The 54934-nt window shown below is 62.2% G+C and carries 55 protein-coding genes and 2 tRNA genes (1 of these 57 only partly in view); 36 read left to right on the top strand and 21 right to left on the bottom strand.

The window, feature by feature from the left end; genetic code table 11:
- Positions 1 to 9: 9 nt before the first annotated feature.
- From ACI2KG_RS07275 to ACI2KG_RS07260, 4 genes are all read right to left on the bottom strand, one after another.
- Complete coding sequence (locus tag ACI2KG_RS07275) at positions 10 to 270, bottom strand: DUF2164 domain-containing protein (RefSeq protein WP_201202159.1); 261 nt, start codon at positions 268 to 270, stop codon at positions 10 to 12.
- Positions 271 to 909, bottom strand: a complete 639-nt coding sequence (gene hisH, locus ACI2KG_RS07270) for an imidazole glycerol phosphate synthase subunit HisH (RefSeq protein WP_404661388.1) — start codon at positions 907 to 909, stop codon at positions 271 to 273.
- On the bottom strand, positions 910 to 1503 hold the full coding sequence (gene hisB, locus ACI2KG_RS07265) for an imidazoleglycerol-phosphate dehydratase HisB (RefSeq protein WP_009682881.1): 594 nt from the start codon (positions 1501 to 1503) through the stop codon (positions 910 to 912).
- 303 nt (positions 1504 to 1806) lie between these two features.
- On the bottom strand, positions 1807 to 3468 hold the full coding sequence (locus ACI2KG_RS07260) for an OFA family MFS transporter (protein ID WP_400616814.1): 1662 nt from the start codon (positions 3466 to 3468) through the stop codon (positions 1807 to 1809).
- Positions 3469 to 3855: 387 nt separating this feature from the next.
- On the opposite strand from ACI2KG_RS07260, the gene ACI2KG_RS07255 reads away from it, so the two are divergent.
- From ACI2KG_RS07255 to ACI2KG_RS07240, 4 genes are all read left to right on the top strand, one after another.
- Positions 3856 to 6102, top strand: coding sequence for an AsmA family protein (locus ACI2KG_RS07255; protein WP_404661387.1), 2247 nt, complete (start codon positions 3856 to 3858; stop codon positions 6100 to 6102).
- A complete protein-coding gene (gene mutY, locus ACI2KG_RS07250) occupies positions 6099 to 7166 on the top strand; it encodes an A/G-specific adenine glycosylase (RefSeq protein ID WP_404661386.1) in 1068 nt (355 codons plus the stop codon). Before ACI2KG_RS07255 ends, mutY begins: the two co-directional genes overlap by 4 nt.
- Complete coding sequence (locus tag ACI2KG_RS07245) at positions 7163 to 7435, top strand: oxidative damage protection protein (protein WP_201202165.1); 273 nt, start codon at positions 7163 to 7165, stop codon at positions 7433 to 7435. The genes mutY and ACI2KG_RS07245 overlap by 4 nt, the downstream gene beginning before the upstream one ends.
- Before the next feature lie 90 nt (positions 7436 to 7525).
- Positions 7526 to 7601: transfer RNA gene (locus tag ACI2KG_RS07240), tRNA-Phe, on the top strand.
- Positions 7602 to 7738: 137 nt separating this feature from the next.
- Here ACI2KG_RS07240 and ACI2KG_RS07235 read toward each other — a convergent pair.
- Together ACI2KG_RS07235 and ACI2KG_RS07230 are read right to left on the bottom strand one after the other, a co-directional pair.
- Positions 7739 to 8041, bottom strand: a complete 303-nt coding sequence (locus ACI2KG_RS07235; protein WP_404661385.1) for an addiction module antidote protein — start codon at positions 8039 to 8041, stop codon at positions 7739 to 7741.
- Positions 8042 to 8050: 9 nt separating this feature from the next.
- A complete protein-coding gene (locus tag ACI2KG_RS07230; protein ID WP_201202169.1) occupies positions 8051 to 8341 on the bottom strand; it encodes a type II toxin-antitoxin system RelE/ParE family toxin in 291 nt (96 codons plus the stop codon).
- Positions 8342 to 8492: 151 nt separating this feature from the next.
- Here ACI2KG_RS07230 and ppk2 point away from each other — a divergent pair, with 151 nt between their 5' ends.
- Positions 8493 to 9473 (top strand): polyphosphate kinase 2, encoded by a 981-nt coding sequence (ppk2, locus tag ACI2KG_RS07225; protein ID WP_404661384.1) that lies wholly within the window; start codon positions 8493 to 8495, stop codon positions 9471 to 9473.
- A gap of 201 nt (positions 9474 to 9674) precedes the next feature.
- Positions 9675 to 10121 carry a hypothetical protein gene (locus ACI2KG_RS07220; RefSeq protein WP_400616795.1) on the top strand — a complete coding sequence of 149 codons (447 nt, stop codon included), beginning with the start codon at positions 9675 to 9677 and terminating at the stop codon, positions 10119 to 10121.
- 120 nt (positions 10122 to 10241) lie between these two features.
- Here the strand turns inward: ACI2KG_RS07220 and gabP are convergent, their stop codons facing one another.
- Complete coding sequence (gabP, locus tag ACI2KG_RS07215; protein WP_404661383.1) at positions 10242 to 11627, bottom strand: GABA permease; 1386 nt, start codon at positions 11625 to 11627, stop codon at positions 10242 to 10244.
- Positions 11628 to 12268: 641 nt separating this feature from the next.
- Between gabP and ACI2KG_RS07210 the strand changes: the two genes are divergently transcribed.
- The 5 genes from ACI2KG_RS07210 (at position 12269) to ACI2KG_RS07190 (ending at position 16563) form a co-directional block, all read left to right on the top strand.
- Positions 12269 to 13042 carry an ABC transporter ATP-binding protein gene (locus ACI2KG_RS07210; RefSeq protein ID WP_400616789.1) on the top strand — a complete coding sequence of 258 codons (774 nt, stop codon included), beginning with the start codon at positions 12269 to 12271 and terminating at the stop codon, positions 13040 to 13042.
- An 11-nt stretch (positions 13043 to 13053) separates the two neighbouring features.
- The gene (locus tag ACI2KG_RS07205) at positions 13054 to 13806 is read left to right on the top strand and encodes an ABC transporter substrate-binding protein (protein ID WP_404661382.1); all 753 of its coding nucleotides are present in this window, start codon (positions 13054 to 13056) and stop codon (positions 13804 to 13806) included.
- Between the two features lie 55 nt (positions 13807 to 13861).
- Positions 13862 to 14554 (top strand): ABC transporter permease, encoded by a 693-nt coding sequence (locus ACI2KG_RS07200; protein WP_201203345.1) that lies wholly within the window; start codon positions 13862 to 13864, stop codon positions 14552 to 14554.
- The gene (locus ACI2KG_RS07195) at positions 14554 to 15243 is read left to right on the top strand and encodes an ABC transporter permease (RefSeq protein WP_404661381.1); all 690 of its coding nucleotides are present in this window, start codon (positions 14554 to 14556) and stop codon (positions 15241 to 15243) included. The genes ACI2KG_RS07200 and ACI2KG_RS07195 overlap by 1 nt, the downstream gene beginning before the upstream one ends.
- Positions 15244 to 15357: 114 nt before the next feature.
- Positions 15358 to 16563 (top strand): methyltransferase, encoded by a 1206-nt coding sequence (locus ACI2KG_RS07190; RefSeq protein ID WP_404661380.1) that lies wholly within the window; start codon positions 15358 to 15360, stop codon positions 16561 to 16563.
- 367 nt (positions 16564 to 16930) lie between these two features.
- On the opposite strand, the gene ACI2KG_RS07185 is transcribed toward ACI2KG_RS07190, so the two are convergent.
- Entirely contained in the window at positions 16931 to 17206 is a 276-nt protein-coding gene (locus ACI2KG_RS07185) for a DUF3077 domain-containing protein (RefSeq protein WP_404661379.1), read from the bottom strand.
- A 555-nt stretch (positions 17207 to 17761) separates the two neighbouring features.
- On the opposite strand from ACI2KG_RS07185, the gene ACI2KG_RS07180 reads away from it, so the two are divergent.
- The 5 genes from ACI2KG_RS07180 to ACI2KG_RS07160 all read left to right on the top strand — a co-directional run bounded on the left by ACI2KG_RS07180 (position 17762) and on the right by ACI2KG_RS07160 (position 19285).
- Complete coding sequence (locus ACI2KG_RS07180) at positions 17762 to 18010, top strand: hypothetical protein (RefSeq protein ID WP_404661378.1); 249 nt, start codon at positions 17762 to 17764, stop codon at positions 18008 to 18010.
- 98 nt (positions 18011 to 18108) lie between these two features.
- A tRNA-Thr gene (locus ACI2KG_RS07175) sits at positions 18109 to 18184 on the top strand.
- 188 nt (positions 18185 to 18372) lie between these two features.
- Entirely contained in the window at positions 18373 to 18594 is a 222-nt protein-coding gene (locus ACI2KG_RS07170) for a DUF3079 domain-containing protein (protein WP_404661377.1), read from the top strand.
- Between the two features lie 84 nt (positions 18595 to 18678).
- Entirely contained in the window at positions 18679 to 18927 is a 249-nt protein-coding gene (locus ACI2KG_RS07165; RefSeq protein ID WP_404661376.1) for a type II toxin-antitoxin system Phd/YefM family antitoxin, read from the top strand.
- Positions 18928 to 18937: 10 nt separating this feature from the next.
- Positions 18938 to 19285: a type II toxin-antitoxin system RelE/ParE family toxin gene (locus ACI2KG_RS07160; RefSeq protein WP_404661375.1), complete on the top strand. Its 348-nt coding sequence runs from the start codon at positions 18938 to 18940 to the stop codon at positions 19283 to 19285.
- A gap of 174 nt (positions 19286 to 19459) precedes the next feature.
- Here ACI2KG_RS07160 and ACI2KG_RS07155 read toward each other — a convergent pair whose 3' ends face one another.
- On the bottom strand, positions 19460 to 21757 hold the full coding sequence (locus tag ACI2KG_RS07155) for a TonB-dependent siderophore receptor (RefSeq protein ID WP_404661373.1): 2298 nt from the start codon (positions 21755 to 21757) through the stop codon (positions 19460 to 19462).
- 140 nt (positions 21758 to 21897) lie between these two features.
- Between ACI2KG_RS07155 and ACI2KG_RS07150 the strand changes: the two genes are divergently transcribed.
- From ACI2KG_RS07150 to ACI2KG_RS07140, 3 genes are all read left to right on the top strand, one after another.
- Positions 21898 to 22620, top strand: coding sequence for a response regulator (locus ACI2KG_RS07150; protein ID WP_404661372.1), 723 nt, complete (start codon positions 21898 to 21900; stop codon positions 22618 to 22620).
- A 1-nt stretch (position 22621) separates the two neighbouring features.
- On the top strand, positions 22622 to 23989 hold the full coding sequence (locus tag ACI2KG_RS07145; RefSeq protein ID WP_404661403.1) for an ATP-binding protein: 1368 nt from the start codon (positions 22622 to 22624) through the stop codon (positions 23987 to 23989).
- 272 nt (positions 23990 to 24261) lie between these two features.
- Complete coding sequence (locus ACI2KG_RS07140) at positions 24262 to 25926, top strand: FMN-binding glutamate synthase family protein (protein ID WP_404661371.1); 1665 nt, start codon at positions 24262 to 24264, stop codon at positions 25924 to 25926.
- Positions 25927 to 26055: 129 nt separating this feature from the next.
- Here ACI2KG_RS07140 and ACI2KG_RS07135 read toward each other — a convergent pair whose 3' ends face one another.
- Complete coding sequence (locus tag ACI2KG_RS07135) at positions 26056 to 27375, bottom strand: OprD family porin (protein WP_404661370.1); 1320 nt, start codon at positions 27373 to 27375, stop codon at positions 26056 to 26058.
- A 472-nt stretch (positions 27376 to 27847) separates the two neighbouring features.
- On the opposite strand from ACI2KG_RS07135, the gene ACI2KG_RS07130 reads away from it, so the two are divergent.
- On the top strand, positions 27848 to 29926 hold the full coding sequence (locus ACI2KG_RS07130) for a TonB-dependent receptor (RefSeq protein ID WP_404661369.1): 2079 nt from the start codon (positions 27848 to 27850) through the stop codon (positions 29924 to 29926).
- Positions 29927 to 30054: 128 nt separating this feature from the next.
- On the opposite strand, the gene ACI2KG_RS07125 is transcribed toward ACI2KG_RS07130, so the two are convergent.
- The gene (locus ACI2KG_RS07125) at positions 30055 to 30252 is read right to left on the bottom strand and encodes a hypothetical protein (RefSeq protein WP_400616760.1); all 198 of its coding nucleotides are present in this window, start codon (positions 30250 to 30252) and stop codon (positions 30055 to 30057) included.
- Between the two features lie 184 nt (positions 30253 to 30436).
- Positions 30437 to 31543: an agmatine deiminase gene (gene aguA / locus ACI2KG_RS07120; RefSeq protein ID WP_404661368.1), complete on the bottom strand. Its 1107-nt coding sequence runs from the start codon at positions 31541 to 31543 to the stop codon at positions 30437 to 30439.
- Between the two features lie 302 nt (positions 31544 to 31845).
- On the opposite strand from aguA, the gene rfbB reads away from it, so the two are divergent.
- Genes rfbB through ACI2KG_RS07085 form a run of 7 tightly spaced genes read left to right on the top strand, consistent with a single transcriptional unit; the run spans position 31846 to position 38910 of the window.
- Positions 31846 to 32928 (top strand): dTDP-glucose 4,6-dehydratase, encoded by a 1083-nt coding sequence (gene rfbB / locus ACI2KG_RS07115; RefSeq protein WP_404661367.1) that lies wholly within the window; start codon positions 31846 to 31848, stop codon positions 32926 to 32928.
- Positions 32925 to 33800, top strand: a complete 876-nt coding sequence (rfbA, locus tag ACI2KG_RS07110) for a glucose-1-phosphate thymidylyltransferase RfbA (protein WP_404661366.1) — start codon at positions 32925 to 32927, stop codon at positions 33798 to 33800. The genes rfbB and rfbA overlap by 4 nt, the downstream gene beginning before the upstream one ends.
- Positions 33797 to 34342 carry a dTDP-4-dehydrorhamnose 3,5-epimerase gene (gene rfbC, locus ACI2KG_RS07105; RefSeq protein WP_404661365.1) on the top strand — a complete coding sequence of 182 codons (546 nt, stop codon included), beginning with the start codon at positions 33797 to 33799 and terminating at the stop codon, positions 34340 to 34342. Before rfbA ends, rfbC begins: the two co-directional genes overlap by 4 nt.
- A complete protein-coding gene (gene rfbD, locus ACI2KG_RS07100) occupies positions 34339 to 35199 on the top strand; it encodes a dTDP-4-dehydrorhamnose reductase (protein ID WP_404661364.1) in 861 nt (286 codons plus the stop codon). The genes rfbC and rfbD overlap by 4 nt, the downstream gene beginning before the upstream one ends.
- 38 nt (positions 35200 to 35237) lie before the next feature.
- On the top strand, positions 35238 to 37052 hold the full coding sequence (locus ACI2KG_RS07095; protein ID WP_404661363.1) for an ATP-binding protein: 1815 nt from the start codon (positions 35238 to 35240) through the stop codon (positions 37050 to 37052).
- Entirely contained in the window at positions 37049 to 38455 is a 1407-nt protein-coding gene (locus ACI2KG_RS07090) for a sigma-54-dependent transcriptional regulator (RefSeq protein ID WP_404661362.1), read from the top strand. Before ACI2KG_RS07095 ends, ACI2KG_RS07090 begins: the two co-directional genes overlap by 4 nt.
- Positions 38455 to 38910, top strand: a complete 456-nt coding sequence (locus ACI2KG_RS07085) for a YiiD C-terminal domain-containing protein (protein WP_404661361.1) — start codon at positions 38455 to 38457, stop codon at positions 38908 to 38910. The genes ACI2KG_RS07090 and ACI2KG_RS07085 overlap by 1 nt, the downstream gene beginning before the upstream one ends.
- 156 nt (positions 38911 to 39066) lie before the next feature.
- Here the strand turns inward: ACI2KG_RS07085 and cysQ are convergent, their stop codons facing one another.
- Complete coding sequence (cysQ, locus tag ACI2KG_RS07080; protein ID WP_404661360.1) at positions 39067 to 39885, bottom strand: 3'(2'),5'-bisphosphate nucleotidase CysQ; 819 nt, start codon at positions 39883 to 39885, stop codon at positions 39067 to 39069.
- Complete coding sequence (gene nudE, locus ACI2KG_RS07075) at positions 39882 to 40448, bottom strand: ADP compounds hydrolase NudE (protein WP_400616730.1); 567 nt, start codon at positions 40446 to 40448, stop codon at positions 39882 to 39884. Before nudE ends, cysQ begins: the two co-directional genes overlap by 4 nt.
- Before the next feature lie 64 nt (positions 40449 to 40512).
- On the opposite strand from nudE, the gene yrfG reads away from it, so the two are divergent.
- Positions 40513 to 41175, top strand: coding sequence for a GMP/IMP nucleotidase (gene yrfG / locus ACI2KG_RS07070; protein WP_404661359.1), 663 nt, complete (start codon positions 40513 to 40515; stop codon positions 41173 to 41175).
- 112 nt (positions 41176 to 41287) lie between these two features.
- Here the strand turns inward: yrfG and lysM are convergent, their stop codons facing one another.
- A complete protein-coding gene (gene lysM, locus ACI2KG_RS07065) occupies positions 41288 to 41728 on the bottom strand; it encodes a peptidoglycan-binding protein LysM (RefSeq protein ID WP_404661358.1) in 441 nt (146 codons plus the stop codon).
- A gap of 181 nt (positions 41729 to 41909) precedes the next feature.
- On the opposite strand from lysM, the gene fdhD reads away from it, so the two are divergent.
- The 3 genes from fdhD to ACI2KG_RS07050 all read left to right on the top strand — a co-directional run bounded on the left by fdhD (position 41910) and on the right by ACI2KG_RS07050 (position 45888).
- Positions 41910 to 42740, top strand: coding sequence for a formate dehydrogenase accessory sulfurtransferase FdhD (fdhD, locus tag ACI2KG_RS07060; protein ID WP_404661357.1), 831 nt, complete (start codon positions 41910 to 41912; stop codon positions 42738 to 42740).
- Positions 42741 to 42745: 5 nt separating this feature from the next.
- Positions 42746 to 45091, top strand: coding sequence for an FdhF/YdeP family oxidoreductase (locus ACI2KG_RS07055; protein ID WP_404661356.1), 2346 nt, complete (start codon positions 42746 to 42748; stop codon positions 45089 to 45091).
- Between the two features lie 314 nt (positions 45092 to 45405).
- A complete protein-coding gene (locus tag ACI2KG_RS07050) occupies positions 45406 to 45888 on the top strand; it encodes a glycine zipper domain-containing protein (protein WP_400616715.1) in 483 nt (160 codons plus the stop codon).
- A 55-nt stretch (positions 45889 to 45943) separates the two neighbouring features.
- Here ACI2KG_RS07050 and ACI2KG_RS07045 read toward each other — a convergent pair whose 3' ends face one another.
- A complete protein-coding gene (locus ACI2KG_RS07045; protein WP_404661355.1) occupies positions 45944 to 46384 on the bottom strand; it encodes an acyl-CoA thioesterase in 441 nt (146 codons plus the stop codon).
- Between the two features lie 125 nt (positions 46385 to 46509).
- Between ACI2KG_RS07045 and ACI2KG_RS07040 the strand changes: the two genes are divergently transcribed.
- Positions 46510 to 46953, top strand: coding sequence for a hypothetical protein (locus ACI2KG_RS07040; protein ID WP_404661354.1), 444 nt, complete (start codon positions 46510 to 46512; stop codon positions 46951 to 46953).
- A complete protein-coding gene (locus ACI2KG_RS07035; protein ID WP_404661353.1) occupies positions 46953 to 47225 on the top strand; it encodes a type II toxin-antitoxin system RelE/ParE family toxin in 273 nt (90 codons plus the stop codon). The genes ACI2KG_RS07040 and ACI2KG_RS07035 overlap by 1 nt, the downstream gene beginning before the upstream one ends.
- Before the next feature lie 57 nt (positions 47226 to 47282).
- Here ACI2KG_RS07035 and ACI2KG_RS07030 read toward each other — a convergent pair whose 3' ends face one another.
- Positions 47283 to 48824, bottom strand: a complete 1542-nt coding sequence (locus ACI2KG_RS07030) for a phosphoenolpyruvate carboxykinase (RefSeq protein ID WP_400616706.1) — start codon at positions 48822 to 48824, stop codon at positions 47283 to 47285.
- Positions 48825 to 49003: 179 nt separating this feature from the next.
- Positions 49004 to 49903: an Hsp33 family molecular chaperone HslO gene (hslO, locus tag ACI2KG_RS07025; RefSeq protein WP_404661352.1), complete on the bottom strand. Its 900-nt coding sequence runs from the start codon at positions 49901 to 49903 to the stop codon at positions 49004 to 49006.
- 118 nt (positions 49904 to 50021) lie between these two features.
- Between hslO and ACI2KG_RS07020 the strand changes: the two genes are divergently transcribed.
- Entirely contained in the window at positions 50022 to 50816 is a 795-nt protein-coding gene (locus tag ACI2KG_RS07020) for a phosphatase PAP2 family protein (RefSeq protein ID WP_404661351.1), read from the top strand.
- 285 nt (positions 50817 to 51101) lie between these two features.
- Here ACI2KG_RS07020 and ACI2KG_RS07015 read toward each other — a convergent pair whose 3' ends face one another.
- The gene (locus ACI2KG_RS07015; protein ID WP_054913217.1) at positions 51102 to 51503 is read right to left on the bottom strand and encodes an RNA-binding S4 domain-containing protein; all 402 of its coding nucleotides are present in this window, start codon (positions 51501 to 51503) and stop codon (positions 51102 to 51104) included.
- Positions 51504 to 51612: 109 nt separating this feature from the next.
- Here ACI2KG_RS07015 and ACI2KG_RS07010 point away from each other — a divergent pair, with 109 nt between their 5' ends.
- Complete coding sequence (locus ACI2KG_RS07010; protein WP_400616697.1) at positions 51613 to 52095, top strand: ATP-dependent zinc protease; 483 nt, start codon at positions 51613 to 51615, stop codon at positions 52093 to 52095.
- Positions 52092 to 52997: a 30S ribosomal protein S6--L-glutamate ligase gene (gene rimK / locus ACI2KG_RS07005; RefSeq protein WP_012316721.1), complete on the top strand. Its 906-nt coding sequence runs from the start codon at positions 52092 to 52094 to the stop codon at positions 52995 to 52997. Before ACI2KG_RS07010 ends, rimK begins: the two co-directional genes overlap by 4 nt.
- Positions 52998 to 53112: 115 nt before the next feature.
- Here the strand turns inward: rimK and ACI2KG_RS07000 are convergent, their stop codons facing one another.
- Both ACI2KG_RS07000 and ompR read right to left on the bottom strand, forming a co-directional pair.
- Positions 53113 to 54426, bottom strand: a complete 1314-nt coding sequence (locus ACI2KG_RS07000; RefSeq protein WP_404661350.1) for an ATP-binding protein — start codon at positions 54424 to 54426, stop codon at positions 53113 to 53115.
- A gap of 13 nt (positions 54427 to 54439) precedes the next feature.
- On the bottom strand, positions 54440 to 54934 hold the 3' portion of the coding sequence (gene ompR / locus ACI2KG_RS06995) for a two-component system response regulator OmpR (RefSeq protein WP_404661349.1). It continues 246 nt past the right edge of the window; 495 of the gene's 741 nt are visible here — the last part of the coding sequence; the start codon falls outside the window, past its right edge; its stop codon occupies positions 54440 to 54442.

Genomic DNA, 54934 nt, shown 5'->3' with positions numbered 1-54934 from the left:
CTTGGGGTTTCAGGGCTTCTCGAGCGCCCACAGATCGCTTTCGATGCTCTCGAACCGCTCCTTGAGGTGCAGCTGAACATCGGCAATCGCCCTGTTGTAGTAAAGGGGTGCAATTTCTTTGCTGAACAGCTCAAGGACCTCGGCCACCTCGAACGACCCCAGCTCCAGCTCGAAACGGTCTTCGAGAAAGCGCTTGAGCGTGTGCAACGCGTCACGCTCCTGTTCGGGGGCCAGGGTAAGGACCGGGGCCTTGGTCTTTGACTTGCTCATTTACCAGCGCCCGTCCCAGGCGACGAAGTTCTGCAGCAGCTGCAGGCCATGGGTATGGCTCTTCTCCGGGTGGAACTGCACGGCAAAGCGCGAGCCATCGGCCAGCGCCGCGGCGAAATCGACGCCGTAGTGGCCGCGGCCGACCACCTGGCCCGGCTTGCCGGCATTGATGTAGTAGCTGTGCACGAAGTAGAAGCGTGCGCGGTCAGGGATGTCGTGCCACAGTGGGTGGTCGATAGCCTGGCTGACTTCGTTCCAGCCCATGTGCGGCACCTTCAGGTGCTCGCCGCCTTCTTGCAGGTCTTTGCCGAAGAAGCGCACTTGGCCGGGGAACAGGCCGATGCAGTCGACGCCGGTGTTTTCCTCGCTGTGCTCCAGCAGCGCCTGCATACCTACGCAGATACCGAGGAACGGGCGGTCCTGGCTGACTTCACGCACCAGGCTGTCGAAGCCCAGGCGGCGGATTTCAGCCATGCAGTCACGAATCGCGCCTACGCCCGGGAACACCACGCGGTCAGCTTCGCGAATGACCGCGGCATCGCTGGAGACCAGCACTTTACCGGCACCTACGTGCTCAAGCGCCTTGGCCACCGAGTGCAGGTTGCCCATGCCATAGTCGATTACGGCTACCGTCTGCATTTACAGGCACCCTTTGGTGGACGGCATCTGGCCGGCCATGCGCTCGTCGAGGGTGACAGCCATGCGCAGCGCGCGGCCGAAAGCCTTGAACACGGTTTCGATCTGGTGGTGGGTGTTGTGGCCACGCAGGTTGTCGATGTGCAGGGTCACCAGGGCGTGGTTGACGAAGCCCTGGAAGAACTCCTGGAACAGGTCGACATCGAAGCCGCCGACGCTGGCACGGGTGTACGGCACATGCATCTGCAGGCCCGGGCGGCCGGAGAAGTCGATGACCACGCGCGACAGCGCTTCGTCCAACGGCACATAGGCGTGGCCGTAGCGGAAGATGCCTTTCTTGTCACCGATGGCCTGGGCGAATGCCATGCCCAAGGTAATGCCGACGTCTTCGACGGTATGGTGATCGTCGATATGCGTATCACCCTTGCACTCGATATCAAGATCGATCAGCCCATGGCGGGCGATCTGGTCCAGCATGTGTTCAAGAAAAGGCACACCGATATCGAATCGGGCCTTGCCACTGCCATCGAGGTTGATCGAGCACTTGACCTGGGTTTCCAGGGTATTGCGCTCGACGGAAGCCTTACGTTCGACCATCACCAGCTCCGCAAAATCATTGGGCGAAAAGGGCTCCATTATAGGCCCAGAACGCGCCAGCTTGAAACGCGGATGACATATGGCAAAGCGAGGAATTACGGGGGCTGGATGCTGCTACAAGTCTATACAACTGCGTAATGGCGGCTCTTTGTAGGAGCGGCCTTGCGTCGCGAAGGGCTGCGCAGCAGCCCCAGGGTCCATACGTACACGCTGAACCCCTGGGGGCTGCTGCGCAGCCCATCGCGACACAAGGCCGCTCCTACAAATGATCGCGTGAACGCTAGGGCCTGGCTGTATCACGCATCAATGGAACAGCACCGCCGTCTTCTGCAGGGTAATCCACACCCCCCAGGCCAACGGCACAACCACCACCGCCCAGGCCAGCAGCACCAGCGGCAGGCTGCCTGGCGCCGCTTTCCACTCCAGCGAGCGCGCTCCATCGGCACCCTTGTCATGGCTCAAAGCCCGCTCAGCCGCCAGCTCGGCATCGCTCATGAAGTGTTTATCGGCAACCGGCCGCACCAGCATGTTGCAGATAAAGCCCAGCACCAGCAGCCCGGCGAGGATGTACAAGGTCATGTCGTATGCCGCCGCACGCTCCACGCCCGCCGCCAGTTGAGACTCTCGCAGGTAGGTGATCAGCACCGGCCCCAATACCCCCGCCGCCGCCCAGGCAGTCAGCAAGCGACCATGAATGGCACCGACCATCTGCGTGCCGAACAGGTCGGCCAGGTACGCCGGCACCGTGGCAAAGCCACCACCATACATCGACAGAATGATGCAGAACGCCGCCACGAACAGCGCCACGTTGCCCAGGTGGCCCATGTTCGGCACCAGGCTGTACAAGCCCACGCCCAGGGCGAAGAAGGCGAAATAGGTGTTTTTGCGGCCGATATAGTCGGAGAACGACGCCCAGAAGAACCGCCCGCCAATGTTGAACAGGCTCAGCAGGCCAGTGAAACCGGCGGCGATCGCGGCAATCTGCGCCAGCTGGGCAGTGTTCAGTTGGCTGAAGGTCAGTTCGTTACCCAGCAGCTTGCCGGCGAACACTTCCTGCAGCAGCGGCGAGGCCATGCCGAGAATGCCGATACCGGCCGACACGTTCAGGCACAGCACCAGCCAGATCAGCGCGAACTGTGGGGTTTTCCAGGCCACGCTGACGTGCACGTGGCGGTCGGTAACCATGGTGTTGCCGGCTTTCTTCAGCGGGGCGGTCCAGCCTTCAGGCTTCCAGCCGGTCGGCGGCACGCGATAGGCCAGGGCGCCAGCGGTCATGAACACGAAGTAGATCGCCGCCATGGCGACGAAGCTCTGCCATACACCCACTTCGTGCTCGTTGCCGAAATGCCCCATCAGCGCGGTGGCCAGCGGTGCGCCAACCATGGCCCCGCCGCCGAAACCCATGATTGCCATGCCGGTGGCCATGCCGCGCTTGTCCGGGAACCACTTGATCAGGGTCGACACAGGCGAGATATAGCCCAGGCCCAGGCCGATACCGCCGATGACCCCGGAACCCAGCCACATCAGCCACAGCTGGTGGGTTTTAACGCCAATGGCCGAAATCAGCATGCCGCCACACCAGCACAGTGCCGAGACCAGGCCGGCCTTGCGCGGCCCGGCGTGTTCCAGCCAGCCGCCCAACACGGCCGCCGAGCAACCGAGGAAGACGAAGAACAAGGTGTAGATCCAGCTCAGCATCGAGATCGGCCAGTCGCACTCGGCGCTGAACATGCGAGCCATGAAGCCCATGTCCGCAGCGCAAGCGACGGGGGCGGTAATACCGAGGGCTTGCGACAAAGGCAGCCAGAACACCGAGAAGCCATAGGCCATGCCGATGCACAGGTGAATGGCCAGGGCCGCTGGCGGGACCAGCCAGCGGTTAAAGCCCGGGCGGGCGATGATGCGCTCCTTCGACAGGAAGCCTGGCGCACTGGCCAAGGTACCCGTCGCGACGGTACTGCTCATGGGTTTGATCCTTTCTTATAGGGTGAGGGCAGGCAAAGCGGCGCAAGGGTAGCAGCATCAAGTGACATGAAAGCAATCTGATATCGTTCATTTTTGCTCGGCTGAAACGGTCATGTGGCCTGTACCGGCCTTATCGCCGGCAAGCCAGCTCCCACAGGTCCTCCTCAGACCTTGAAAAAAGCGGGACCTATGTGGGAGCTGGCTTGCCGGCGATAGGGCCAGTACAGGCAAAACATTCGGAACAAGCAAAACCATGGCTGTCGAAAGCCGTACCATCTGCTGCAAGCATAGGAAATGTCCTGCTTCTCTTGTCGAATACGCAGGGACTTACACGGCGGCGCTATACTCAGCCGCTTGAATTTCAAATCGGACTACAAGGACTCGCCCATGAAAGCGTTCGGCAAAATCCTGGGACTGGGGCTTCTCGGGTTGCTGCTGATCATCGTGGCGCTGGGCTTCGCCCTGACCCACCTCTTCGATCCCAACGACTACAAAGACGAGATTCGCCAGCTGGCACGCGACAAGGCGCACGTCGAACTGACCCTCAACGGTGACATTGGCTGGAGCCTGTTCCCGTGGCTGGGCCTGGAGCTGCACGAAGCCAGCATCGCCACCCTGGCCAAACCCAAAGAGCCGTTCGCTGACCTGCAGATGCTGGGCCTGTCGGTACGGGTACTGCCATTGCTGCGCCGCGAAGTGCAGATGAGCGATGTGCGCGTCGAAGGCCTGAACCTGACCCTGGTGCGCGACGAACAGGGCCATGGCAACTGGGAAGACATCGGCAAGCCACTGCCCGCGGAAAACGGCGCAGCCACCGACGCACCGGCCCAGGCGCCTGCCGAGCAGAAGCCAGCGACTGCCGATGGCAACGACCGTGCCGTCAAGCTGGACATCGACAGCCTGACCGTGAACAACGCCCGGGTGCAGTACACCGATGCCAAGACCGGCCAGAGCTACAGCGCCGAAAGCATCCAGCTGAGCACCGGGCCAGTCCATGAAGGCGCGAACATCCCGCTCAAGGCCAGTGCTTTCATCAGTGCCAGCCAGCCAAACATCAAGGCCCGCACCGAGCTGGCCGGCGAACTGCGCTTCGACCGCAAGCTCAAGCGCTACAACTTCGAAGACATGCGCCTGTCGGGCGAAACCTCGGGTGAGCCTACCGGCGGCAAGACCGTCACCTTCGCCGCCCAGGGCCAGTTGCTGGTCGACCTGGCCGCCAATGTTGCCTCGTGGAGCGGTCTGAAAGTCTCGGTCAACCAGCTGCGCGCGCTCGGTGAACTGAACCTGCGTGACCTGGACAAGGCACCGCAGTTGAGCGGCGGCCTGTCCATCGCCCAGTTCAACCTGCGCACCTTCCTCGACAGCATCGGCCACCCGCTGCCGGCCACCAACGACCCAGCGGCCTTTGCCAAGCTGGAGCTGGTTACCCGCCTGCAGGGCACACCAAGCAGCCTGTCCCTGGAAGACCTGGCCGTGAAGCTGGACGACAGCACCTTCAGTGGCCGCGTGGCCGTCGAAGATTTCGCCAAGCAGGCCCTGCGCCTGCAGCTTAAAGGCGACACCTTCGACGCCGACCGCTACCTGCCGGCCAAGAGCGAACAAGCCAAGGGCGCCACCGCTGCGCGCCAGGCCGAGGTCAAGCAACAGGAAGCCAGCGCGGTGGCCGGTGCTGGCAGCTCACCGCTGCCTAATGCCCCGACCCAGGTGGCCTGGAGCGACGACAAGCTGCTGCCGGTCGACCGCCTGCGCGCCCTCGACCTGCAGGCCGAACTGGCCTTCGGCTCGCTGACCCTCGATAAACTGCCCATCGTCGATGCCCAGCTCAAAGCCATCAGCCAAGGCGGCCTGTTGACCCTGCAGACCCTGCGCGGCGGGCTGTACAACGGCACCTTCGAAGCCAAGGGCACGGTCGATGTGCGCCCTGCCGTGCCGCAACTGGGGGTGAATACCAACATCCAGCGGGTGCCGGTTGAGCACTTCATCAAGACCGAAGACAAGGACCAGGCGCCACCGGTCAAAGGCCTGCTGACCCTGACCAGTGATCTGACCGCCACCGGCAACAGCCAGAAGGCACTGGTCGACACGCTCAACGGCAGTGCAAACTTCACCATCAACGATGGTGTGCTGGTCAATGCCAACCTGGAACAACAACTGTGCCAGGCCATCGCCACGCTCAATCGCAAGACCCTGAGCGGCGAACCACGTGGCAAGGACACCCCCTTCCAGGAACTGCGCGGCAGCCTGGTGGTGCGCAATGGTGTTGCCAGCAACCCGGACCTCAAGGCACGCATCCCGGGCCTGACCGTCAACGGCCATGGCGACCTTGACCTGCGCGTGCTGGGTATGGACTACAACGTGGGCGTGATCGTCGAGGGCGACCAGCGTGCCATGCCGGACCCGGCCTGCCAGGTCAACGAACGCTATGTGGGCGTTGAAGTGCCGCTGCGCTGCCGCGGCCCGCTGGAACTTGGCGCCAAGGCCTGCCGCCTGGACCAGAATGGCTTGGGCAAGGTGGCGGCCAAACTGGCCGGCAACCGCCTGAAAGACAAGATCGACGAAAAGCTCGATGAAAAACTCGGAGACAAAGTGAGCCCGGAATTGAAAGACGCGCTCAAGGGGCTGTTCAAGCGATGAGCCCCGAGCAGTTCTCCAGCGCTGTGCTGGATTGGTATGACGAACACGGCCGGCACGACCTGCCCTGGCAACAAGGCATCACCCCCTACCGGGTGTGGGTGTCGGAAATCATGTTGCAGCAGACCCAGGTCAGCACCGTGCTGAATTACTTCGACCGCTTCATGCAGGCCCTGCCAACCGTGCAGGCCCTGGCCGAAGCGCCGGAGGACGAAGTGCTGCACCTGTGGACGGGCCTTGGCTACTACACCCGCGCGCGCAACCTGCAAAAGGCCGCAAAGATCGTTGTCGAGCAACATGGCGGCGCGTTCCCGCGCAGTGTCGAGCAGCTCACCGAGCTGCCTGGCATCGGCCGCTCCACGGCCGGCGCCATCGCCAGCATCAGCATGGGCATTCGCGCGCCGATCCTCGACGGTAACGTCAAGCGTGTGCTGGCCCGCTACACTGCCCAAGGCGGCTACCCCGGCGAGCCCAAGGTGGCCAACCAGCTGTGGGCCACAGCCGAGCGCTTTACCCCACTTCAACGTGCCAACCACTACACCCAGGCGATGATGGACATGGGCGCCACGCTGTGCACGCGCAGCAAGCCCAGTTGCCTGATCTGCCCGCTGCAGCGTGGCTGCGAAGCACACCTGCACGGCGAAGAAACCCGCTACCCCGAGCCAAAACCACGCAAGGCGCTGCCACAACGGCGCACGCTGATGCCGCTACTGGCCAACCACGAAGGCGCCATCCTGCTTTACCGACGCCCTTCCAGCGGCCTGTGGGGTGGTTTGTGGAGCCTGCCGGAACTGGACGACATCGCCCAGCTCGACGACCTGGCCTACCAGCACGGCCTGCGCCTGGCTGGCAGCCGCGCCATGGACGGCCTGACCCATACCTTCAGCCACTTCCAGCTGGCGATCGAGCCCTGGCTGGTGCGCGTCGATGCGCTGGGCGAGCACGTGGCCGAGGCCGATTGGCTCTGGTATAACCTCGCCACCCCGCCGCGCCTGGGCCTTGCCGCCCCGGTGAAAAAGCTGCTTAAACGCGCGGCTGACGAACTGATTGCAGGAGAAGCCCGATGACCCGTACCGTGATGTGCCGCAAGTACAAAGAAGAACTGCCAGGCCTGGAACGCCCGCCCTACCCAGGCGCCAAGGGCCAGGACATCTTCGACCACATCTCGGAGAAAGCCTGGGAAGACTGGAAAAAACACCAGACCATGCTGATCAACGAAAAGCGCCTGAACATGATGAACGGCGAGGACCGCAAGTTCCTGCAGGGCGAGATGGACAAGTTTTTTGCTGGCGAGGAATACGCCCAGGCGGAAGGCTACGTTCCACCCGCAGAATGACCCCACGAATCGTAAGCGACGGAATTAATTTAAAATTTTTTCAAAAAGTCGTTGACGGGCCGTCAGAAAATCTATTTAATTCACCTCGTCGCCCAGATAGCTCAGTCGGTAGAGCAGAGGATTGAAAATCCTCGTGTCGGCGGTTCGACTCCGTCTCTGGGCACCACCTTCAAGCTTCTGGTGGTTGCAAAGTTACCCGAAGCGACAACAAGAAACCCGCCTAGTGCGGGTTTTTTGTTGTCTGTAATTTTTGCTCAAGGTTTGGCAGCCAAGCAATTTTGCTGCCCAACCCAATAGCAGCCCTTATCCCACAGTGCGCGGCAGCACCTCGGCATGCAGCCTCACCCCAAGCGCCGCCATAACTTTCATAATGGTCGCCAGGCTCGGGTTACCTTCAGCAGACAGCGCCTTGTACAAGCCTTCCCGTGTAAGCCCGGTATCGCGTGCCAATTGAGCCATGCCACGGGCACGAGCGATATCGCCCAAAGCAGCTGCGAGCAACGTTGGGTCGTTTTCTTCCAGACAGGCTTCAAGATACAAAGCCATGTCCTCTTCCGTCTTCAAATGGTCTACAGCGTCCCATTTGGTCAGTTTGATATTTGCCACGAAGGCCTCCTAGAGGTCGCGAGCCAGCTTGAGAGCGGATTTGATATCCCTGGCCTGGCTAGCTTTATCGCCACCCGCCAGGAGGATGATCACTTCATAACCTCGCTGAACGAAGTACACCCGATAGCCCGGACCATAGTCGATCCGCAACTCGGACACCCCTTCAGCAACCGGCTTACAGTCCCCCATCACCCCAAGCTCAACTCGACGCAACCGGACGTTGATGCGGGCTTTCGCCCGCGAATCCCGCAAAGCAGCGAACCACCTTCGATAGGTTTCGGTTTGAATTAAAGTATGCATGGGAAAAATGTAAACCCCAGTTCACACTACAGCCAATTTGTAGCTGTTTCAAACTGTTTATGGGTACGCAGTTGACCAGCATCAAATGGCCAGCACTCACCAGATCTTAAGGTGGTGGATGGATATCCAAATCGACTTAACAAGGCCCGCCATGAGCGAAGAATCCCCCCTCCTGCTCCCCGCCCCAAGCGAACCCGCTATCACCCCCGCCCGCACGCGCCGCCCACGCCAGCGCAAGCCGGAGCCGACGATCACCAGCATCAGCCAGCAGCCTGCTGCACTGGAAGTGGCCACCGCCCCCAGGGGCAGCAACGAAGACAGCGCAAGGGCGCGACTGCCGGCCAGCTACCCGTACCGCACCCGCTTGCGCCGCCAGGAATACGAGAAGGCCAAGCATGAACTGCAGATCGAGTTGTTGAAGGTGCAAAGCTGGGTGAAGGAAACCGGCCAGCGCGTCGTGGTCCTGTTCGAAGGGCGCGATGCTGCAGGCAAAGGCGGCACCATCAAACGCTTCATGGAGCACCTCAACCCACGCGGTGCGCGCATCGTTGCACTGGAGAAACCTTCCGAGCAGGAACAGGGCCAGTGGTATTTCCAGCGCTACATCCAGCACCTGCCCACAGCGGGGGAAATGGTCTTCTTCGACCGTTCCTGGTACAACCGCGCCGGGGTCGAGAAGGTGATGGATTTCTGCACACCGCTGCAGTACCTGGAGTTCATGCGCCAGGCGCCGGACCTTGAGCGCATGCTGTGCAACAGCGGCATTCTGCTGTTCAAGTACTGGTTCTCGGTGAACCGCGAAGAGCAGCTGCGCCGCTTCATCTCGCGCCGCGACGACCCGCTCAAGCACTGGAAACTGTCGCCCATCGACATCAAGTCGCTGGGCAAGTGGGACGACTACACCCGCGCCAAGGAAGCGATGTTCTTCCATACCGACACCGCCGATGCGCCGTGGACGGTGATCAAGTCCGATGACAAGAAGCGTGCGCGGATCAACTGCATCCGGCATTTTTTGCATCAGCTGGATTACCCGGGCAAGGACCACAGCGTAGCGCATGCGCCGGATGCGCTGCTGGTCGGGCGAGCATCGCGGGAGTTCGAGGAGGATGAGCCGGTAGGCTTAGCCAGTTAGATTGCCGGGGCTGCTTTGCAGCCCATCGCAGGCAAGCCAGCTCCCACAGGTACAGCGCAATCCTCTGGGTCGGCACGCCCCCTGTGGGAGCTGGCTTGCCTGCGATGGGCCGCAGAGCGGCCCCCTTTGCGCGACACTTGGGTTTTCTGGGCAACTGCGTTTCAATACGCGCACTTTTCAAGCACACCCCAGGATTCCCCCATGGCCACCTCTACCAAGCAACAGAAACGCGCCAAACGCGCCGCCACCAAGGCCAAGCAGAACCGCATGGTACGCAGCGGCCAGGCAGTCAAGGCCAGTGCCGGTGACAGCGCCAGTGTCGAGCAGGTGTACAACAAGGCCATGGAGTCGGGCAGCTACGACGCGATGTTCAACAAGATGAAGGAAGCCCAGGAAAGCGGTGGCCTGGTGCCAATGATCTCGGTATTCCTGGTCGACCCGCTGCTGGCCCTGGTGCTCAAGGGGCACAAGGAAGAACACGCCACCGACTACATCGTGCTGGTGTTCAATGCCTACCGTAAGTGGCTGGATGGCGCGGACGAAGAGGCGACCATGGCCTGGCTGGAGAGCGATGAGTTCCAGGCAGCCTACGTGGCGGCTTCGGAGGCGGTGGCTAAGCAGCAGCAACAGCAGAAGCAGTTTGGCTAATAGGGCCAAGTAACCTGTTCTGGCCTATTCGCGGGTGAACCCGCGAAAGGGCCAGCACAGGCAACAAAAAAGGCCGCGCCCCTTCTCAGGACGCGGCCTTTTCATTACAGCCAGCGCGGATCAGTTATCCAGTGCCACCCGCCCGGCAGCTTCACGCTTGCGATGCACCAGCAACCCAGCCGCCACCACGCCAATGCTCAGCAGTGCCGTCGCGATGATCTCGGCACGGTGGTCCTCACGCAGCGCCATCACCACCAAAATGGCAACGATGAAGGCAATGGTCGCCCAGGTCAGGCCCGGGAACAGCCACATCTTGAAGGTGATCTTCTCGCCACGGGCTTCACGCTGGGCACGCATGCGCAGCTGCGAAATGGCAATCACCAGATACACCAGCAGGGCAATGGCGCCAGAGCTGGCCAGCAGGAATTCGAACACCTGCGCCGGGGCCACGAAGTTGGCGAATACACACAGGAACGCCGCGGCAGTGGACAACAGTACCGCCACATACGGGGTCGCCGCCTTGGTGGTGCGCTGGGCAATGGCCGGCGCGTCGCCACGCTTGCTCAGCGAGAACAGCATGCGCGAAGAGGTGTACAGCGCCGAGTTCAGGCAGCTGGTCACGGCGATCAGCACGACAATGTCGACGATCAGCTTGGCATTCGGCACGCCGATGCGGCTAAGCACAGTCTGGTAGGAGCCGGTTTCAGCCAGCGCCGGGTCGTTCCATGGCACCAGGGCCACGACCAGGAAGATCGATACCAGGTAGAACAGGCAGATACGCCAGATCACCGAGTTGGTGGCACGGCTGATCTGCTTGCCCGGGTCCTTGGACTCGGCGGCGGCGATGGTGACAATTTCAGTACCCATGAACGAGAACATGGTGGTCAACATGGCCGCCAGCACTGCACCCAGGCCATTAGGCATGAAGCCCTGGGTATCGAACAGGTGGCTGGCACCGCTTACCTGGCTGCTCGGTACAAAGCCGAACATGGCCGCGCAACCCACGGCGATGAAGCCGATGATCGCCAGCACCTTGAGCAAGGCAAACCAGAACTCGAACTCACCGTAGTTCTTCACGCTGCACAGGTTGGTCAGGGTCAGCGCCAGGGTAATGATGAGGGAGAAGGCCCACAGGTCAACCGCAGGGAACCAGGCATGCAGGATGGCCGCAGCCGCGTTGGCCTCCAGCGGAATCACCAGCACCCAGAACCACCAGTACAGCCAGCCAATGGTGAAACCGGCCCAGCGCCCGATGGCGCGGTCGGCATACGTAGAGAAAGAACCGGTGTCCGGCGAAGCGACCGCCATTTCACCCAGCATGCGCATTACCAGCACGACCAGCGTACCGGCAGCGGCGTAAGCCAGCAGCACGGCCGGGCCGGCCGCTGCGATGGCGTGGCCGGAGCCTACGAACAGGCCGGCACCGATAACGCCAGCGATGGACAGCATGGTCACATGCCGTTGCTTGAGCCCCTGAGCGAGGTCATTGGAATTGTTACCGCTCATTGAAACTACCTTTGTAAGGAGTGGACCACGCCGACTGCGGGAACAAAGCGCGCCAGGGGTTGGACCAGGCGTCGCTGCAATCGGCGGTTTCCTACTGGCAATTAGCGCGCCATGTGCTGAATGCATTCGTCAGAAAATTCTGCGGACCTTTTAGCATGCGGCTTGGAGGGCTTTCGGCCAAGCGCTGACCGAAAGGCCGCCAAAACATCGGATTACTGAAATACTCACTTACAAACGCACCAAAGGTGCTCCCCGGTAACACCCGTGCACCAACGCAATGCAGAAAAGTGCAACCTCGAGGTGCAACCCAAGAATCCATGAAGGTCTTTGCGGGTGAACCCGCTCCCACAGTTGGCGGCTGGCTTTGAGGTCAGGTTTAGGTCGCGAATGGTCTAAAACCGCTTCCCTGAGCCGGCCAAAGCTGGCACCATCGCGCCTTTTTTCATCAAGGCTCTGGTGCTGGGCGAGACCTTCGCGGACATCCGCGCGACGTTACGCTGTAGCGATGCGACAAACTGCCCCACCAGCGCACAGAGTCCCCGGCGACCCTGTTGGCCGTCATAATGCCGCTATGCTAGCTTGGCGCACGCCAGGAAGGCCGCCAACAGCTGGGAACGCACCCGAACACATGAGGACCGCACATGGCTCAGGCCACGCCCGCGCTGGAAATCCGCAATCTGCACAAACGCTACGGCGAGCAGGAAATTCTCAAGGGTATTTCGCTGACCGCTCGCGACGGTGACGTGATCTCCATCCTGGGGTCGTCCGGCTCCGGCAAGTCCACCCTGCTGCGCTGCATCAACCTGCTCGAGAACCCGCACCAGGGCGAAATCCTGGTGGCCGGCGAAGCCCTCAAGCTCAAGGCCGCCAAAAACGGCGACCTGATCGCCGCCGACAACCGCCAGATCAATCGCCTGCGCAGCGAAATCGGCTTTGTCTTCCAGAACTTCAACCTGTGGCCACACATGTCGATCCTCGACAACATCATCGAGGCGCCACGCCGCGTGCTCGGTCAAAGCAAGGCCGAGGCCATCGAAGCTGCCGAAGCGCTGCTGAACAAGGTCGGCATCTACGACAAGCGCCACAGCTACCCCGCCCAGCTTTCCGGTGGCCAGCAACAGCGCGCCGCCATTGCCCGTACCCTGGCCATGAAACCCAAGGTGATCCTGTTCGACGAGCCGACTTCGGCACTCGACCCGGAAATGGTCCAGGAAGTGCTTAACGTTATCCGCGCACTGGCCGACGAAGGCCGTACCATGCTGCTGGTAACGCACGAGATGAACTTTGCCCGCCATGTGTCCAGCGAAGTGGTCTTCCTGCACCAGGGCCTGGTCGAAGAGCAGGGATCGCCGCAACAGGTCTTTGAAAGCCCGACCTCGGCGCGTTGCAAGCAATTCATGTCCAGCCACCGCTAACGGAGCAATACATGCACACTTACAAGAAGTTCCTCCTGGCAGCTGCTGCCACGCTGGTAATGTCGGCAAACGCCATGGCCGCAGAAAAACTGCGCATGGGCATCGAAGCCGCCTACCCACCGTTCAACAACAAGGATGCCAGCGGTAACGTGGTTGGTTTCGACAAAGACATCGGCGACGCCCTGTGCGCCAAGATGAAAGTCGAGTGCTCGGTCGTCACCTCCGACTGGGACGGCATCATCCCGGCCCTGAACGCCAAGAAGTTCGACTTCCTGGTGTCGTCGCTGTCCATTACCGACGAGCGCAAACAGGCGGTCGACTTCACCGAACCGTACTACTCGAACAAGCTGCAGTTCATTGCACCGAAGAACGTCGACTTCAAGACCGATAAGGCCTCGCTGAAAGGCAAGGTTATTGGCACCCAGCGCGCCACCCTGGCCGGCACCTACCTTGAAGACAACTTCCCGGGCGTCGACGTCAAGCTGTACGACACCCAGGAAAACGCCTACCTCGACCTGGTCTCCGGCCGCATCGACGGCATCCTGGCCGACAAGTACGTGCAGTACGAGTGGCTGAAGAGCAAAGACGGCTCGAACTTCGAGTTCAAGGGCGAGCCGGTGCTGGACAGCGACAAGATCGGCATCGCCGTGCGCAAGGGTGACACCAAGCTGCGCGACGACCTGAACAAAGCCCTGGCAGAAATCAAGGCCGACGGTACGTACAAGAAGATCAACGACAAGTACTTCCCGTTCAGCATCGAATGATCCGCCCTGACCTGCGCGCCCCTGCGGCGCGCAAGTCCCTAGAATGACCTGCCCAATGAATATCGACCTGCACGGATTCGGTCCGGCCATGATGGCCGGCACCCTGATGACCGTAAAACTGGCGCTTTGCGCCTTGCTGCTGGGCCTGGTTTTGGGCCTGCTTGGCGCCTTGGCCAAGACCTCCCCGATCAAGCCGCTGCAATGGCTTGGCGGCTTCTACTCGACCCTGGTTCGCGGCGTGCCCGAACTGCTGTGGGTTCTGCTTATCTATTTCGGCACCGTCGGGCTGATGAACAGCCTGGGCGAAGCCCTGAACATGCCGGGCCTGGAACTCAGCGCCTTTGCCGCAGGCGTAATCGCCCTGGGCCTGTGCTTTGGCGCCTACGCCACCGAAGTGTTCCGGGGTGCCATTCTGGCGATCCCCAAGGGCCACCGTGAGGCCGGCCTGGCGCTGGGCCTGTCCAAGGGCCGTATCCTGTCACGGATCATCCTGCCGCAAATGTGGCGCATCGCCCTGCCCGGCCTTGGCAACCTGTTCATGATCCTGATGAAGGACACCGCGCTGGTGTCGGTGATCGGCCTGGAAGAAATCATGCGTCACTCGCAAATCGGCGTGACCGTGACCAAAGAGCCGTTCACCTTCTACATGGTTGCGGCTTGCATCTACCTGAGCCTGACCGTTATCGCCATGACCGGCATGCACTTCATGGAAAAACGCGCCGCTCGCGGCTTTGCGAGGGCCGAATAATGAATTGGGAAGTCATCTTAAAATGGCTGCCACGCTTGGCCGAGGGCGCGGTGCTGACCCTGGAGCTGGTGGCCATTGCCGTGGTTGCCGGGTTGATCCTGGCCATCCCGCTGGGTATCGCCCGCTCCTCGCGCCACTGGTACGTGCGCGCAGTGCCGTTCAGCTACATCTTCTTCTTCCGTGGCACGCCGCTGCTGGTGCAGCTGTTCCTGGTCTACTACGGCCTGGCGCAATTCGATGCGGTGCGCGCCAGCGCGCTGTGGCCGTACCTGCGCGATCCGTTCTGGTGCACGGTGCTGACCATGACCCTGCACACCGCCGCGTACATCGCCGAGATCCTGCGTGGTGCGCTGCAGTCCATTCCCAAGGGTGAGATTGAAGCCGCACGGGCGCTGGGCATGTCGCGCGGCAAGGCGCTGTTCTACATCATGCTGCCACGCGCTGCGCGCATCGGCCTGCCAGCGTACAGCAACGAAGTGATCCTGATGCTCAAGGCCAGCGCCCTGGCCAGTACCGTAACCCTGCTGGAACTGACCGGCATGGCCCGTACCATCATTGCCCGCACCTACCTGCCGGTGGAAATCTTCTTCGCTGCCGGGGTGTTCTACCTGGTGATCTCGTTCCTGCTGGTGCAAGGCTTCAAGCTGCTGGAGCGCTGGTTGCGCGTGGATGCCTGCCAAGGGCGCTGACATCTCCTAGCCTTCTTCGCGGGTAAACCCGCTCCTACAACAGGCCGATGCAGAACCGTTGTAGGAGCGGGTTCACCCGCGAAGAGGCCCTAAAACCCACCACACATCTCCCCCATGTCCAGCCACCTCCACAGCCACCACCTAACCCCCCGCTTCCAGGCCCTCGACGAGTTCCTGATCGAGCACCAAAAGCTGTGGAAACCGCGCCCCTTCACCACCCTGCAGCTACCCTGGGAAACCACCCACCCCGAGCTAGCCGCCCACCTGCGCCACTGCTCCCTGGCAGACGCCGAAGCCGACAACACAGCCGCCCCCTTGCCCGCCCCGTTCCCACAACTGGCCCAGCAAGCCCAACAGCTATCCGCCCTCGGCAACCTCCCGGCAACCGACCTGCCGCCCGCTGCCCACCGCCTTGACGTCGCCGTCCCCGGCCGCAAATGGCAACAGATCGAAGCCTTCGCCAGCCACCTGGCCTTCCACGACAAGCCCCGCCACTGGCTGGACTGGTGCTCCGGCAAAGGCCACCTCGGCCGCCGCCTGCTGCAACCCGGCCAACAGCTGACCTGCCTGGAATACGACGCCGAACTGGTCAACGCCGGCCAGGCCCTGAGCGCCCACCACCACCTGCCAGCGCAGCACGTACATCAGGATGTGATGGCCAGCGACAGCGCCCGTCACCTGGACGGCGAAAAGAGCGTGGTCGCCCTGCATGCCTGTGGCGACCTGCATGTGCGCCTGATGCAACTGGCCAGCCAGCAAGGTTGCCGACAACTGGCCGTGGCGCCCTGCTGCTACAACCGCATCGCGGCACAGCACTACCAGCCGTTATCCACAGCAGCGCAGGCATCGGGCCTTCAACTGTCACTGGACGACCTTGGCCTGCCCCTGAGCGAAACCGTCACCGCCGGCGCCCGCGTGCGGCGCCAGCGCGACACCTCGATGGCCCGCCGCCTGGGCTTTGACCTGCTACAACGCCAGCAGCGCCAGACTGACGAATACCTGCCGACCCCGTCGCTGCCGGTGGCCTGGCTGGAGAAGCCTTTCGAGCAATACTGCCGCGACCTGGCTGAACTGAAACAACTGCCACTGAGCGGTAATCAGGACTGGGCAGCACTGGAAGCTGCCGGTTGGCAACGCCTGGCCGAGGTACGCAATCTGGAGCGCGTGCGCAACCTGTTCCGTCGGCCACTGGAGCTATGGCTGGTACTCGATCGCGCCCTGTTCCTCGAAGAACAAGGCTACGACGTTCAGCTGGGGTTGTTTTGCGACTATCCACTGACCCCGCGCAACTTGTTGATCCTTGCTGAACGCGACCGTTAGCCGCAGCACAACCTGTGGATAACTCTGTGAACAAGCTTGTGATTACCTGTTGGTGCCAAGCGCTATTTCAAACGCCTGGCTTATTCCTGCTCGTGGGTCAAGCCCAGTAAAAACAGGCGTTTGCGCAAAGACCAGCGGCGTAGCGATCCGGCATGCCTTTCGCGCAAGACGTCAATGCTACTTGTGCATAAACATTTATTGTGGTGGGCGCAGGAGGCCCTTTCACGATCATTGTAGGAGCGGCCTTGCGTCGCGAAAGGGCTGCAAAGCAGCCCCGGCAATCTCTGCCAAAACGCCAAAACCAGGGGCCGCTGCGCGCCCCATCGCGACACAAGGTTGCTCCCACAGTGGAGGACCGCGTCAGTGCCTAATGCGCCTTGTTCTTGGCAATCTCGATATCGTTCATCAGCGCCTTGGCCATGTCACACAGGTAATCAGCCGCGCCGAGGAATTTATGGTCATCTTCCATATCCCCCTCGCGCACCAGGTGCTTGATGTAGCCCATCAGGATCGACACATGCTCATAGGCAGCATCGACTGGCACGCCGGGTTCTACGCGCAAGAGATTGAGGGATGGGTTGCCGGCGGGGAGGAAGGTTTCCACGCCTGCGGTGGTGATGGGTTCGGGAATATCTTTTTTCATGGCAAAACCTTATTCAGAGAATGGGGCTGCCAGAAATCTTTCTCACGGATTTAGGGTGGCAGCCGTACGCAGGGTGAGAAACCGAGTGAACAAGGAAGCCCGGCCAGGCCGAAGCCTGCCCACGTACGACCACCATTGAGTGGTAGCGCTTATTCAAAGAGGGGTTCTCACACCCGGTCGCCAGAGCGACCCGAAAACGGTATCCGCGAGCCACTTCCCCGACAACAGCGATACTTCGGCGGCGCGCGTAGGATACTTCCGAAGCGTCCAAGCCCTAAAGCTTTCAGACCCCAGGTTCAGAATCTTCGTACGGCTGCTGGCCCCTTCGCGGGTAAACCCGCTCGCACAGCTCCCACACAAATTTCAGATCCTGTAGAGGCCCATGTAGGAGCGGGTTCACCCGCGAAGAGGCCCGACCAGCCAACACAAGGCTAATCCCCGCCCCCCACAACGGTGTATCATCCAACTCCCAAATCATTAAAAAGCGAGTCGCGCGCTGCCTACCAGCCCTGCGACCGTCTGGCGTTGCGCCAGATTCGACACTGGACCCACACCGTGACCCAAGCCAAGCCCCTCGCCCTGCTGACTCTCGCCCTGGCCCTGACCGCCTGCGCCGGCGGCACCTCGCCCCACCCCAACAGCAACCTCGGCTGGAACCACCCCGGCATGCAGCTGGGCGGCGACAACGGCCTGCCCCTGCGCACCGAAACCCCGTGCCGCAAGCGCGGCTGCGACAACGACAAGCTGTTTTTCAACCCAGGCAAAAGCGAGCCAAACGTCAACACCCTCCACCGCGGCTGGTAAGAAAATTCTTCTTTTGGGCCGGTGACTTAGCTCTTTTGCGAACATTCGCAACGAAGTGGTTTACAGGCGCCAAACGATCGCTATAATGACGCCCCATTGCCGGTATAGCTCAGATGGTAGAGCAACTGACTTGTAATCAGTAGGTCCCGGGTTCGATTCCTGGTGCCGGCACCATACGCAGTACTCAAAAGGCTCACCGAAAGGTGGGCCTTTTTTGTTTCCGGTGTCCGTCTCGACCGCCGCCTGACTTCACCTTCACTGCCATAGCGTTCGCCCAATCGCTGCTCAACTTGATTCCGATCAAGTCTGATGCAGGCTTGAGGCATAGCCTGACTCCAGACAACCCTTGAGGGCAGGACACCATGGCCAAGAAATTCCCCACCAACCCCGGCCACCCCGAGCGCATCTGCTGGGGATGCGACCTCTACTGCCCTGCCAAGGCGCTGACCTGTGGCAATGGCGCAGACCGGACCATGCACCCGGTGGAGTTGTTTGGGGAGGATTGGGACAGCTTCGAGGGCCGGCTGGAGAAGCCGATTGCTGCCGACAAATCGCTGAAGCCTGACGACGGCGTAAATGGATGAACCCATTCCCGTCACAAGACAAACGGTCTTTTTATGGACCATATTCAGTCTAAACTAGTTACCACTGAACATGGAGCCAGCCCAATGCGAGTAGAAACGATCAGTTATTTGAAGCGCCATGCTGCGGACCTGGACCTGGAAGAACCCATGGTCGTTACGCAGAACGGCGTGCCCGCCTATGTGGTCGAGTCCTACGCAGATCGTCAACAGCGGGATGAGGCAATTGCCCTGGTAAAGCTGCTTGCCATCGGATCTCGTGAATATGTACAGGGCAAGCACAGCTCGGCAGAAGACCTCAAGACACGTCTGCTGAAGAAATTCTCCGAGGAGTAATGGCTAGCGCATGAATAAACCAGCCATTCGCTTTACCCATTCCGCCTCGCAGAGCATCGAAGACCACGTTCATCACCTGGCCGTCTATCACGGCACGCAAGCAGCCCTGCAGAAAATCACCGCTCTGGTCGACGCGATAGAGAGCCGACTGGCAGCTGCACCGGTTGGTTACCCGGTCAGTCCTCAAGCGAGCGGACTGGGCGTCATGCAATATCGTGAGCTCAATGTCGATGGGTATCGGGTGTTCTACGAAGTGATCGAAACCGACAATGCCATCGTCGTGGAGCTGGTGCTTAGACAAAAGCAGAGTGTCGAGCAAGCGTTGATTCGGTACTGCCTGATCTATCCATTGCTTTGATGGAAAAGGGGCCGCTTTGCGGCCCCAGGGTTTCAGCACAAAAGCACAAATTGGCGGAACTTTGCGCGGCCCCTTATAGGAGCGGCTTTAGCCGCGAACACCGGCAAAGCCGGTACCATTCACCGCATCGCCTGCTTCGCGGGTAAACCCGCTCCTACACTTGGCAGTGTCAGGTCAAAACGCGGTGCTCACCGTCAACGACAGGTTACGCGGATCGCCGTAGATGCCACCGGCATAGAACCCGTACTGGGTGTAGTAGTGCTTGTCGAACAGGTTGTTGGCGTTAAGGGTGACGCTGACGTCATCGGTTACCTGGTACTTGGCCATGGCATTCCAGATGGCATAACCGGACCAGTTCACATCAGTGGCACCGTTGCTCACGCCGTTGGTGGGCTGGCCTGCCGGGCTGGAAATCGCGCGAATGTTGCTTTGCGCCGTCACGCCGGCACCTACGGTCAGGCGGTCGAGCGGGCCGCTCAGGCGGTAGGTGGTCGAGGCCTTGAACAGGTGCGACGGGTCGCTGCGGCCGTCGCTGTCGATGCGGCGGAAGTGCAGGTAGGTGTAGCCGGCGTATACGTTCCAGTTAGGGGTCAAGGCGCCGGCGACTTCCAGGTCGATACCGTCGGTTTCCACGCCCGAGCCGGCCTTGTAGGCGCTGGCACCGGTCGGCGTGGTCAGGTCGCCATCGAGCACGGCCTTGTTTTCCTGCTTGGTGCGGAAGTACGCCGCTGAGGCGTTCAGGCGGCCGTCGAACCACTCGCCCTTGACCCCGGTCTCGTAACTTTGCCCACGAATCGGCTCTACCTTGCTGCCGCTCACGGTTTCCGACGTTTGCGGGGTGAAGATATCGGTGTAGCTGGCGTACAGCGAGTAGTTGTCGTTGAGGTCGTACACCGCACCCAGGTACGGGGTGACAATGCCGTTCTCTTCCTGGCTGCTGCGCTCACCGGCCACGCTGCGGGTAACCGACGAATAGTGGCTGGTGCGCACGCCGACAATCACCGATAACGGGTCGGTAATGCTCAGGCGGGTGGCGGCATACATGCCCTGCAGGCGGGTGGTGGTCTTGCTGTGCAGGCCGGTACGCGAGGCGATGATGTCGTAGTCGTCATCCACGCCATTGTGCCAGTTACTGACCGGGAAGCCGTTGTTGGCGCGGAACTGGCAGCCCAGTGCGGGCGCGCTGGCCATGCCATCGCCAACCATGGTGCAGGTGTATTGCGGCGACCAGCCCACGGTGCGGCTGTCGTTGTAGCCGACCATCGCCTGGTGGGTGCGGCCGAACAGCTGGAATGGGCCGGACAGGTCGATTTGTGCCGACTGCTGGGTGGTGTCGCTGGAGCTGTGCAGGCCGTTCAGCACCGCGCCGCTGCCGTCCTGGTCCCAATAGCCGCCATAGGTACCGCGCCCTGCCGAGTTGACCTTGGCCAGGCCACGGTGGTTGAGGGCTTCGGTGGTGGCCTGGGACGCTTTCAGGTCCAGCGTCCAGTCGTTGTCGAAGCGGTGCTCCAGCGAGCCGAAGGCGGTACGGGTGGTGTACTCACCGAAGCTCCAGCTGGGCACCACGTTGGTGCTGCGTGGCAGGTCGGTCTTGCTGCCGTCGCGGTACCACAGCGGGATATTCGCACCCCAGCCGCCACCGACCACCTTGTTGTATTCGTACTGGTAGCCGGCACCGAGTGTGGTGGCGTCGTCCAGGTCGAACTGGAAATTGGCCAGCGCTGCGCGGGAACGCTCGGACTGGTTGTCGCGGAATGAGTTGGCGTCCTGCTGGGTCATCACGAAGCGCGAGCGCAGGCGGCCATCTTCGGACAGCGGCAAGTTCAGGTCAGCGCCCAGGCGGCGCTTGTCCCAACTGCCGTAGGTGGCATAGGCGCTGCCGCCGAAAGTTTTGGTCGGTGCCTTGCGGATCAGGTTGACGGTGGCCGAGGGGTCGCCGGTGCCGCCCAGCAGGCCGTTGGCACCGCGCACGATGTCGATGCGCTCGTACAGGTCCATGTTCAGCGCGTTGCCGCTGCCGCTGAAGTCGGAACCGCCCTGGGTCTGCAGGCCATCGACCTTCCAGTTGCTGATCGAGTAGCCACGGGCACGGTAGTCGGTACGCCCGCCCACCTCGGACTTGTTGGCGGTAACACCCGGCGTGGTTTCCAGCGCCTGCTCGATGGTGTGGATGCCGCGGTCTTCCATCTGTTGGCGGGTGATGGTGGTGACCGACTGCGGCGTCTGCCGGGGGGTCAGGTTCAGGCCGGTGGAACTGCGGGTGCTTTCGACTGTGTAGCCGATCTGGCCGGTATCGTCAGCAGACGGCAAGGCGCTGTCTTCGATCTGCGTGGCATCCAGCTCCAGCGGCTTGCTGTCTGCCGCCATGGCACCGCCGCTGATGGCGACCGCAACGCAGAAGGCGAGTGGCTTGAGGCGGCTACCGCCTCGGGTGACAAAGGTGGACGTGTTCGAGTTACTGGTGAAGTTCATTTGGGAAGGCTTCGTATTTGCAGTTGATTTTTTGTTAGGATTCTAGGGATCGGCCCTCCCCGCTCCAGACCCCACATGTACGGGGATGTAATTGAACGTAATGAGCGCCACCGGCCCTCACCCGACAGGTGTTTTTCCGCATGAGCACGACCCTGCTGGTCGTCGACGATGACGACGAGATCCGCGAACTTCTTTGTGATTACCTTGCAGACGCTGGCTACAACGTGCTTGCCGCTGCCGACGGGGAGCAGATGCGTGAGCAGCTGGCCCGGCACAAGGTGGAGCTGGTGGTGCTCGACCTGATGCTGCCTGGCGAGGACGGCCTGAGCCTGTGTCGCCAGTTGCAGGCCACCCCCGGGCTGGCGGTGATCATGTTGTCGGCCAAGGGCAGCACGCTGGACCGCATCATCGGCCTGGAAGTGGGTGCCGACGACTACTTGGCCAAGCCCTTCGAGCCACGCGAGCTAATTGCCCGGATCAAGGCCGTGCTGCGCCGCCCGCAGCGCCTGAATACCCCCACCGAAGAACCCGTGGCGGTCGATGCGCAGCTGTTCGCAGGCTTTCGCCTGGAACATATCAAGCGCCTGCTCACCCGCCCCGATGGCCAGACCCTGACCCTGCCGCGCTCCGATTACCGGGTACTGCGCGAACTGCTGGAAGCCAACAACCGCGTGGTCTCCCGCGACCAGCTGACGCGCAGTGCGTTCGGCCGCGACCACCTGCCCGATGACCGCTCGGTGGACATGTGCGTCAGCCGCCTGCGCCAACACCTGCGCCGCGCACCCGCAGGCGCCGCGCAAATCCTCACCATCCGCAACGAGGGCTACCTGCTGACTATCGACCACCACGAGGCCGATGCCTGAGATGCGATGGCTTCGCCGGCTGTGGCCGCGCACCTTGTTTGGCCAGTTGCTGCTGATCATGGTCAGCGGCACGCTGGTGATCCAGTTGATGTCGAGCAGCATCTGGTTCGATGTGCGCTTTGCCCAGGTGCTCGAAGCCCCGGTGCGGCTGATCGCTGCGCGCAGTGCACCGCTGATTGCCCAGGCCGACTGCCACGCCGGGACGCTGCAGGTGCCAGCCCACTATCAACTGCGCTGCGCCGAAAGCCTGCCCACGTCGCAGCACGACGAGCGTCGTGGTCGCAGGCGCGTTGAATTGCTGTTGCAGCAGGCCCTCAAGTACGAGCTGGGGCATGCCCAGGAGGTGCGCCTGATAAAGGTGCAACTGACCGACGAACTGGGCCAGCCGATTGTCTGGCGTAGCCTGTTCGGCCTGCGCACGGCGCAGGCTCATATTCAGTTCGCGGTGCCGATGGCCGATGACCACTGGCTGACCATCGATGGCCAGGAGCTGCAAGGCTGGAGCGGTGAGTCGGCCTGGGTACTGATCAGTGATTACCTGTTGCGGGTGTATGCCCTGCGGATTGTCGCGGTATTGCTGGTGTGCCTGATTGCCGTACGCCTGTGCCTGCGCCCGTTGCGGCGCCTGGCCGATGCGGCACGTGGCCTGGGCGGCAACCTTGAGCAGCCGCCGCTGGCGCTGGATGGCCCGGAGGAAGTACGCCAGGCGGCCCAGGCCTTCAACGCCATGCAGCAGCGGCTGATTGCCATGGTCAACGACAAGGCCTATTTCCTCGCCGCCGTGTCCCACGACCTGCGCACCCCGCTCACCCGCATGCGCCTGCGCCTGGAGCGCCTGCCCGACGACGAGCACCGCCAGCGCCTGCGGCAGAACATCACGCAGATGGACGACATGATCGGCCAGGTGCTCGATTACCTGCGCGCAGGTGAGCAGCAAAATTTGCAGCAGGTAGACCTGGACCGGCTGGTGGCACGCCAGTGCGCGGACTTGGCCACCGCCGAAGAGCCATTACCGCTGCACGGCCAGGCGGGCAGCTTGCGGGTCGATGCGTTGCTGTTGCAGCGCTGCCTGCAGAACTTGCTGGTCAATGCATTGCGCTATGCCAGGGATGTTTCGGTCACACTAGAGCGGGCCACCACGGGGGTGTTCATCCATATCGATGACCGCGGGCCGGGGATTGCACCCGGTTTGCTGGCGACCATTACCGACCCCTTCGTGCGTGGTGAAGGGTCGCGCAACCAGGCGTCCGGGGGGTATGGGCTGGGGTTAAGCATTGTCCAGCGGATTGCTACCAGCCATGGCGGTGAGCTGATGCTGACGAACCGCGAGGGCGGGGGGTTGCGGGTTAGCGTATTGCTACCCCGCTAAGCCTTTGCGCGGCCCCCTGTAGGAGCGGCCTTGTGTCGCGATGGGCTGCGCAGCAGCCCCCGGATTTCAGCGTCACAGCGAAGATTGCTGGGGCTGGCTGCGCAGCCCATCGCGACACAAGGCCGCTCCTACAGGCGACCGCGCGCGGGCTTCAAGGCATTGTGAAGGCTTGGAAATAGATATTCACGTAACAGTCTTTTACCGATTACCCAGGTTTTCCCCTCCCCGCCTTTGCCTATCCTATGCCCGGTCATCCTGCCTGCGATGGACCCATGAAACACTCTCTACCCAGCCGCTATGCCTGCCTCGTTACCTGCCTCGTATTCACCTTCGCCAGCCTGCCGCTGCTGCCTCAGCATGCCTGGTTGTGGCCGCTGACGCTGATCACTGCATTGCTCAGCCTGGTTGGCCTCAATGACCTGCGCCAAAGCCACCATGCCGTACGGCGCAACTATCCGATCCTGGGCAACATCCGCTACCTGATCGAAACCATCCGCCCGGAAATCCGTCAATACCTGATCGAAGGCGACGACGACAAGCTGCCGTTCTCTCGCTCGCAACGCTCGCTGGTCTACGCCCGCGCCAAGAACGAAAGCGCCGAGAAAGCCTTCGGCACGCTCAACGACGCCTACAAGCCCGGCTTCGAGTTCATCAGCCATTCCATGCTGCCGGTGGCCACGCCAGACCCTGCCTCGTTCCGTATCGCCATTGGCGGGCCGCAATGCCGCCTGCCCTACTCGGCCTCGATCTTCAACATCTCAGCCATGAGTTTCGGCGCCCTCAGCGCCAACGCCATCGCCGCCCTCAACCGCGGCGCCCGCATGGGCCGCTTTGCCCATGACACCGGTGAAGGCAGCATCAGCCCTTACCACCGTGAACACGGCGGCGACCTGATCTGGGAAATCGGCAGTGGCTACTTCGGCTGCCGTACCGAGGACGGCCGCTTCGACCCGCAGCGCTTTGCCGAACAGGCGCGCTCGCCGCAGGTGAGGATCATCGAGATCAAGCTCAGCCAGGGTGCCAAGCCGGGCCACGGCGGCATCCTGCCGGGGCATAAGGTCAGCCCCGAAATCGCCCAGACCCGTGGCGTGCGCGTGGCTGAGGACTGCATCTCGCCGGCGGCGCACAGTGCCTTCCGCACACCAGTCGAATTGCTACAGTTCGTTGCCAGTCTGCGCGAGCTGTCGGGCGGCAAGCCGGTGGGCTTCAAGTTCTGCCTGGGCCACCCGTGGGAGTTCATGGGCATAGCCAAGGCCATGCTGGCCACCGGCATCACCCCGGACTTCATCGTGGTCGACGGCAAGGAAGGCGGTACCGGCGCAGCGCCCCGCGAGTTCAGCGACAACATGGGCGTACCGATGCGCGAAGGCCTGATGTTCGTCCACAACACCCTGGTCGGCCTGAACCTGCGCTCGAGTATCCGCATTGGCGCGGCGGGCAAGATTGTCAGCGCCTTCGACATTGCCAGCGTGCTGGCCATCGGCGCGGACTGGGTCAACTCGGCGCGCGGCTTCATGTTCGCCATTGGCTGCATTCAGTCGCAGAGCTGCCACACCAACAAGTGCCCGACCGGCGTGGCCACGCAAGATCCATTGCGCCAGCGGGCGCTGGTGGTGCCGGACAAGGCTGAACGGGTTGCCAGCTTCCATCGCAATACGTTGCACGCGTTGGCCGAAATGCTGGCCGCTGCAGGCCTGGAGCACCCGTCCGAGCTCAAGCCCAAGCACCTGGCACGGCGTATCAGCCCCAGCGAGATCGGCTTGTTTTCGGACTTGCACACGTTCCTCAAGCCGGGTGAATTGCTCAGTGGCTCGATTGAAAGCGAGTTTTATGCGCGGATGTGGCGGATGGCGCGTAGTGACAGCTTTGCGCCGGAGACAGGCAAGGGAGAGGTGAAGGTTGCAGAGGTGCGGCGTAGGGCAGTGGAACCGGCGTAAAGGCAAGGGCCGCGTTGCGGCCCATTCGCGGGGCAAGCCCGCTCCCACAGAGTGGAATGCAATCCCTTGTAGGAGCGGCCTTGCGTCGCGATGGGCTGCAAAGCAGCCCCCTAGGCCATCAGATCAGAATCAGAAGATGCTGATCGGGTACTCGACGAATACGCGGACTTCGTTGCCGTCGTCGTTGTAACCGTTCTGCTGCACGGCGTTGTTGGTACGCACGAACGAGCTACGCAGCTTGATCGACAGGTCCTTGGCCGGGCCGTCCTGCACCACGTAACGCACCTGGTTGAAGATCTCGCGCTCTTTACCTTCGCCGAAGCCCTGCGGGTTGGCATTGTTGCGGGTGTTGATGTTGTCACCCACCACGTAGGCCAGCTTGTAGGTCAGGCCAGGGATGCCGTAGGCACCGAAGTCCAGGCCGTAGCCCAGCTGCCAGGAGCGCTCGTCTTCGGCGTTGAAGTCGGACCAGTACGAGTTGGCCAGGTAGATGGTCGAACCACCGTCACCCACGCCACCCTGGTTCTGGTACCAGCCGTAGTTGTAGCCGGTGCTGCCAGTGCTGCGCTGGTGGGCGAGGGTGAACGAGTGCGGACCGTACGCGTAGGTGGCCGCCAGGCTCCAGATGGTGTTGGAGTCGCCGTTCAGGCCTGCAGCCTTGACGTACTTGTTGTTGATGTCCGACTTGTAGCCGTTGAAATCCAGGGTCAGGGACTGGTCGCTGGCAATCGGGAAGACGTAGTTCAAGCCCAGGTAGTGCTTGCGCATCACGTCTTCGTTGTCTGCGGTGTACAACGAACCGGTGAAGTTGTCGGTGAACTTGTAGCTACCGCCGAGCACGTTGATCGACTTCAGGCCACCACCGTCACGGCGCTCGGCGCTCTTGCGCGCTTCCTGGGTGAAGCGGCCGGCGTTCAGTTCCAGGCCCTGGATCTCTTTCGAGGTGATCAGGGTACCGGTGAAGCTTTCTGGCAGCAGACGCGCGTCATCGTACTGCAGCACTGGCAGTGCCGGCATCTGGTCACCGTACTTGAGCACGGTGTTGGAGATGCGGAACTTCACAGCGGCGCCGCCACGGGCCAGGTTATGCGGCGAGCTGGCGTTTCCGTCGGCATTGGTGGTTTCGTGCGGCTTGAAGAAGTCGACACCTGCGCCACCGTTGTGGCCCTTGCCGCCATCAAGGCGCAGGGCGTACAGGCCGAATGCGTCGACACCGACGCCGACGGTGCCTTGGGTGAAGCCAGAGGAGAAGTTGCCGATGACAGCCTGGCCCCATTCGATCTGGTCGTCGGTGCCGTGCTTCTTGTCACGGTTGATGTAGGCGTTGCGCAGAAGGACGTTGGCGTGGCTGTCCTCGATGAAGCCCTTGCTTTCGGCCTGGTCATTGGCCTGTGCCTGGGTCGCGGCGATCATCGCCAGGGCGACCAGGCTGATCCTGGTTTTCAACATGTTGTTTTCCTTATTTCTTAATCAAAAACGCTCTGCAATATGACGCCAGGAACCAACGCCCCTTCGTAGGTTCGACGCTATGCGGATCCAGACTTGAAGGCCTGCCGGTAACTGCACGGCGGCCTCTGGCAACAGCATGGCCAAAGGTATTGGCCAGCAGGCGTTGGCCGAATCCTAGCCGTGTGCGATTACAAATGTCAAAAACTCGTGAAATGCAGGTTGATATAACCAAAATAACCGGCGTATCTGGTGCATTTCCATGTAGCTTTGCGCTATCAGCGGGCAATTTATCTTGTGTAGGAAATAGCCTTTTGATCGAACGGACAATTTTCCTGTGCGCACCCGTCTGCGCCGGCGGCCGTTACAAAGGGATACATATGTAAAGACAACCCTTTACAAATAGCCAAGCCAGAGCAAATAGCAAGCATTACCATTCGCACCTCTTTTCTATCTTCCCGGTCCGGATGTTTCCATGCTTGTGCCCTGCCGCCTTTCACCCCTGACGCTTGGCCTGTCGCTGCTGTTCAGCGCCACCCTGGCCAGTGCCGCCACCACCACCTTGCCTGAGTTATCGGTAACCGCCGACAGCGAGCGCGAAAAGGACAACCCGCAGGTCAAGGAAGTGAGCACAGCCACCCGCACCTCGACGCCTTTGCGGTATGTACCCCAGGCCATCGACACGGTGAAGACTGTCAATGTGCTGGACTACGGCAGCAACACCCTGAGCAAGGCGCTGGAGGGCATTCCCAACGTCAGCAGCGGCGCCGATACCCGCTTCGACAGCGTGCGCATTCGCGGCTTCGAGGCCAGCAACGACTTCTACCTGGACGGCATTCGCGACGACAGCCAGTACATCCGTGACCTGCACAACATCGAGCGGGTCGAGGTGCTGAAGGGCCCGGCTGCGGTGCTGTATGGCCGCGGCAGCCAGGGCGGTCTCGTCAACCGGGTCAGCAAGGCACCAGAGCATGGCCGCCGCTCGAGCATCGAGGCACAGGCCGGCAGCGAAGACCTGCGCAGCCTGTATGCCGACCTCAGCGCCGACCCTAGCGACACGGTCAGCCTGCGCCTGAACATGGGCAACCAGGACAACAACAGCTTCCGCGACGGCATCGACGGCAGCCGCCAGTTGTTCGCCCCATCGGTCAGTTGGCAGATCAACCCCGACCTGAACTGGCTGGTGCAATACGAATACAGCCGCTACAACCGCACCCCGGACCGCGGCATCCCCGGGGTCAACGGCCGCCCGGCCGACGTCAGCCGCAGCACCACCTATGGCGACCAGCGCGACTACATTGACGACCGCGCCCAGTCGCTGCGCTCGCGCCTGAACTACCAGCTGAACGAAACCTGGCAGCTGCGCCATACCCTGGGCCTGTTCAAGCTCGACAGCGAGTTCGACAACACCTATGTCGTGGGCTACAACGCCGACAACAATAGCCTGACCCGCCAGCGCTGGCAGCAGGACCTGAACACCCGCAACCTGTTCAACAACCTGGAGGCCGAGGGTGACTTCGATACCTTGGGCCTGGAGCACAAGCTGTTACTGGGCCTGGAGTTCGGCAACCAGAAGCGTGACCCGGTGTTGTACCGCGCGCCAGAGCAGCGGCTGTCAGGCCTGGGTAAACCCGGTCGCGACCAGCAACACCCTGGCATACCGGCATTGTTCAGTGACAACCACACCGTGGTCGACAGCCGTGGCCTTTACCTGCAAGACCAGATCCGCCTGAACGATCAGTGGCAGATCCTTGCCGGCGTGCGCTTCGACCAGTTCGAAGTGGAAAGCACAAACAATCTGCGCAACCTGTCCGAGAAACAGGACAGCAATAGCACCAGCCCGCGCCTGGGCGTGGTCTACACACCGTGGCGCGACCATTCGTTCTACGCCTCGTGGAGCAAGACGTTTTCGCCGGTGGGCGGCGGCCTGATCGGCATCACCCCTGGGGCAACGGGCAACGCCAACGAAACCAAGCCGGAAGAAACCCGGCAGAAGGAAATCGGCGTGAAAAGCGACTGGCTCGACCAGCGCCTGACCACCACCCTGGCCATCTACGAGCTGGAGTTGTACAACCGCCGTACCCGCGACCCGATAATCCCGGAAAACATACTGCTGAGTGGCTTGCAGCGCTCACGCGGCATCGAGCTGACGGCTACCGGCAATATCGTCGGCAACTGGTATGTGCGCGGCGGCATCGGCCTGCAGGACGCCACCATCGTCAAGGACAACAACGGCCAGGAAGGCAACCGCATCAATGACGTGGCCAAGCGCAACGCCAGTCTGTTCGTGACCTGGAAGCCGGAGCTGGGCTGGTATGCCGAAACCGGCCTGACCCTGGTGGGTGAGCGTTATGCGGACAACCAGAACACCACGGTGTTGCCGGGGTATGGCCGTTGGGATGCGCTGGCGGGGTACCGCACCCATGACTGGGATGTGCGGGCGGCGTTGAGCAACATTGCCGACAAGACCTACTACAGCTCGGCGACCAGTGCGGCGCAGATCATGGTGGGCGACCCGCGTAGCCTGGTGGTGACGGGTAGTTACAGCTTCTGATTTTTGTTGCCTGTGCCGGCCTCTTCGCGGCTGAAGCCGCTCCTACAGGGATACCACAGGGTTCGAGACATGTGGTGTCCCTGTGGGAGCGGCTTTAACCGCGAAGAGGCCGCTACAGGTGTAATCAATCAGTGCCACACCGCCATCAGCGCCTGCATTTCTGCTTCGCTGATCAGCCCTTGGGGGTAGCGTCCGGCAAGCAGACGTCGTGGGTCGGTCGTCCTGACCCTGATGCTTCCATGCTGTTTCAACCACGTCGCCACAAGCCTGAGCGATGGGTGATCTACTGCCGATGGGCGCAAAGCCGACTCACTTGCTGCGTTCATTTCTACACGTACTCCCTGGCCCGTGAGCGGCTAAATCTACGTAAGTAGTGTTACAGATAAGAGAGCCCGGCCTGGCCGGGCTATCTATTTGAAAAACAATACAAAACATATGCCATACCAGGCCGCCGGACGTCGCCCGAAAAAAAAGCCCGTCACAAGACGGGCCTTTTCATTCGTGACGCGCTCAGCGCTTGACCGGCGCCGGCTGCTGCTGGGTCAGGCAGTGGATGTTGCCACCACCCAGCAACAGTTCGCGCCCCGGGATCATCACTACCTCGTGGTCGGGGAAGATCTTCGCCAGGATCGCTCTGGCTTCGGCATCTGCCGGGTCGTCGAAGCTTGGCGCGATGATGCCGCCGTTGACGATCAGGAAGTTCACGTAGGAACCTGCCAAACGCACCGATGGGTCGCGCTCCTGGCTGCCGGCCACCTGGTCGACACCGTCGCACTCTTCGGCAGTGGCAAACAGCGGCCCCGGGATCGGCATCTTGTGCACGATGAACTGACGGCCCTTGGCATCGCGGGTGTTCTTCAACACCTCCATGGCCGCGTGGCAGCGCGCATAGTTGGGGTCGTTGGAATCATCGGTCCAGGCCAGTAACACTTCGCCAGGGCGCACGTAACAGCAGAAGTTGTCGACGTGGCCGTCGGTTTCGTCGTTGTACAGGCCGTCCGGCAACCACACCACGGTATCGACCGCCAACTGGTCACGCAGCACCGCTTCGATCTGCTCGCGGTTCAGGTGCGGGTTACGGTTACGGTTGAGCAGGCATTCCTCGGTGGTGATCACCGTGCCTTCACCGTCCACGTGGATCGAGCCGCCTTCGAGCACGAAACCTTCGGTGTGGTAGCGCTGGCAGCGCTCCATTTCCAGCACCTTGGCAGCCAGTTCCTCGTCGCGGTTCCACGGCGCGTACAGGCCGCCATCGAAGCCGCCCCAGGCATTGAAACCCCAGTCCACGCCGCGTACTTCACCCTGGTCGTTGATGACAAAGGTCGGGCCGGTGTCGCGCACCCAGGCGTCGTCGTTGCTGATTTCGACCACACGAATGTTCGGCTGGTCGAGCTGGCGACGGGCATTTTCGTATTGGCCAGCAGAAACCGCAACGGTAACCGGCTCAAAGCGGGCAATGGCCTTGGCCAGGGTTACATGAGCAGCCTGCGCCGGCTTGCCGCCCAGGCGCCAGTTGTCCGAACGCTCCGGCCAGACCATCCACACCTGGGTTTGCGGGGCCCACTCGGCGGGCATGTGGAAACCATCGGCACGGGGCGTGGAATTGAGGGTTTTCATGGGAGACCTCTGTGATGGCCCTGAGCCGGCGTCTGCCAAGGGCGTTGATCAGTTGGATAACAATCCGGTGTGACAGTTCTGGAGGGTACGATACCCCTATTTCAGCCAACTTATAACCGATATGTATCGACATAAACAAGCTTAAAAATTCTGAATCCGTGGAAAAGTGCGACATAAAGCCGATATCAATCCGAGTAACGACCTGACTCAGCAGCACTGCGATGATTTTTGCCTACTGTCGCCCGTAACGACAGGCTAGGCTGCAGAGACCTGCACATGGAATTTTCAGAGGCGTCCCGATAATGCGCATACTCATCACAGGCGGCGCTGGCTTCATTGGCTCAGCCCTGGTACGCCACCTGATCGCCCACACCGGGCATGAGGTGCTCAACCTCGACAAGCTGACCTACGCCGGCAACCTCGAGTCGCTGCACAGTGTTGCCAGCAACAGCCGCTATGAATTCGTCCAGGCCGACATTGCTGATACGGACACCGTCAGTGCAGTGCTTGAACGCTTTCAACCCGATGCGATCATGCACCTGGCGGCCGAATCGCATGTAGACCGATCGATCGACGGACCGGCGGCCTTTATCCAGACCAATATCGTCGGGACCTATGCCCTGCTGGAGGCGACGCGCGCCTGGTGGAGCCAGCTCCCGGACGCCAGGCGTACCGCGTTTCGCTTTCACCATATTTCCACTGACGAGGTGTATGGCGACCTGCATGGCGCCGACGACTTGTTCCGCGAGACTACGCCCTATGCGCCCAGCTCGCCCTATTCGGCCAGCAAGGCGGCTTCGGACCATCTGGTCCGCGCCTGGCATCGCACCTATGGCCTGCCGGTGCTGGTCACCAATTGCTCGAACAACTATGGCCCCTATCACTTCCCCGAAAAGCTGATCCCGCTGGTGATCCTCAATGCCTTGGCAGGCAAACCGCTACCGGTTTACGGCAACGGCCAGCAGGTGCGTGACTGGCTGTTCGTCGAGGACCACGCCCGGGCGTTACTGGAAGTGGCCACCCGAGGCCAGGTCGGCGAGACCTACAATATCGGCGGCCACAACGAACAGAAGAACCTCGATGTGGTGCATGCGATCTGCGCCTTGCTTGAAGAGCTGGCACCGCAACGGCCGGCCGGCGTGGCCCGCTACGCAGACCTGATTACCTACGTGCAGGACCGCCCTGGCCATGATCTGCGCTATGCCATCGACGCCGGCAAGATCGAGCGTGAACTAAGCTGGGTACCGCAGGAAACCTTCGCCAGCGGCCTGCGCAAGACGGTGCAGTGGTACCTGGCCAACCTGGAGTGGTGCCGCCACGTCCAGGATGGCAGTTATCAAGGTGAACGACTGGGCAACAACAACCTCAAGGAGCTTATTGCATGACCAAGGGCATCGTCCTTGCCGGAGGCTCCGGCACCCGTCTGCACCCTATCACCCTAGGTGTGTCCAAACAGTTGCTGCCGATCTACGACAAGCCGATGATCTACTACCCGCTGTCTGTACTGATGCTCGCCGATATCCGTGAAATCCTGCTGATTTCCACCCCGCAGGACCTGCCCCAGTACCGCCAGCTGTTCGGTGATGGCAGCCAGTTCGGCGTCCACATCAGCTACGCCGAGCAACCTTCACCAGACGGGCTGGCTCAGGCATTCCTGATTGGTGAGCAATTCATCGGCGACGACTCGGTGTGCCTGATCCTCGGCGACAACATCTTCCACGGTCAGAGCTTCACCGAACAATTGCAACGGGCGGTCAGCCATGCCAGCGGGGCAACGGTATTCGGGTATTGGGTCAAGGACCCGGAACGCTTCGGCGTGGTCGAGTTCGACGAACAGGGCCACGCCCTTTCAATCGAAGAAAAGCCCCTGCAACCCAAGTCCAGCTACGCGGTGACCGGCCTATACTTCTACGACAACGATGTGGTCGAGATTGCCAAGGGCATCCGCCCCTCAGCCCGTGGCGAGCTTGAAATCACCGACGTGACCAATGCCTACCTCAAGCGTGGCGACCTGCGCGTGGAACGTTTCGGGCGCGGCTTCGCGTGGCTTGATACCGGCACCCATGAAAGCCTGCTGGATGCCTCGCAGTACGTTCAAACCATCGAAAACCGCCAGGGCCTGAAAGTGGCGTGCCTGGAGGAAATTGCCTTCAACAAGGGCTGGATCACCCGCGACCAGCTATTGGCCAAGGCCGAGAAACTGAAAAAGACCGGCTACGGCCAGTACCTGGGCAAACTGGCCAACGAAACGACATGAACATCATCCCGACCAAAATCCCCGACGTACTGATCATAGAGCCCAAGGTTTTCGGCGACAGCCGCGGCTTTTTTTTCGAAGCGTTCAATGCCCGTGACTTCAAGCAGCACACTGGCGTTGACGCGCACTTTGTCCAGGACAACCACTCACGCTCGGTCAAAGGCGTGCTGCGTGGCCTGCACTACCAGGTGGAAAACACCCAAGGCAAGCTGGTGCGCGTGGTGCAGGGCGAGATCCGCGACATCGCCGTGGATGTGCGCAAGCGCTCGCCCACCTTCGGCCAATGGGTAGCGATAAACCTGTCGGCCGACAACCGCCGCCAGCTGTGGATTCCACCCGGGTTCGCCCATGGCTTTGCCGTCATGAGCGAGTCGGCCGAGTTCTTATACAAGACCACCGATTACTACAACCCGAGTGCAGACCGCTGCATCCGCTGGGATGACCCTGAACTGGCGATCGACTGGCAGCTGGATGCGCCACCGCTGCTGTCCGAAAAAGACAAACTCGGCGTACCGTTCAGCAAGGCTCAAGCGCTGCCATGAAGATTCTCGTCTGCGGCCACAACGGCCAGGTCGCGCAGGCCTTGCAGAAGCACTTGGCAGGCTTGGGCGAGTTGCATGTGCTGGGTCATCAGCAACTGGACCTGGCAGCACCCGAAAGGTTGCGTACAACACTGCGACAGCTCGCCCCCGAGCTGATCATCAACGCGGCCGCCTATACGGCCGTGGACCAGGCAGAGCAAGAGCCGGAGCGGGCCTTTGCCATCAATGCCGATGGCCCTCGCGTGCTCGCCGAAGAAGCGGCAAGGCTCGACGCGCCGTTGATTCACTTTTCTACCGACTATGTCTTCGATGGCGACAAGCCCACGCCCTATACCGAAAACGATGTGCCCAACCCTTTGAGCGTCTACGGCCAAAGCAAGCTGGCCGGGGAGCGGGCAATTGCCGCCGTTGCCGGAAAACACCTAACCCTGCGTACCAGCTGGGTTTACTCGCAATACGGGCGCAACTTTCTGCTGACCATGCAGCGCCTGCTGCAGGAAAAGCCCCAGTTGCGCGTAGTCGACGACCAGATAGGTGCCCCGACCTGGGCCACAACCCTCGCCACCAGCACCCGCACGCTGATCGAGCGCTGGCAGTCCGGTGAGGCGGGGGCATGGGGTACGTATCACCTGACGGCGCAAGGCGCGACTTCCTGGTTCGGCTTCGCCCAGGCGATCGGCGAACATTTGAAGGCCCGGGGCCAGCCCTGCGCCGAGCTGCTTCCTATCCCGTCCAGCGAGTACCCCACGCCTGCCCGCAGGCCGCTCAACTCGAGGCTGGACTGCTCGCGCCTGGCCCATGAGTGGCAAATCAGCCTGCCGCACTGGCAGCAAGCGCTGAGTGATTGCCTCAAGTAGCGCATAATTGCGTCAGACTCTTCTGGCGCTTTTACGTGATGATTGCAAAACCCACGCCCCCACGCCGTCCCCGCTGGCGCAGCCTGGCCCTGTTGGCCCTGTGCCTTGCCCCGCTCCTGTGGCCGCTGCATCATTTGGCCGAACGCTATTACCAGGAAGAGCTGGCCTCGCAGAACCGCCAGACCCTCGACCTGTACGTGGCCAACCTGCTCGGCACCCTGCACCGCTACGAAACCTTGCCGCAGATCCTCGGCGACCTGCCGGCATTGCGTGGCGTGCTGGCCGACCCGCTCCGCCTGGAGGCGGTAACCAACGCCAACCGCCTGCTCAAGGGTATCGTGCAGCAGACCGGTGCCGAGGTGATGTACCTGATGGATGTCAGCGGCAACACCCTGGCGGCCTCCAACTGGGACAAGCACGACAGCTTCGTCGGGCGCAATTTTGCCTTCCGCCCTTACTTCAACGAAGCCATGGCCGGCCATCTGGGCCGCTTTTTCGGCCAAGGCACCACCTCGGCCAAGCGCGGCTACTTCTTTGCCGCCGCCGTACGCGACCGCGAGCGCCTTGTCGGCGTGCTGGTGGTCAAGGTCGACCTCGACCACACCGAAACCCTGTGGGGCCGTACCCCCGAGCAGCTGTTGCTGACCGACCACAATGGCGTGGTCATTCTTACTTCGCGGCCCGACTGGCGCTTCCGTGCCACCCGGGTGCTGAGCGAGGCCGAGCGCCAGGCAATCATTGCCATCCAGCCCTACCCGACCCAAGCCCCGCAACCGCTGGTGCTCAACCCGGACGCCTGGATCACCCAGACCCGCGACATCAAGGAAACCGGTTGGCAAGTCAGCATCCTCGCCCCGCGCACCCTGGTCGACCGTTCGGTGCAAACGGTGATGGCCATCGGCGCCGGCACCTTGCTGGTGGTCATGCTGCTGGCCGGGCTGGTGATGCAGCGGCGCCGCCATTACATCGACCGCATCGGCCTTGAAGCCCGCGGCCGCCAGGAGCTGGAAAAGCGCGTGGCGGAACGGACCGCCGACCTCGAAGGCCTCAATACCCGCCTCAAACGCGCCGTACTCGAGCGTGAAAACGCCCAGCAAGAGGCGGTGCGCGCCCAGGACGAACTGGTGCAGGCCGGCAAGCTGTCGGTACTCGGCACCATGTCGGCGAGTATCAGCCACGAGCTCAACCAGCCGCTGGCAGCCATTCGCAGCTACGCGGAAAACGCCGAGATACTGCTCGACCACCAACGCACCGAAGACGCCCGCGGCAACCTCAAGCTGATTGGCGAGCTGACCGGGCGCATGGCCTCGATCATCGCCCACCTGCGCGCCTTTGCCCGCCGCGACCGCCATGCCCCGGAAAGCGTGGCCCTGCAGCCTGCCCTGGACGATGCTCTGGCGCTGTTGGCCAAGCGGCGCCGGGCAATGGCCGTTGAGCTGATCCGCGACCTGCCGGAAGCCACCCTGTGGGTGCAAGCCGGCGAAACCCGCCTGCGCCAGGTGCTGGGCAACCTGCTGGCCAATGCCCTCGACGCCCTCACCGAGAAAGCCAACCCGCGCCGCCTGTGGCTAAGTGCCGAGCGGCGCGACGAGTGCGTCTACCTGTACATCCGCGACAACGGCCCCGGTTTCAGCCGCCAGGCCCTGGAGCACGCCAAGGAGCCGTTCTTCACCACCAAGACCCGCACCCAGGGCCTGGGCCTGGGGTTGGCCATCTGCGAAAGCCTGATGCGCGCGCTGGGCGGTGAGCTGCTGCTGGCCAACCACCCGGAAGGTGGCGCCCTGCTCACCCTGCAGCTACGTGTAGCCGCGCCTGGCGCTACTTTGCCCAATTCGGAGGACCCCTCGGCATGACCACCGAGACACAGATCGACAGCCACGCCCAGGTCATCCTGGTCGATGACGACCCGCACCTGCGCCAGGCCCTGAGCCAGACCCTGGACCTGGCCGGGCTGAAAGTGGTCGCGCTCGCCGATGCCCAAGGCCTGGCCGAACGGATCGAGGCCGACTGGCCCGGCGTGGTGGTCAGCGATATCCGCATGCCCGGCATCGATGGCCTGCAGCTGCTGGCGCAACTGCACGGCCGCGACAGCGAGCTGCCGGTGCTGCTGATCACCGGCCACGGCGATGTCCCGTTGGCCGTGCAAGCGATGCGCGCCGGGGCTTATGACTTTCTTGAAAAACCCTTTGCCACCGACGCCCTGCTCGACAGCGTGCGCCGCGCCCTGGCCCTGCGCCGCCTGGTACTGGACAACCGCAGCCTGCGCCTGGCCCTGAGTGACCGTCAGCAGCTGGCCACGCGCCTGGTCGGCCAGTCGCCGTCCATGCAGCGCTTGCGCGAGCAGATCGGCGCCTTGGCCGGTACCCGCGCCGATGTGCTGATTCTGGGTGAAACCGGCGCCGGCAAAGAGGTGGTGGCCCGTGCCCTGCACGACCTGTCGAGCCGCCGCGAGGGGCCGTTCGTGGCGATCAACGCCGGGGCGCTGGCCGAGTCGGTAGTGGAAAGCGAGTTGTTCGGCCATGAGCCTGGCGCGTTCACGGGGGCGCAGAAGCGCCGCATCGGCAAGTTCGAGTTCGCCAACGGTGGCACGCTGTTCCTCGACGAAATCGAGAGCATGAGCCTGGATGTGCAGGTGAAGCTGCTGCGCATGCTGCAGGAGCGGGTGGTCGAACGCCTGGGTGGCAACCAGTTGATCCCGCTCGACATCCGCATCATTGCCGCAACCAAGGAAGACCTGCGCCAGTCTGCCGACCAAGGGCGCTTCCGCGCCGACCTGTATTACCGCCTGAACGTCGCGCCGCTGCGTATTCCGCCGCTGCGCGAGCGTGGCGATGACATTTTGGTGTTGTTCCAGCACTTTGCCGACGCCGCCAGCCAGCGCCACGGCCTGTCACCGCATGTGCTGCAGCCGGCCCAGCGGGCCATGCTGTTGCGCCACGACTGGCCAGGTAACGTACGCGAGCTGCAGAACGCTGCCGAGCGTTTCGCCCTGGGCCTGGAGCTGGCCCTGGACGGCCAGGCGCCGCCAGCACCCGCTGCTGCGGTGCCGATGCTGAGCGGCAACCTGAGCGAACAGGTCGAGCAGTTCGAACGCTCGCTGATCGCCGCCGAACTGGCCCAGCCACACAGTTCCATGCGCAGCCTGGCCGAAGCGCTGGGCATCCCCCGCAAGACCCTGCACGACAAGCTGCGCAAGCACGGCTTGAGCTTCGACGGCGGCAGCGGCGGGCATGACGATCAAGAGGACCACCGTTGATGGGCACCGAAAGCCAATACCTGCAGGCCGTACTGCACAGCGACATCCCCCTGACCCGCGAAATGGGCCTGGAAGTGATCGATTGGCAGCAGTACACCCTGCGCCTGCAATTGCCGCTGGCGGCCAACGTCAACCACAAGAGCACCATGTTTGGCGGCAGCCTGTACTGCGCGGCGGTGCTGGTGGGCTGGGGCTGGTTGCACCTGCGCCTGCGTGACCAGGGGATCGATGACGGGCATATCGTCATTCAGGAAGGGCAGATCAGTTATCCACTGCCGGTTACCGGTACGGCGGTGGCACGCTGTGCGGCACCGGACGAAAAGGCCTGGGAAAGGTTCCTGAACATGTACCAGCGGCGCGGGCGGGCGCGGTTGACGCTGGAGACCACGGTGAGCAATGCCGGGAGTGATGAGCCGGCGGTTACCTTCAGCGGCCAGTACGTGCTGCACCGCTGAAAACGAAGGCTGTCGCGATCCCTGTAGGAGCGGCCTTGTGTCGCGATCGGGCCGCAAAGCGGCCCCAGGGTTTCAGCTCCGCCGCCGAAATTGCCGGGGCCGCGTTGCGGCCCGATCGCGACACAAGGCCGCTCCTACAGGTTCGGGGCAAAGCTGTCAGATCAGCTCAAGGAAGGCCTGGCGCCATGTCGCCTCTGCCGGCAACGCCAGGAAATACGGGTTAAGCAACGACTCGCGCGGCGGATAGCGGAACGGCAACCCGTCCAGCCCGATCACCTCACCACCCGCCCCTTCAACCACACCCTGTGCCGCAGCAGTGTCCCACTGCGAAGTCGGCGCCAGGCGTGGGTAACAATCGGCGCTGCCCTCGGCCAACAGGCAGAACTTCAGCGAGCTACCAATATTGGCCAGCTCCAGTTCACCCACCGCAGCCCCCAACCCGGCCAACAGTGCCTCCTGCTCGGGGCTGGAATGCCGACGGCTGGCCACCACGGTGAAGCGCTCACCTGCCCCCGGCGCGTTGCGCACCTGAATCGGCTGAGCAGCCTCACCCGCCTCGGCCCGCCACGCGCCGAATTCACGGCCACCGAAATAGCAGCGCCCGTTGGTCGGCATCGACACCACGCCAAACACCACCTCGCCGTTTTCGATCAAGGCAATGTTGACCGTGAATTCCTCGCTCCCGGCAATGAACTCCTTGGTGCCGTCCAGCGGGTCGACCAGCCACCAGCGGTTCCAGCCCTGGCGCTCGGCCAGGGCTATGTTGCAATCCTCTTCGGACAACACCGGAATCTGCGGCGCCAGCGCCAGCAGGCCATCGGCAATCACCCGGTGCGCCGCCAGGTCGGCAGCGGTTACCGGCGAATCGTCGGCCTTGTTGGTTACCACCACATCGGCACGCCAGAACGGCAGGATCGCTTCGCCTGCGGTCAGCGCCAGCTTGACCACTTCATGCATCAGTTGCAGGTCGTTCATAGTTCCAGCAGCCCCCGCTGAACCAGCAGGTCACGCGCCAGGTACAGCGCTGCCAGGGCGCGACCTTCGGTGAATTGCGGGTGCATGGCCAACGCCGACAGCTCGCGCAGGTTGACTTTGTCGACCCGCATCGGCTCCGGCTCATCGCCTTCCAACTGTTCTTCGTACAGGTCGCTGGCCAGCACCACCTGGATCTTCTGGCTCATGTAGCCCGGCGACAGCGAAAGTTCGGTCAGGTGTTCCAGTTGCCGCGCACCAAACCCGGCTTCTTCCTTCAGCTCGCGGTCAGCAGCGGCCAGCACGTCTTCGCCCGGCTCGATCAGGCCCTTGGGCAATGACAGCTCGTATTCATCGGTACCGCCGCAGTATTCCTCGACCAGCACGGCGTGTTCCGCGTCGAGCATGGCCACGATCATCACCGCGCCATAGCCGTTACCCCGCCCCACCAGCCGCTCGTAGGTACGCTCGTTGCCATTGCTGAAGCGCAATTGCACGGCTTCGACGCGAAACAGGCGGCTGCTGGCGACGATTTCGCGGCTGAGGACGGTGGGTTTCTGGCGCATGGGGCGGCTCCTTGGCGTGAACGGGTTACTATACCGTGGCTTGCCGACTGAACGAGAGTTTCCCATGCCTGTTCTTCCTTGGTCTGACATCGATACCGTCCTGCTGGACATGGACGGCACCCTGCTCGACCTGCATTACGACAACCGCTTCTGGCTGGACCACCTGCCCCAGCGCTATGCCGAGCTGCATGGTGTGAGCCGGGCCATGGCGGAAATGGAGCTGCAACCCCTGTTCGAGCGCAATGCCGGCACCCTGAACTGGTATTGCCTGGACTTCTGGAGCCGCGAACTGCGCCTGCCTATCCGCGAGCTGAAACAGGAAATTGCCGACCTGATCGCCTTACGCCCGGATGCCGACACCTTCCTGGCAGCGATTCGCGACGCCGGCAAGGGCGTTGTGATGATCACCAACGCCCATCGGGATTCGCTGTCGCTGAAGCTGGAGCGGGTAGAGCTGGCGCCGTATTTCGAGCGGCTGATCAGCTCGCATGACTATGGCTACCCAAAGGAAAGCCCGCAGTTCTGGGATGCCTTGCAGGCAGACATCGGTTTTGTGCCGGCGCGCAGCCTGTTCATTGATGACACCCTGGCGATATTGCGCAGTGCGCGGCGTTTTGGTGTGGGGCATTTACTGGCGGTGCGCCAGCCGGATAGCCAGGCACAGCCGCGTGATACCGAGGAGTTTGCTGCGGTCGAGGATTACCTGGATTTATTGGTAGGGTTGTGAGGGCCCTATCGCCGGCAAGCCAGCTCCCACAGGATCACCATAGACCTGAAGTCTTGTGGGATCCTTGTGGGAGCTGGCTTGCCGGCGATAGGGCCGGTACAAGCTGCAGAGATCATTCAGGAATACGCAGCACCTGCCCCGGGTAGATCTTGTCCGGGTGCGAGAGCATCGGCTTGTTGGCCTCGAAGATCTTGTTGTACTGGTTGGCATTGCCGTACACCACCACGGAGATGGCCGACAGCGTGTCACCCTTTTTCACCGTGACGAACCGCGCCGCCGTCACCACCGGCCCGGTCACGGTGATCTGATCGTCAACGCTGGCCACACCATTGATATTGCCGGCTGCCAGAATGATCTTCTCCTTCTCCTCCTGGCTGGCCACCTCGCCCTTGAGTATGATCTTGTCACCCTCTACAGTGGCGCTGATGTTGGGGTTGCCCAGGCCAACCTTGGCAACGTGCTCTTTGAGCTGCTCCTCTGCTTTGGCATTGCCCGGAGTGAGAAGGTCGATCAACTTCTCGCCGGCTTCTTTCACGAAACTGAACAGGCTCATTGCGTTCTCCTTGTTGACGTAAACCTCGGAGACGGAAGTCTAGGCCAGGATTTCCCTGCCTGCCCCACCTGCGACCAATCGACGCGCTCTATCAAGGCATAGAGCCTAGCGATTAGACGCCGCCTGCCGGCACGCCTAGGCTTGTGCTATTACCAAGCCGCCGAATGAACAGCCTGCCCCGATGAACAGCAAACCTCCGGTCTGCGCGGCCTCATCGCCTTTGTCCATGCCCGCCGCCAGCAACACCTACGATTACATCCAGCTCAGCGACAGCACACGCAGCAGCACGCCGCTGGCCGAAGAAGTGGCGCTGGCCATTGTCTACAACGGCCTCAACCAGGCAGTGATGCTGGTTAGCCCCACCGACCTGGAAGACTTCGCCGTCGGCTTCAGCGTCGGCAGCGGTATTGTTGAAGGCACCACGGAAATCTATGACCTCAAGCTGTCCGGCAGCGGCTCGGCGTTGTACGCCGACCTGGAAATTTCCAGCCGGGCGTTCTGGAACCTGAAAAACCAGCGTCGCCAGTTGGCCGGTACCAGTGGCTGCGGCCTGTGTGGGGTCGAAGCGCTGGAGCAGGCATTGCCAGAGCTGAACGTGCTGCCCGGCGCGCCCCTGCCCCCGGCCCAGTGGCTGGTCGGCCTGCGCGAGCGCATCGATGCCTTCCAGCCGCTGGGCCGGCATTGCGGCGCGGTGCATGCGGCACTGTTCATGGACCGCTATGGCGAGCTGCTGCTGGGCCGTGAAGACATTGGCCGGCACAACGCCCTCGACAAGCTGATCGGCGCCCTGCTGCGCCAAGGCATCGACAGCCAGGGTGGCCTGGCCATCGTCACCAGCCGCTGCAGTTTGGAACTGATCCAGAAGGTGCTGCGTGCCGGCATCCAGACCTTGGTCAGCCTGTCGGCCCCCACCGGCCTCGCCCTGCAGTGGGCGCGCAAGCACAACCTCAACCTCATCCATTTGCCCAAGCACAGCGCACCGCGGGTCTACAGCCCAGCGGCGGAGTCGTAACAGCCGTGACCTCGTACCAGCACCTTCCAGAAAACGCCCCAGCCTCTGCCCCTCGCTACAAGCCCTACCACGGCCCCGCCGGTGGCTGGGGCGCGCTGCGCAGCGTGGCCAAGGCCTGGGTCGGCAGCGACAACGCGCTGAAAAACATTCGCGCCCTGCTCAAGACCAACCAGAACGGCGGTTTCGACTGCCCCGGCTGCGCCTGGGGCGACTCGCCGGAAAGCGGCATGGTCAAGTTCTGCGAGAACGGCGCCAAGGCCGTGAACTGGGAGGCGACCAAACGCCGTGTCGACGCCGCCTTCTTCGCCCGCTACAGCGTCACTGCGCTGCTGCAGCAAAGCGACTACTGGCTGGAGTATCAGGGGCGCCTGACCGAGCCGATGGCCTACGATGCGGCCAACGACCGCTATCAGCCGATCAGCTGGGACGCTGCCTTCGCCCTGATCGCCCGCGAACTGAACAAGCTGGCCAGCCCTGACCAGGCCGAGTTCTACACCTCGGGGCGGGCCAGCAACGAAGCTGCCTACCTGTACCAGCTGTTCGTGCGCGCCTACGGCACCAACAATTTCCCCGACTGTTCAAACATGTGTCACGAGGCCAGCGGCGTGGCGCTGGGGCAAAGCGTCGGCGTCGGCAAGGGCACCGTCACCTTCGACGATTTCGAGCATGCCGACGCGATTTTTGTCTGGGGCCAGAACCCCGGCACCAACCACCCACGCATGCTCGACCCGCTGCGCGACGCGGTAAAACGTGGCGCCCAGGTGGTATGCATCAACCCGCTCAAGGAACGTGGCCTGGAACGCTTCCAGCACCCACAGAACCCGCTGGAGATGCTGACCAACAGCGACCGGCCGACCAACACTGCATTCTTCCGCCCGGCGTTGGGCGGCGACATGGCGATGCTGCGTGGCATGGCCAAGTTCGTTCTGCAGTGGGAGCGCGAAGCCCAGGCCAACGGCGAACCGGCAATTTTCGACCACGCTTTCATTGCCGAACATGGCCATGGCGTCGACGAATACCTGGCGGCGGTGGACGCCACGCCGTGGGAGCACATCCAGACGCAGTCCGGCCTGACCCTGGCCGACATCGAACTGGCCGCGCGCATGTACTGCCGTGGCAAGCGAGTGATCATGTGCTGGGCCATGGGCATCACCCAGCACCGCCATTCGGTGCCGACCATTCAGGAAATCGTCAACCTGCAGATGCTGCGCGGCAACATCGGCGCGCCAGGTGCAGGCCTGTGCCCGGTTCGCGGCCATAGCAACGTGCAGGGTGACCGCACCATGGGCATCAACGAACGCCCGCCCGTGGCGCTGCTGGATGCCATGGAAAAACGCTTCGGCTTCGCCGTGCCACGGCACAATGGCCACAACACCGTCGAGGCGATCCACGCCATGCTCGATGGCCGGGCCAAGGTATTCATCGGCCTGGGCGGCAACTTCGCCCAGGCCACGCCGGATACCGAGCGTACGGCCAAGGCGCTGCGCAACTGCGAGCTGACCGTGCACATGAGTACCAAGCTCAACCGCAGCCACCTGATCCACGGTAAGCAGGCACTGATCCTGCCGTGCCTAGGCCGCACCGACATCGACCTGCAGGCCGACGGCCCACAGGCGGTCACGGTCGAGGATTCGTTCAGCATGGTTCACGCCTCTAACGGTCAACTGCAGCCACTGTCGACGCAAATGCGCTCGGAGCCTGCGGTAATTGCCGGTATTGCCGCCGCTACATTGGGCAAGACGCCGGTGGATTGGCACTGGCTGGTGGCCGACTACGACCGCATCCGCGACCTGATCGGCGACACCATTGCCGGTTTCAGCGGCTTCAACCAGCGCCTGCAGCACCCGGGCGGTTTCTACCTGGGCAACAGCGCGGCCAGCCGCGAATGGAAGACCAGCACCGGGCGCGCCAATTTCAAGGCCAACCTGTTGCCCGATACGTTGCTCGACGAGCGCGTGCGTGCCAGCGGCCAGTTGCCGGACCTGATCATGCAGTCGATGCGCTCGCACGATCAGTACAACACCACCATTTATGGCCTGGACGACCGCTACCGCGGCGTGCGTGGCCAGCGCGAGGTGCTGTTCGTCAACGAAGCCGACATCATCCGCCTGGGTTTCCAGCCGGGGCAGAAGGTCGACATCGTGTCGTTGTGGGGGGATGAGCATGTGCGCCGGGTGCACGGCTTCACGTTGCTGGCGTTCGATATCCCGGCAGGCCAGGCCGCGGCTTACTACCCTGAAGTGAATCCGCTGGTGCCGCTGGAGAGCATTGGTGATGGCAGCCATACACCGACATCCAAATTCATTGCCATCAAGCTGGAGCGGGCGCGGGACGACGGGCGTATCCTGTAGGACATCTGTTGGCCTTTTCGCGGCTAAAGCCGCTCCCACAGGTACACCACAGGCCTGAAGCTAGCGCTGAACCTGTAGGAGCGGCTTTAGCCGCGAAGAGGCCGGAAGCCCCAGCGCAAAATGCAAAAAGCCCTGTACCGCAACGGTTCAGGGCTTTGTCATAAAGATCTCAGACAGCCGAACTACGATAAAGTTTCACAGCAAATACAGTAACTTAGAGAATTGTGTACAACTCGTGTTACTCGTCGGATTTCCGTTGCCAGCCACCTCGCTTAGCCTCAAATTCGCCTCGTCATCCCTATGAGGCTCTCTTGATGAAGAAGTACTCCTCGATTCTGTTGTTGTCTTTCAGCTTGCTCAGCGGCGTTGCCATGGCAGGCGGCACCACCGAGGCCGGCATTGGCGGCGCATTGGGTGGGGTACTGGGCTCCGTGGTGGGCAACTCCATCGGCGGTAGCACCGGCGGCGCCATTGGTGCTGGCCTGGGCGGCGCGGCAGGCGGTGCCCTGGGCGCCGACAAGCGCCAGCGCGGGGAAGCCGCAATCGGCGGCGCGCTGGGCGCTGCGGGCGGTAACGTGGTCGGTCGCTCGGTCGGCGGCACCACAGGTAGCTACATTGGCGCAGCCGCTGGCGGCGGTGCCGGTGGCGCACTGGGTAACTACATGGGCAACAAGGCCGACGATGACGAGCGCCATGACGACCGTCGTTACCGTCGCGGCTACGACGACGACCGTCGCCACTACGACCGTGGTCACCACTATGGCCACCGCAAGCACAAGCGCCACTGGCGCGACTAACGCCTGAGGGCCCTGCCCCGGCAACAAAAGCCCCGCCCCTACCGGCGGGGTTTTTTTATGCCTGTTGCCCCAGCACCAGGCCGGAAAGAATCACCTGCAGCGCCTCTGGCAACACCACAGGCCGCCCGCTGGCGCGTTCAATGAACACTTGCACCACCGTGCCCGCCGCACATGCCTCCGGCTCCCCAGGGCGATACAGCGCCAGGCGATACTCCACCGTACTGCCCGCCAGGCGCGTTACCCCCAGCCCAACCTCCAGCACGTCCGGGAAGCCCGGCAATGCGTAGAAGTCTGCCGCCGAACTGACCACGAAAGCCGCCAGCGCGCCGTCACGCAAGTCCAGCTCGGCCTGCTCAACGAGGAACGCCTGTATCGCGGTTTCGAAGAAGCCATGCACGGTGGCCCCGGCGATATGGCCATTCAGGTCGTTGTCCTGCGGGCGGGTGAGGATCGGGTGGAAGTGGGAGAAGGCAGTGCGCTGAGGGGATTCAGTCATGAGTTATCCACAGTTGGTTGCAATCGAAAAGGAAGCTTCCCACATCAAGTTCGGAAGGCCTATAGTCGCAATCAACTATAGATTGCATAGCATGATCAGTCCCGATGACTCCGAGAAAAACACCCATGCCAACCCATCATCTCGACCATGCCAACCTGAGCCGTATGGCGGATTCAGGGCGCATCAACGCCACGCATATCGTCGGCCAGCCAGGAGGTTGGGCGGTTCAGGTCGACATCAACCAGCAGGAGCATGTACTCACTGCCCAGCGCAGCGGTAATGTCAGGCTTTTCAAGAAACTCGAGACCTTGGTGGCTTACCTGCTTGAACTGGGGATCGACCATTTCGAGATAGACGCAACCACTTACGACCCTGAGCAAACGAGTACCTATCAACGGCCTGACCGCACCCAAGCGTTAAAACGCGCTCATGAAGCCGCTGCCTACGAGGCTTGGTTCCACGAGCAGGTAAAGACCAGCCTGGAAGACACTACCCCGGTGATGGACGATGAGGAGGCCGAACGACTGTTTGCTGCTCGCCGGTCCGCTCTGGCGGCCAAGACCCGCTAATGCGCCTGGTTTGGCGCCAGATGGCACTCGAAGACCGCATGCGAATCATGGACCATATCGCTCAGGACAACCCTGAAGCAGCAAAACAGTTGGACGAGTCCTTCAGGGACAAAGCCAGACGCGCAGCACAGAATCCGGTGCTCTACAAAGCAGGTAGATACCCCGGAACACGGGAAATCGTGGTCAGGCCCAATTACGTGATGGTCTATCGTGTTGCGGGGGAAAGCGTTGAAATCATTCGTGTCCTCAACGCCCGACAGCAATGGCCTTGAGCCAGGAACGAGAAAGCCGCCCTTGGGGGCGGCTTTCTCGTTGCGGCTGGTTGCAGCTTACAACTGCGGGCCAGCGGCCTTGATAGCGTCGGAAACTTCGAACTTCTTGAAGTTTTCGATGAAGAGCTTGGCCAGGCCTTGGGCGGCCTCGTCGTAGGCCGCTTTGTCAGCCCAGTTGGTGCGCGGGTTGAGCAGCTCGGTTTCAACGCCTGGCACAGCCTTCGGCACGTCCAGGTTGATGATGTCCAGGTGCTCGGTTTCGGCACCGACCAGCGCGCCGCTCTGGATCGCAGCGATCACCGCACGGGTGGTCGGGATGCTGAAGCGCTTGCCAACGCCGTAGCCACCGCCAGTCCAGCCGGTGTTGACCAGGTAAACCTTGGAGTTGAAGCCGTTGATACGCTTGATCAGCAGCTCGGCGTACTCGCCAGCCGGGCGCGGGAAGAACGGTGCGCCGAAGCAGGTGGAGAAGGTCGACTTGATGCCGCCGCCCGAACCCATTTCGGTGGAACCGACCAGCGCGGTGTAGCCGGACAGGAAGTGGTAGGCCGCCTGCTCGTTGTTCAGGATCGACACCGGAGGCAGAACACCGGTCAGGTCGCAGGTGAGGAAGATCACTGCGTTAGGCTCGCCGCCCAGGTTCGCTTCGGAACGCTTGGCAACGTGCTCCAGCGGGTAGGCCGCACGGCTATTCTGGGTCAGGCTGACATCGGTGTAATCGGCGTGCTGGTTGCCGTCGAGAACGACGTTTTCCAGTACCGCGCCGTGCTTGATGGCTTTCCAGATGACCGGCTCGTTCTTCTCGGACAGGTCGATGCACTTGGCGTAGCAGCCGCCTTCCATGTTGAAGACAACGCCTTCACCCCAACCGTGCTCGTCGTCACCGATCAGGTAACGGCTTTCATCGGCCGACAGGGTGGTCTTGCCGGTGCCGGACAGGCCGAAGAACAGGGTCACATCGCCTTCTTCGCCGATGTTGGCCGCGCAGTGCATTGGCAGTACGTCGGCAGCCGGCAGCAGGAAGTTCTGCACCGAGAACATGGCTTTCTTCATTTCGCCGGCGTAGCGCATGCCAGCGATCAGCACCTTCTTCTGGGCGAAGTTGATGATCACGCAACCGTCGGAGTTGGTGCCGTCACGCTCAGGTTCGCAGACGAAGTTGGCAACGTTGAGGATCTGCCACTGGTCGCGGCCAGCCGGGTTGAACTGCTCTGGGTTGATGAACAGGCAACGACCGAACAGGTTCTGCCAGGCAGTCTGGGTGGTCATTTTCACCGGCAGGTAGTGCTCGGCGGCCGCCCCTACGTGAACGTAGGAAACGAAGTGATCCTGGGCGTTGTTGAACGCCTCGACGCGAGCCCACAGGGCATCGAACTTGTCGGCCGGGAACTTGCGGTTGATCGGGCCCCAGGAAATGGCGTCCTGGGTGGAAGGTTCTTCGACGATGAAACGGTCAGCCGGCGAACGGCCAGTACGGTGACCGGTCTCCACGACCAGTGCGCCGGTATCGGCTAGTACACCTTCACCGCGTTGCAGCGCTTCTTTTACCAGCTCATCGACGCTCAGGTCGGTGTACACGGTGTTGTTGGCTTGCGTCATGAGATACCCCATCCGGCCCGAGGCCGAGTGCTCCAAACGTTTTGTAGTTGTCTTGAAAAAACTACTACAGCGAAAAAAGTGGCCGGATTATGCCAGAAAAGCCCAAAAAAAGTAGGCCCCTCCTGTCAGAACTGCGCTTTTGCGCAATTCGACAGGAGATTATCCTGAGCTTTAACGTTTCAGTGGCGAGTTTCTGAGGCTACGTCAGTGCCGCCACCGGCAAACAGTTGCGCCACATCGCTGGCATCGAAGAAATAGCGCTGGTTGCAGAACTGGCAATCGATCTCTACCTGCCCGCCGCACTCTTCCACCAGCGCCTTCGCGTCTTGCTCACCCAGGCTGACCAGCGCGTTACCGGAACGCTCGCGCGAGCAGCTGCAGTTGAAGCGCAGCGGCTGGATATCGAACAGGCGCACGGCATCTTCGTGGTACAGGCGGTGCAACAGGGTTTCGTTGCCTTCGGCCCATTCTTCAGGCTTGAGGGTCTTGGCCAGCGCCACCACGTGCTGCCAGCTGTCTTCGCGCTCTTCGTCATCGGGCTGGCGATCGCGAGGCAGTTGCTGCAGCAGCAGGCCACGGGCCTTGCCGCCTTCGGCATTGAGCCAGAAGCGCGTGTTCAGCTGCTGCGACTGGATGAAGTAGTTGGTGAAGCACTCAGCCAGGTTGGCGCCATCGAGGTCGACGGTACCCTGGTAACGCTGGCCCTTGACCGGGTCGATGGTCAGGGTCAGGTGGCCGTCGGGCATCAACTGCGCCAGGCTGGCTTCGGCCGGAATCTGGTCCGCTTCGTAACGGGCCATGCCGCGGATGTCGCGGTCGCCGGAGCATTCGACCATCAGCAGCGGGATCGGCCCGGCCGAACGCGCCTGCAGAATCAGCAGGCCATCGAACTTCAGCGCACCCACCAGCAAGGCGGTGGCGGCCATCAGCTCGCCGAGCAGCGCCTGCACCGGCTGCGGGTACTCATGACGCGCCAGCACCGCGGCGTAGCTGTCATCGAGAGACACCCACTCGCCGCGCACGTCGCGCTCGTCGAAGATGAAACGTTGGGTGAAATCGGTATCAGGCAAATCGCTCATAGGTTTTGGCTATCTGAAAATGATGACAAAATGATTACAGGACTATCGAAAAACATCGATAACCCGTGGCAGAGCGCTCACAAGGCGCTCCGATTCCTGTTTGCAATAGAGGTATTTTATGGACAATCGACCACTGTTCCAAGCAAGGTGGTCCTGGGGGCCATTGGCAGCCTGTACGCTGCTACCCATCGCTCTACTGTGTTTCTGGTTATGGCCTATTGGCCAGATCTTGTGCCTGACATTCGACGAGTGGCTGTTCCACAGCCTGAATGCGCCGCTGGCCGACAACACCACCTGGCGCTATATCTGGACCGTCGGCAGCCTGCGCCCGTTCGACATCGTGGTCGGCTTGATCCTGCTGGCAGTGCTCATCTGCGGTGACTGGGTGTTCAAGGCCGCTCAGGTTCGCCAGGCGTTTTTCGGCTTTCTGGTCACGCTACTCCTCTTAGTGGTGATTCGCGCGCTGTTTTCCAAGTGGGTGGATGCAGCCGGCTGGCAACACAAGAGCCCGTCGATGATGTTCGACGACGTCGTCCACCTCAGTGACTACTACCCGAACCTGGAAAAGGCCTGGGAGCTGAAGGACCGTTCCAGCAAGAGTTTCCCGGGGGATCACGCCTCGGTACTGCTGGTCTGGGCGCTGTTCATGAGTGTGTTCAGCCGGCGCCTGGTGCAGTTTCTGGTGATCTGGGGGCTGGCGGTGCTGTTCATGCTGCCGCGCCTGGTGGCAGGCGCCCACTGGGGGCAGGATGATTACATCGGCGGGCTGCTGATGGCGGTGCTGGCGTTGGGCTGGAGCTACTACACGCCGTTGGCGGCCAAGGGTAGCGAGGCATTGATGCGCTGGACGGCGCCGTTGTTCTCGATTGTAGCCAAGCTACCGTTGGTCGGGCGATTGGCGGTGATGCGCTAGATCGTTGGGGCTGTGTGGGAGCGGGCTTGTCCCGCGAACACCGGCGAAACCGGTGCCGTGCACCGTAGCCCCCCTTCGCGGGGCAAGCCCTAATGCCGGTCAGTTAAGCAATTTGGGGCCGCGTTGCGGCCCATCGCCGGCAAGCCAGGCTCCCACAATATGGCGCATGGCTTGAATCCGATGCGGTCGGTGTGGGAGCTGGCTTGCCGGCGATGGGCTGCACAGCAGCCCCGGCAGTCTTAACTGACTGGCATTAGGGCAAGCCCGCTCCCACAGCGGCCCCGGCTATTCAAAGTTCCCATGCAGCTGGTGAATCTGCCGCCGCTGCTTCTTGTTCGGCCGGCCATCGGTAGTCACACCCATCGCCCCCGCCTTGCGCATTTCGGCGGCCTGCTCCCGGCGCCGCACACTCTCTTCAGTCTCTTCGTACAGCGTCTGCGCCTCGGGCGCACCACGCCGCACCACCGACAGTGCCTTTACCACCACCGTGCGTTCATCGAAGCCGGTGCGCAGCACAAACTCGTCACCCACCCGCGGCTCCTTGCCCGGTTTGCAACGCTCACCCCGGCAATGCACCTTGCCACTCTCGATCGCCGCCTTGGCCAGCGCCCGTGTCTTGTAGAAGCGCGCCGCCCACAGCCATTTGTCCAGGCGGACCTTGTCGTCGTCTTCGGCTTTTTGTGCCATCCCGTTACCTCGGATTCTGTCTTTCATCGAACTGTACTACCTTCACATACGGATGCAAAAAGTCCCCGCCGTGCTTACAGTTCACCACCTCATTCGCAGGGTGCGCTTCGTGAAGACATTTGACCATTTGACTGTGATCGGCCTGCGCGAGTGGGTCGCCCTGCCCGACCTCGGGGTTGCCGGGTTGCGCGCCAAGATCGACACCGGCGCCAGCACCTCCAGCCTGCACGCCACCGAGGTGGAACCGTTCGAGCGTGATGGCCAGCCCTGGGTGCGCTTCACTGCGCATCTGGGCACAGTGGTACAGCTGCGCCATCGCCGCTGCGAGGCACCTTTGGTGAACAGAAAGACCATCAGAAGCTCCAATGGTCACGCCCAGGCCCGTTATGTCATTCGCACGTCATTGGCCTTGGGCGATCGTGTGTGGGAGGTGGAATTTACCCTCGCCTGCCGCAAGAGCATGCGCTACCGCCTGCTACTGGGCTCCAAGGCGTTGATACACGGTCAGTTGGTGGTCAACCCTGGCCTTAAATACGTACAAGACAAACCGGCCTTTCCGGCCACTCTCTCTCCTGTCACAGGTGCTGCATGAAGATCGCTGTGCTGTCGCGCAATCCGCGTCTGTATTCCACCCGCCGCCTGGTCGAAGCCGGTACCCAGCGTGGCCACGAAATGGTAGTGATCGATACCCTGCGGGCCTACATGAACATTGCCAGCCATAAGCCGCAGATCCATTACCGCGGCAAACCGCTGGAAGGCTTCGATGCGGTGATCCCGCGCATTGGCGCCTCGGTCACGTTCTACGGCTGCGCGGTGCTGCGCCAGTTCGAAATGATGGGCGTGTACCCGCTCAACGAGTCGGTGGCCATCGCCCGCTCGCGCGACAAGCTGCGGTCGTTGCAGCTGTTGTCGCGCCGCGGCATCGGCCTGCCGATCACCGGCTTCGCCCACTCGCCAGATGACATCCCCGACCTCATCCAGATGGTCAACGGCGCCCCACTGGTCATCAAGGTGCTGGAAGGCACCCAGGGCATCGGCGTGGTGCTGTGCGAAACCACCCAGGCGGCCGAATCGGTGATCGAGGCGTTCATGGGCCTCAAGCAGAACATCATGGTGCAGGAGTACATCAAGGAGGCCGGCGGTGCCGACATTCGCTGTTTCGTGGTGGGCGACAAGGTCATTGCTTCGATGAAGCGTCAGGCCAAGCCCGGCGAGTTTCGCTCCAACCTGCACCGCGGGGGCGTCGCCAGCCTGATCAAGATTACCCCCGAAGAGCGGATTACCGCGATTCGCGCAGCCAAGGTGATGGGCTTGAGCGTGGCGGGTGTGGATATCCTGCGTTCCAACCATGGGCCACTGGTGATGGAGGTGAACTCGTCGCCGGGGCTGGAAGGTATCGAGGTGACCACCGGCAAGAACGTGGCCGGGATGATCATCGAGCACCTGGAGAAGAATGGCGGGCCGAATCAGACCCGCACCAAAGGGAAAGGCTGAAATTTTAGGGCTGCTTCGCAGCCCTATCGCGACACAAGGCCGCTCCTACAGGGGTACGCGATCTCCTGTAGGAGCGGCCTTGTGTCGCGAAAGGGCCGCAAAGCGGCCCCAGCAATCAAACAGCATTACGCGGCAACAACAGCCCCAACGGCAACCGCACCCGCGCCTCGATCCCACCGCCAGAGCGGTTACGCAGTTCCACATTCCCACCATGCTGCGCCGCAATCCGCTTGACGATGGCCAACCCCAGCCCGGTGCCCTTGCCGCCCCGCGCGCGGTCGCCACGAATGAACGGGTTGAAGATGGTCACCAGCTCCGACTCGTCGATCCCGGTGCCGCGGTCCAGCACGCTCAACACCACATACGGCGCACTCTCGTCACCCGACACATAAGCAGCCACCTCGACCCCCTTGCCGGCATGGTGCAGGGCATTGCCGATCAGGTTGCCGAGCATGCGCTTGAGCGAAACCCGGCGCAGCGGGAATGGCGGTATCGGCTCCAGGCACAGGCGCACGCGTTCTTCCGGCTGGTTGTACGGCGCCACCACCTCGCGCACCAGGTCCGCCAGGTCGACCTCTTCCACCGGCTCATCCCGGCCATCGCGGATAAACGCCAGGAACTGGTCCAGAATCGCGTCCATGTCCTCGATATCGCGGACCATGTCATCACTCAGGTCACTGTCGCTGTTCAGCAACGACAACGACAAGCGCAGCCGTGTCAGCGGTGTGCGCAGGTCGTGGGAAACCCCGGCCAGCATCAGTTCGCGCTCGCGCCCGGCCTGTTCGACATCCTCGGCCATCTGGTTGAAGGCCTTGTACACCTCGGTCATTTCGCTGGGCGTGTCGCTGATCGGCAGGCGCACGCTACGCCCCTGGCCCAGCTGGCGCGCAGCGAACACCAGGCGCTTGAGTGGCTGGTTCAGCTGCCGCACGAAAATCCACGCCGAGGCGGTAGACAACAGGCCAATGGCCAGGAACCAGCCCAGCACGTTCCAGATTTTCTGCCCACGCAGCGGGTGCGGGTACAACGGCACCTTCAACCACCCCGGGCCCAGGCTGGGCGCATTGACCCACAACGCCGGAGGCGCATGAATGCGCAGCCGCACTTCAGTGTCCTCGCCCAGCTCGGCCTGCATCTGCCGCTGGTAGATTTCGCTGTAGGGCCAGTGCTGCTCGCCTTCGGGCACGCCCGAGCCGGTCACGCGGATCAGCCCTGCTGCTTCGGCGATCTTGTCGCGGTTCTCTTCGTCGGCAGCCCAATAGGCGCGCAAGGTCAGCGCCACACCGTGGCTGTACTGACGGTCGACCAGCACGTCCTCGTTCATCAACAGGTAGACCAGGGTCAGGGCCTTGGAGAACAGGACGACGATCAACACCAGCCACAAGGTGCGGGCGAAGAAACTTTGCGGAAACCAGAGCGGTGTTTTCATCGACGGTCAGGCATCACTTTCCGGCGTTTCCGTCCGGCACGAACACGTAGCCCACGCCCCACACGGTCTGGATGTAACGCGGCTTGGACGGGTCCGGCTCGATCATGCGGCGCAGGCGCGAGATCTGCACGTCGATGGAGCGCTCCAGGGCATCCCATTCGCGGCCACGGGCCAGGTTCATCAGCTTGTCGCGGGTCAGCGGCTCGCGGGCGTGCATCACCAGCGCCTTGAGCACGGCGAACTCACCGGTGGTAAGCATGTGCACTTCGTCGCCACGCTTCAGTTCACGGGTGGCCAGCGACAGCTCGTAGTCGCCGAAGGTGACCGACTCGTCCTCGCTACCCGGCGCACCCGGCACGCTCGGCGCCTGGCGGCGCAGCACGGCCTTGACCCGGGCCATCAGCTCGTCCGGGTTGAACGGCTTGCCCAGGTAATCGTCGGCGCCCAGCTCCAGGCCCTTGATGCGGCTGAGCTCGTCGCCCTTGGCGGTGAGCATGATGATCGGGAT

Origin of the sequence: Pseudomonas sp. NPDC089407 (assembly GCF_044900445.1) — a bacterium.
Taxonomy (GTDB): Bacteria; Pseudomonadota; Gammaproteobacteria; order Pseudomonadales; family Pseudomonadaceae; genus Aquipseudomonas.
This window is presented reverse-complemented; position numbering and strand designations above follow the sequence as displayed.

What these genes read in the sequence shown, in the direction of transcription:
- rfbB (WP_404661367.1), top strand. Translation starts at nt 31,846, where the DNA reads ATGCGCATACTCATCACAGGCGGCGCTGGCTTCATTGGCTCAGCCCTG.
- ACI2KG_RS07195 (WP_404661381.1), top strand. Translation starts at nt 14,554, where the DNA reads ATGAATTGGGAAGTCATCTTAAAATGGCTGCCACGCTTGGCCGAGGGC.
- ACI2KG_RS07015 (WP_054913217.1), bottom strand. Translation starts at nt 51,503, where the DNA reads ATGGCACAAAAAGCCGAAGACGACGACAAGGTCCGCCTGGACAAATGG.
- ACI2KG_RS07085 (WP_404661361.1), top strand. Translation starts at nt 38,455, where the DNA reads ATGGGCACCGAAAGCCAATACCTGCAGGCCGTACTGCACAGCGACATC.
- ACI2KG_RS07275 (WP_201202159.1), bottom strand. Translation starts at nt 270, where the DNA reads ATGAGCAAGTCAAAGACCAAGGCCCCGGTCCTTACCCTGGCCCCCGAA.
- ACI2KG_RS07245 (WP_201202165.1), top strand. Translation starts at nt 7,163, where the DNA reads ATGACCCGTACCGTGATGTGCCGCAAGTACAAAGAAGAACTGCCAGGC.
- ACI2KG_RS07000 (WP_404661350.1), bottom strand. Translation starts at nt 54,426, where the DNA reads ATGAAAACACCGCTCTGGTTTCCGCAAAGTTTCTTCGCCCGCACCTTG.
- ACI2KG_RS07160 (WP_404661375.1), top strand. Translation starts at nt 18,938, where the DNA reads ATGAATAAACCAGCCATTCGCTTTACCCATTCCGCCTCGCAGAGCATC.
- rfbD (WP_404661364.1), top strand. Translation starts at nt 34,339, where the DNA reads ATGAAGATTCTCGTCTGCGGCCACAACGGCCAGGTCGCGCAGGCCTTG.
- ACI2KG_RS07165 (WP_404661376.1), top strand. Translation starts at nt 18,679, where the DNA reads ATGCGAGTAGAAACGATCAGTTATTTGAAGCGCCATGCTGCGGACCTG.
- ACI2KG_RS07220 (WP_400616795.1), top strand. Translation starts at nt 9,675, where the DNA reads ATGGCCACCTCTACCAAGCAACAGAAACGCGCCAAACGCGCCGCCACC.
- ACI2KG_RS07260 (WP_400616814.1), bottom strand. Translation starts at nt 3,468, where the DNA reads ATGAGCAGTACCGTCGCGACGGGTACCTTGGCCAGTGCGCCAGGCTTC.
- ACI2KG_RS07190 (WP_404661380.1), top strand. Translation starts at nt 15,358, where the DNA reads ATGTCCAGCCACCTCCACAGCCACCACCTAACCCCCCGCTTCCAGGCC.
- ACI2KG_RS07090 (WP_404661362.1), top strand. Translation starts at nt 37,049, where the DNA reads ATGACCACCGAGACACAGATCGACAGCCACGCCCAGGTCATCCTGGTC.
- mutY (WP_404661386.1), top strand. Translation starts at nt 6,099, where the DNA reads ATGAGCCCCGAGCAGTTCTCCAGCGCTGTGCTGGATTGGTATGACGAA.
- ACI2KG_RS07095 (WP_404661363.1), top strand. Translation starts at nt 35,238, where the DNA reads ATGATTGCAAAACCCACGCCCCCACGCCGTCCCCGCTGGCGCAGCCTG.
- ACI2KG_RS07130 (WP_404661369.1), top strand. Translation starts at nt 27,848, where the DNA reads ATGCTTGTGCCCTGCCGCCTTTCACCCCTGACGCTTGGCCTGTCGCTG.
- lysM (WP_404661358.1), bottom strand. Translation starts at nt 41,728, where the DNA reads ATGAGCCTGTTCAGTTTCGTGAAAGAAGCCGGCGAGAAGTTGATCGAC.
- ACI2KG_RS07020 (WP_404661351.1), top strand. Translation starts at nt 50,022, where the DNA reads ATGGACAATCGACCACTGTTCCAAGCAAGGTGGTCCTGGGGGCCATTG.
- ACI2KG_RS07255 (WP_404661387.1), top strand. Translation starts at nt 3,856, where the DNA reads ATGAAAGCGTTCGGCAAAATCCTGGGACTGGGGCTTCTCGGGTTGCTG.
- ACI2KG_RS07205 (WP_404661382.1), top strand. Translation starts at nt 13,054, where the DNA reads ATGCACACTTACAAGAAGTTCCTCCTGGCAGCTGCTGCCACGCTGGTA.
- ACI2KG_RS07135 (WP_404661370.1), bottom strand. Translation starts at nt 27,375, where the DNA reads ATGTTGAAAACCAGGATCAGCCTGGTCGCCCTGGCGATGATCGCCGCG.
- ACI2KG_RS07045 (WP_404661355.1), bottom strand. Translation starts at nt 46,384, where the DNA reads ATGACTGAATCCCCTCAGCGCACTGCCTTCTCCCACTTCCACCCGATC.
- nudE (WP_400616730.1), bottom strand. Translation starts at nt 40,448, where the DNA reads ATGCGCCAGAAACCCACCGTCCTCAGCCGCGAAATCGTCGCCAGCAGC.
- ACI2KG_RS07140 (WP_404661371.1), top strand. Translation starts at nt 24,262, where the DNA reads ATGAAACACTCTCTACCCAGCCGCTATGCCTGCCTCGTTACCTGCCTC.
- ACI2KG_RS07125 (WP_400616760.1), bottom strand. Translation starts at nt 30,252, where the DNA reads ATGAACGCAGCAAGTGAGTCGGCTTTGCGCCCATCGGCAGTAGATCAC.
- rimK (WP_012316721.1), top strand. Translation starts at nt 52,092, where the DNA reads ATGAAGATCGCTGTGCTGTCGCGCAATCCGCGTCTGTATTCCACCCGC.
- ACI2KG_RS07155 (WP_404661373.1), bottom strand. Translation starts at nt 21,757, where the DNA reads ATGAACTTCACCAGTAACTCGAACACGTCCACCTTTGTCACCCGAGGC.
- ACI2KG_RS07210 (WP_400616789.1), top strand. Translation starts at nt 12,269, where the DNA reads ATGGCTCAGGCCACGCCCGCGCTGGAAATCCGCAATCTGCACAAACGC.
- ACI2KG_RS07050 (WP_400616715.1), top strand. Translation starts at nt 45,406, where the DNA reads ATGAAGAAGTACTCCTCGATTCTGTTGTTGTCTTTCAGCTTGCTCAGC.
- ACI2KG_RS07185 (WP_404661379.1), bottom strand. Translation starts at nt 17,206, where the DNA reads ATGAAAAAAGATATTCCCGAACCCATCACCACCGCAGGCGTGGAAACC.
- ppk2 (WP_404661384.1), top strand. Translation starts at nt 8,493, where the DNA reads ATGAGCGAAGAATCCCCCCTCCTGCTCCCCGCCCCAAGCGAACCCGCT.
- gabP (WP_404661383.1), bottom strand. Translation starts at nt 11,627, where the DNA reads ATGAGCGGTAACAATTCCAATGACCTCGCTCAGGGGCTCAAGCAACGG.
- rfbC (WP_404661365.1), top strand. Translation starts at nt 33,797, where the DNA reads ATGAACATCATCCCGACCAAAATCCCCGACGTACTGATCATAGAGCCC.
- ACI2KG_RS07030 (WP_400616706.1), bottom strand. Translation starts at nt 48,824, where the DNA reads ATGACGCAAGCCAACAACACCGTGTACACCGACCTGAGCGTCGATGAG.
- yrfG (WP_404661359.1), top strand. Translation starts at nt 40,513, where the DNA reads ATGCCTGTTCTTCCTTGGTCTGACATCGATACCGTCCTGCTGGACATG.
- hisB (WP_009682881.1), bottom strand. Translation starts at nt 1,503, where the DNA reads ATGGTCGAACGTAAGGCTTCCGTCGAGCGCAATACCCTGGAAACCCAG.
- ACI2KG_RS07200 (WP_201203345.1), top strand. Translation starts at nt 13,862, where the DNA reads ATGAATATCGACCTGCACGGATTCGGTCCGGCCATGATGGCCGGCACC.
- ACI2KG_RS07145 (WP_404661403.1), top strand. Translation starts at nt 22,622, where the DNA reads ATGCGATGGCTTCGCCGGCTGTGGCCGCGCACCTTGTTTGGCCAGTTG.
- ACI2KG_RS07035 (WP_404661353.1), top strand. Translation starts at nt 46,953, where the DNA reads ATGCGCCTGGTTTGGCGCCAGATGGCACTCGAAGACCGCATGCGAATC.
- ACI2KG_RS07040 (WP_404661354.1), top strand. Translation starts at nt 46,510, where the DNA reads ATGCCAACCCATCATCTCGACCATGCCAACCTGAGCCGTATGGCGGAT.
- hisH (WP_404661388.1), bottom strand. Translation starts at nt 909, where the DNA reads ATGCAGACGGTAGCCGTAATCGACTATGGCATGGGCAACCTGCACTCG.
- fdhD (WP_404661357.1), top strand. Translation starts at nt 41,910, where the DNA reads ATGAACAGCAAACCTCCGGTCTGCGCGGCCTCATCGCCTTTGTCCATG.
- cysQ (WP_404661360.1), bottom strand. Translation starts at nt 39,885, where the DNA reads ATGAACGACCTGCAACTGATGCATGAAGTGGTCAAGCTGGCGCTGACC.
- ACI2KG_RS07170 (WP_404661377.1), top strand. Translation starts at nt 18,373, where the DNA reads ATGGCCAAGAAATTCCCCACCAACCCCGGCCACCCCGAGCGCATCTGC.
- rfbA (WP_404661366.1), top strand. Translation starts at nt 32,925, where the DNA reads ATGACCAAGGGCATCGTCCTTGCCGGAGGCTCCGGCACCCGTCTGCAC.
- aguA (WP_404661368.1), bottom strand. Translation starts at nt 31,543, where the DNA reads ATGAAAACCCTCAATTCCACGCCCCGTGCCGATGGTTTCCACATGCCC.
- ACI2KG_RS07230 (WP_201202169.1), bottom strand. Translation starts at nt 8,341, where the DNA reads ATGCATACTTTAATTCAAACCGAAACCTATCGAAGGTGGTTCGCTGCT.
- hslO (WP_404661352.1), bottom strand. Translation starts at nt 49,903, where the DNA reads ATGAGCGATTTGCCTGATACCGATTTCACCCAACGTTTCATCTTCGAC.
- ACI2KG_RS07150 (WP_404661372.1), top strand. Translation starts at nt 21,898, where the DNA reads ATGAGCACGACCCTGCTGGTCGTCGACGATGACGACGAGATCCGCGAA.